This window comes from Serratia sp. MF1(2023) (assembly GCF_030954545.1).
In the GTDB taxonomy this organism is placed as follows: Bacteria; Pseudomonadota; Gammaproteobacteria; order Enterobacterales; family Enterobacteriaceae; genus Serratia; species Serratia sarumanii.
On sequence record NZ_JAVHUX010000038.1, the window covers coordinates 56,119 to 109,716 of the forward strand.

The following is a 53,598-nucleotide window of genomic DNA, read 5'->3' on the forward strand; positions in this document are numbered from 1 at the left end:
TCAGGCCGGGATCGGTCGGCCCGAATAGCGTGATGTTCGGTTTGTCGAGCGCGGCGGTCAAATGGCTGAGCCCGGTGTCGACCGAGACCACGCCCTTGGCGCCGGCCAGCACCTCGGCCACCTGCTGCAGGCTGAGCTTCGGCAGCACTTCGACATGTGAAAAACCTTCCGCCAAGCGCAGCGCGCGCTGATGTTCATGCTCTGCACCCCACGGCAGTTTGATCTTCAACCCGCTGTCCGCTGTCAGCGCGATCAGCTCGCGCCAGTTTTGCTCCGGCCAGTGCTTGTCGTCACGCGTCGTCGCGTGCAAAAACACCAAATACCGCCCGGCATCGGCCGGCGGGCTGCTGAGAAAGCGCGCGGCGATGGCGTAATCGCCGTAGCTGCCCGGTTTATCGTAGCCAAGGCTTTTGGCGAACAGTTCGCGCGTGCGTTCCACCGCGTGCTGCTGCTTGTCTATCTCATGGCGCACGTTGTAGAACCAGCTGGCGAACGGCTCGCGCGCGCTCTTGCAGTCCAGGCCATGTTTGTTGCCTTTGGCGATGCGCGTGATCAGCGCGGCGCTTTTGATCAGGCCCTGCGCGTCGATCACTACGTCATAACGGCGTTCTTGCAGCGCGCGCTTGAAGTCGCAGCGCTGTTGCCGGGTGTCGTTGCCGAACCAGTTCTTGCGCCAGCGGCGAATGGCCACCGGGATCACGCGATCCACCGCCGGGTGCCAGGTCGGGATTTGGCTGAAACCTTCTTCCACCACCCAGTCGAAGCGGATATCGGGAATGGCCTGCAGCGCGTCGGTCAGGGCGGGCAGCGTATGCAGTACGTCCCCCATTGAGGAGGTTTTTACGATTAACACCTGCATGACTATTCCTCGCTGGCGACAAGTAGCGGCGTCAGCGCGTCCAACACTTGCTGCGGCTGAATATCGATCAAACTTTGGTGGTATCCCTGCTCGGCATCGCCCTTACGCACCTTGTGGTAGCCGCTGATCAGGCGAATTACCCGCGCCTTGTCCGAGAGCGGCGGCGTGAAGTCGGGGCTGCTTGGGCCGTACAAGGCTATCAGCGGTTTATTCAACGCTGCGGCAACGTGCATTAAACCGGAGTCGTTGCTGACCACCGCCCGGCAGGCCGCGATCAGGATCACCGCCTGCTCCAGCTGGGTTTTTCCGGCCAGGTTAAGGCAGAAATCGCGGGCGTCTTCCTGCAGCGCGGCGCGGATCTGTTCGCCGGCTTCGTGATCTTTCGCCGAGCCGAACAGCGCGATCTGATAGCCGTTCTCGATCAGCCGCTGAGCCAGCGTCGCGTAGTGATAGTGCGGCCAGCGTTTGGCGGGGCCGAACTCCGCGCCCGGGCAGAAGCCGACGATCGGCCGGCTGTCGGTCAGGTTGAAGGCCGCGGTGGTGTCGGCGATCTCTTCGTCGCTCACCTGCAGCTGTGGCCACAGCAGCGGCTGCGGCAGATCGTCGGCGCGCTGAATGCGGCCTTTGTCATAGGCCAGCGCCACGTAGCGCTGCACCATCAGCGGGAAGGCCGCCTTGTCGAGCACGCGGACGTCGTTCAGCAGGCCGTAACGCATTTCGCCCCGCCAGCCGGTGCGCTGCGGGATATCGGCGAAGAAGGGCACCAGCGCGGATTTGAACGAGTTGGGTAGAACGTAAGCGCGATCGTAACGGTTGGCGCGCAGGGCGCGCCCCAGGCGGCGGCGCTCGCCGAGCCCCAGCGCGCCGTGGCCCAGCGGCATCGCCAGCGCCTGATTGACTTCCGGCATGCGCGCCAGCAGCGGGCGGCACCAGGCCGGCGCCATCACATCGATCTCCGCCGACGGGTATTCGGCCTTCAGGGTGCGATAGAGACTTTGCGACATCATCATGTCGCCAACCCAAGAAGGGCCGATAACCAGTATTTTCATACCCAGCGTTAATTCCTTCTGCTTATGCGGTGCGGTTCAACCAGGCCATGTACTCTTTCACCCCTTCGGCGACCGTTTTGAACGGTGCGTCGTAGCCGGCGGCGCGCAGCTTGGTCAGATCGGCCTGGGTGTACGCCTGATAGCGGCCCTTCAGCTTCTCCGGGAACTCGATGTATTCCACCGCGCCCTTCTGGTGGAAGTCCACCACTGCGTCGGCCACCGCCTGGAAGGTTTCCGCCCGGCCGGTGCCGCAGTTGAAGATGCCGGATTTGCCGGTTTCCCAGAACCACAGGTTAACCGCCGCCACGTCGCCGACGTAGATGAAGTCACGCTTGAAGTTTTCGCTGCCGGCGAACAGTTTCGGGTTTTCGCCGCGGTTGATCTGGGTATTCAGGTGGAAGGCGACGCTGGCCATGCTGCCTTTGTGGCCTTCGCGCGGGCCGTAAACGTTGAAGTAGCGGAAGCCGCAGATCTGCGAGTCCGCTTCCGGCAGGATCTCGCGCACGTACTGATCGAACAGGAATTTGGAGTAGCCGTACACGTTGAGCGGCGCTTCATACTCACGCTCTTCGATGAACTCTTCGCGGCCGCCGTAAGTGGCGGCGGAGGAGGCGTACAGGAACGGGATTTCGCGATCCAGGCAGTAGTGCAGCAGGTCTTTGGAGTACTGATAGTTATTGTCCATCATGTACTTGCCGTCCCACTCGGTGGTCGCGGAGCAGGCGCCTTCGTGGAAGACCGCTTCGATATCGCCCAGATCGTCACCGGCCACGATGCTGGCGATAAAGTCTTCTTTATCGATATAGTCGGCGATGTCCAGATCGACCAGGTTGACGAACTTGGTGCCGTCTTTCAGGTTATCCACCACCAGGATATCGCGATATCCCTTGTCGTTCAGTGCCTTAATGATGTTGCTGCCGATCATGCCGGCGCCGCCTGTGACGATAATCATTGGGTTACCCCTGCTAAGCTGCCTGGCGGGGCACAATGCCCCACGCTCAATGGCGGTTATAATAGCATTTCATGCCGCGGCAAACAGCGGAAGGGCTCCGAATATCCCGCATTGCCATTGAAGTCCGCTTTTTGCCGTGATATCTGCTGCAATTTTAATATTCTCTCCCGCGCATTCTCGTCAGTTTGGTTACAAATCAGTAAAATATGCCGCAAATAGCCCAATCCTGGAGATAACCGAATGTCAGCGTCTTTTTATCAGCAGTTGGAACAACAGCTTGCCGCCACTCGCAGTGAAGGGCTGTTCAAGGAAGAACGCATCATCACCTCCGCGCAACAGGCGGATATCGCCGTCGCCGACGGCAGCCATGTGATCAACTTCTGCGCCAATAACTACCTGGGCCTGGCCAACCACCCGGCGCTGATCGCTGCCGCCAAGTCGGGCATGGACAGCCACGGTTTCGGCATGGCGTCGGTGCGCTTCATCTGCGGCACCCAGGACAGCCACAAGCAGTTGGAACAGAAACTGGCGGCCTTCTTGGGCATGGAAGACGCGATCCTCTACTCCTCCTGCTTCGATGCCAACGGCGGGCTGTTCGAAACCCTGCTCGGCCCGGAAGACGCCATTATCTCCGATGCGCTGAACCACGCGTCGATCATCGACGGCGTGCGCCTGTGCAAGGCCAAACGCTATCGCTACGCCAATAACGACATGGCCGAGCTGGCCGCGCAGCTGAAGCAGGCCAAAGCCGACGGCGCGCGCCACATCCTGATCGCCACCGACGGCGTCTTCTCGATGGACGGCGTGATCGCCAACCTGAAAGGGGTGTGCGATCTGGCGGACGAGTACCAGGCGCTGGTGATGGTGGATGACTCCCACGCGGTGGGCTTTGTCGGCGCCAATGGGCGCGGCACCCATGAATACTGCGAAGTGATGGGCCGCGTCGATATCATCACCGGTACGTTAGGCAAAGCGCTGGGCGGCGCGTCCGGCGGCTACACCGCCGCCAGGAAAGAAGTGGTGGAGTGGTTGCGCCAGCGTTCGCGCCCGTACCTGTTCTCCAACTCGCTGGCGCCGGCGATCGTCGCCGCGTCGATCAAAGTGCTGGAACTGCTGGAAGAGGGCGATGCCCTGCGCGATCGCCTGTGGGCCAACGCGCGTCTGTTCCGCGAAAAAATGACCGCCGCCGGCTTCACGTTGGCCGGCGCCGATCATGCCATCATCCCGGTGATGCTGGGTGAGGCGAAGCTGGCGCAGGAATTCGCCAATGCGTTGCTCAAGGAAGGCATCTATGTGACCGGTTTCTTCTATCCGGTGGTGCCGAAAGGCCAGGCGCGCATCCGTACCCAGATGTCCGCCGACCACACCCCGGAGCAAATCGAACGCGCAGTGGCGGCGTTTACACGTATCGGTAAGGATCTTGGCGTTATTGCATAAGGTAAAACCATGAAAGCACTGTCAAAACTGAAAGCGGAAGAAGGGATTTGGATGACCGACGTGCCTCAGCCGGAGCTGGGCCACAACGACATCATGATCAAAATCCGCAAAACCGCGATCTGCGGCACCGATGTGCATATCTACAACTGGGACGAGTGGTCGCAAAAAACCATTCCGGTTCCGATGGTGGTCGGCCATGAATACGTCGGCGAAGTGGTGGCGATCGGTCAGGAAGTCAAAGGCTTCAGCATCGGCGATCGCGTGTCCGGCGAAGGCCACATCACCTGCGGCCATTGCCGCAACTGCCGCGGCGGCCGCACGCACCTGTGCCGCAACACCGTCGGCGTGGGCGTGAACCGTCCGGGCAGCTTTGCGGAATACCTGGTGATCCCGGCGTTCAACGCCTTCAAGATCCCGGATAACATCTCCGACGAACTGGCTTCGATCTTCGATCCGTTCGGCAACGCGGTGCACACCGCGCTGTCGTTCGATCTGGTTGGGGAAGACGTGCTGGTGTCCGGCGCCGGCCCGATCGGCATCATGGCGGCGGCGGTGTGCAAACACGTCGGCGCTCGCCATGTGGTGATCACCGACGTTAACGAATACCGTCTGGAACTGGCGCGCAAGATGGGCGTGACCCGCGCGGTGAACGTCAGCAAGGAAAACCTCAGCGACGTGATGGCCGAGCTGGGTATGACCGAAGGGTTCGACGTCGGTCTGGAAATGTCCGGCGCGCCGCCGGCGTTCCGCACGCTGCTCAATGCGATGAACCACGGCGGGCGCATCGCCATGCTGGGCATTCCGCCTTCGGATATGTCGATCGACTGGAACCAGGTCATCTTCAAAGGGCTGTTTATCAAAGGGATTTACGGCCGCGAAATGTTCGAAACCTGGTACAAGATGGCGGCGCTGATCCAGTCCGGTCTGGATTTGAGCCCGATCATCACCCACCGTTTCTCGATCGACGAGTTCCAGCAGGGCTTCGACGCCATGCGCTCCGGCAAGTCGGGTAAAGTGGTGCTGAGCTGGGATTAATCTCTGCAGACGTGACAAGGGCCGGAATTCCGGCCCTTTTTTTACGCTTGCGGTTTGGCTTGCGTCCAGTGCTGCCAATGACGCTTGATGAAGGTCACCGGTGGCGAGGTGGCGATGCTGTCGGCGATGACGCCCAGCGCGGTGCCGGCGTTGGTTTTTTCCTTCGGCGGTTTGACCTTGCACTGCTTGATGCCGCCGCTGAACGGGTTCCTCGGCTGCGGCTTTTGCGGTTTGACCGGCGGTGGGACGTAGCCGCCGCCACCGTTGCCCTGCGGTTCGTTCAGCAGCGCGCTCGGCTTGACCAGCACGATATCGGCGGGCAGCGACGGCAGCATCTGCTGCAGCACCTTCACCGTCGCCGGGCGCGGGTGGCCGATGGCGATGGCGGAGCCGTTGCGCCGCGCCAATTCGACCGCGCGGTTGAACTGGCGGCGGATGTCGGCTTCGTTCGCGGTATCGTCGAGGAACACCTTGCGTTTGATCACCTTCACGCCGGTGCCGGCTGCGGCGCGGGTCGCCTGGCTGCTGCCGATGGTCATGCTGTCGAGGAAATACAGTCGGTAGCTTTCGAGCGCCTGCATCACTTTCTGCATGCCCGGCAGGCTGGAGGTCATGGCGCTGCCCATGTGGTTGTTCATGCCGACCGCGTAGGGCACGTTGTTCACCGCGTTGCGGATGATGCGCTGGATCTCGTCGCTGCTCATGGAAGGCTGCAGGGTATCGCGCTCCAGCGGCTGCTTGCTGAGCGGCGCCATCGGCATGTGGATCAAGACTTCGCGGCCCTGGCTGTGGGCGCGGGTGGCCATCAGGCGGGCATGCGGCGCGTTGGGCAACACCGCGACCGAGATCGCCGTCGGCATTTGCAGCACCGCGTTTTCTTCGTGAGGGCGGTAGCCCACGTCATCGATGACGATGGAGAGTTTTCCTGCCTGCGCAGCGTAAACCTGCAGCAGACAGCCTATTAACAGAGCTGTACGGGTTTTGACATAGCGCAAATCTATCTTCCCAACCACGGCAGTGGGTTAACCGCCTGTCCCTGACGACGGATTTCGAAATAGAGCGACGGCGTTCCCTGGCCGCCGCTGGTGCCGACCAGAGCGATCGGCTGGCCGGCGCGCACCTGCGCCCCGACGTTGACCAACGCGCTCTGGTTGTAGCCGTACACGCTCATGTCGCCTTTACCGTGTTCGACCACCACCATCAGGCCATAGCCTTGCAGCCAGTCGGCCAGCAGCACGCGGCCATCGGCGACGGCTTTCACTTCGCTGCCTTCGCGGGCTTCGATCACCATGCCTTTCCAGCGTAGCTCGCCCTGCTGCTGTTCGCCAAAGCCGTGCAGCGTGCGCCCGCGCACCGGCCACATCAGCTGGCCGGCCGGACGACCGAGGCCGCCGGTTCGCGCCATCAGCGAGCGATCGGCTTCGCTAGGTTTGTAGGTGGTGCCGGTTTTCTTCGCCTGCTGCTCCTTGATGCGCACCTGTTCGCGCACCTTGGCCGCTTCACGCGCTTCGCGTTCGGCGCGCGCACGGGCTTCGCGCTCCGCCCGGGCGATCTTGTCGCGCATGCGGGCTTCGTTCTGGCGCAGTTCCACCAGGCGTTGTTGGTCTTTTTCCAGCGAGGCTTCCAGCGCGGTCAGCGTTTTCTTGCGGGCGCCGCGCGCCTGCTCCAGCTTCTGCTGCTGCGTCTGTTGCTCGCCCAGTAAGGATTTTTGCTGGCCCTGTTTGGCCACCAGCGTGGTTTTTTGCTTCGCCAGCTCGGCGCGGGTCTGCTTCAGCTCTTCGATGGTTTTCTGACGCGCTTCGTTCAGATAGCCGAAATAGGCCAGAATACGTTCGCTGCGCTGGCTTTCTTCACCGCTGAGGATCAGCTGCACGGCGCTGTGCTGCCCTTGCCGGAAGGCGGCGTCGAGCTGTTTGGCGAGGAGGTTTTGTTGGGTTGATTGCTGCTTTTGCAGTTTGGCTATCGAGGCGTTCAGGCCGGCAATGTCCTTGCCCAACTGGGTGAGCGTGCTCTGGGTGTCGCGCAGCTGGCGGCTGGCCTGGGCGATGGTTTTTTCCTGCTGACGCAGCTGATCCTGCAGCGAGCTGCGCTGCTGTTGCTGCTGCTTCACCGCCTTTTCTTTCTCGGCGATGCTCTGCTGGATGTCTTTCAGCTGGGATTTATTGTCCTCCGCCGCCTGGCCGGCGAGCGGCAACAGCAAGACGCCAGCGCAAAATACGCTGGCGCACATGGCGGTGAACGTCCTTGGCGCGGTGCGTTCAGGCAGCGGCCGGCTGCCTGCGTTTGCGCTTCGGGTTACCCTTGATAGTGCAAAAAACGCCTTCTCCCTCATGGAGAAGGATTATTCCACGATGAACAGCGGCTTACCAGTCATCTCTTGCGGGATTTCCATTCCCATCAGCGTTAACAGGGTTGGCGCGATGTCCGAAAGCTTGCCGCCTTCGACCGCCCGCGCCGGTTTACCGACGTAAATCAGCGGCACCGGCAGGCTGGTGTGGGCGGTGTGCGCCTGGCCGGTGGCCGGATCGCGCATCTGCTCGGCGTTGCCGTGATCGGCGGTGATCAGCAGCTGACCGTCGACGTCGCGCACCGCATCAACCACCTGGGCGATGCAGGCGTCCAGCGTTTCCACCGCTTTGACCGCCGCTTCATACACGCCGGTATGCCCCACCATGTCGCCGTTCGGGTAGTTGCAGATAATGGCGTCGTATTTGCCGCTGCGGATGGCGCTCAGCAGCTTGTCGGTCAGCTCGGCGGCGCTCATCTCCGGCTGCAGATCGTAGGTGGCGACCTTCGGCGAGTTGACCAGCACGCGGTCTTCGCCCTTGAACGGCGCTTCCACGCCGCCGTTATAGAAGAAGGTGACGTGGGCGTATTTTTCGGTTTCCGAGATGCGCAGCTGGGTTTTGTCGTGCTTCATCAGCCATTCGCCGAAGGTGTTGGCCAGCGACGCCGGCGGATAGGCGCAAGCGGTCGCGATGTCGGCGGCGTATTCGGTCAGCATCACGAAATCGCCGAACTGCACCTGTTTGGCGCGCGGGAAACCGTCGAAATCTGCGTTCACGAAGGCGCGGGTGATCTGGCGCGCGCGGTCGGCGCGGAAGTTCATGAAGATCAACGCGTCGCCGTCCTGCATCGCGGCATCGGCCTCACCGGCGGCGCGGATCACGGTCGGTCTGACGAACTCGTCGTTTTCACCGCGCTGATAAGCGGCCTGCAGCCCGGCGATCGCATCCTCGGCCACGGCCTCGCCTTTGGCCGCGGTCAGCAGATCATAGGCCAGCTGCACGCGATCCCAGCGGTTGTCGCGGTCCATCGCGTAGTAGCGGCCGATCAGCGAGGCGATGCGCCCGACGCCCAACGCGGCGAAGGCGTCGCGGCAGCGTTGCAGCGGGGCTTCGGCGCTGCGCGGCGGCGTGTCGCGCCCGTCGAGGAAGGCGTGCAGATAAACGGCTTTGGCGCCGCGTTGGGCGGCAAGCTTGATCATGGCCAGAATGTGCTCGTCATGGCTGTGCACGCCGCCCGGCGACAGCAGGCCCATGATGTGCACCGCCTTGCCGGCCGCTACGGCCTTATCGACCGCGGCGGTCAGCACCGGGTTGGCGAAGAAGTCGCCGTCGGCGATCGCTTTGTCCAGCCGGGTCAGATCCTGGTACACGATGCGCCCGGCGCCCAGGTTGACGTGGCCGACTTCGGAGTTGCCCATTTGCCCATCGGGCAGGCCGACATCCAGCCCGGAGGCGGCGATCAGCGTATGCGGCTGCTCCCGCCACAGGCGATCCATCACCGGAGTGCCGGCGTTCAGGATCGCGTTGTCCTGCCGCTCTTCACGGTGGCCGTAACCGTCCAGGATCACCAGAACCATCGGTTTTTTGTTGCTCGACATTGCATTGACCTCTTATGAACTTTTTAAGCTGCGAATAGCCATGCGCCCGCCGCAAGCATGGCTATTCACCCTCGAAAAACCGGCTGATTTTACATCGCCGCCGGCGATAAATAGCCCAAAGAGATCAAGGTTGCGGCGAATCGCGCGGGCTTTTATGCTCTGACGTCGGGAATTTCTCAGCGCAGCCCGCAGTTTCTGCAATCGCGCTTGCTTATTGGCTGTATTTGCCGCACTCGGCAGGTATACTCTGGAACCTTGACTTATTTATCCCTTAACTGACGGGAGTTGTTACACCCCATGCTGCAAGAAATTATGCCATTCGTAAGCAGACACCCTATTCTGAGCCTGGCTTGGATCGCTCTGCTGGTCGCCGTGATCGTCATGACCTTCAAAAGCCGTTTCTCCAAGGTCAAAGAGATCGCCCGCGGTGAAGCTATTCGTCTGATCAACAAAGAAGAAGCCGTGGTGGTCGACACCCGCAGCCGCGACGATTTTCGCCGTGGTCACCTGGCCAACGCCATCAACCTGACCGCCAGCGAAATCAAAAGCGGCAGCCTGGGCGAGCTGGAAAAACACAAAGCGCAGCCGATCATCGTCGTGTGCGCCAACGGCACCGCCTCCCGCGAGCCGGCGGAGAACCTGAGCAAGGCCGGTTTTGAAAAGGTGACTATGCTGAAAGACGGCATTTCCGGCTGGAGCGGAGAAAACCTGCCGCTGGTGCGCGGTAAGTAACCGTTTAACCTATTTGAGGTGGCAATCCATGGCTAACATTGATATCTACACCAAAGCGACCTGTCCGTTCTGCCATCGCGCCAAGGCGCTGTTGAACAGCAAGGGCGCGGCGTTTAACGAGATCGCCATCGACGGCGATAACGCCAAGCGTGAAGTGATGATCGAGCGCAGCGGGCGCACCACCGTGCCGCAGATTTTCATCGATGGCCGGCATATCGGCGGCTGCGATGATTTATATGAACTCGATGCTCGCGGCGGCCTGGATCCACTGCTTTAAGCAGCTTGCCGGTTCATCGAGTGTCAATAAGGACGTTTAACCAAGGGTATTACTCACATGTCAGAACAAAACAGCACCGAAATGGCTTTCCAGATCCAACGTATTTATACCAAGGACATCTCTTTCGAAGCGCCGAACGCGCCGCAGGTTTTCCAGCAGGAATGGCAGCCGGAAGTTAAACTTGATCTGGATACCGCGTCCAGCCAGCTGGCTGACGAAGTGTATGAAGTGGTACTGCGCGTAACCGTGACGGCGACCCTGGGCGAAGAGACCGCGTTCCTGTGCGAAGTGCAACAGGCGGGCATCTTCTCGGTAGCAGGCATCGAAGGCACGCAGCTGGCGCATTGCCTGGGCGCATACTGCCCGAACATCCTGTTCCCGTATGCGCGCGAGTGCATCACCAGCCTGGTTTCCCGCGGTACGTTCCCGCAGCTGAACCTGGCACCGGTCAACTTTGACGCGCTGTTCATGAACTATCTGCAGCAGCAGGCGGAAGGCGAAGGTGCCGCACCACATCAGGATGCCTGATGAACACCGTCAATGCTTCAATGACTGTCATCGGTGCCGGCTCGTACGGCACCGCATTGGCCATTACGCTGGCGCGTAACGGCCACACCGTGGTGCTGTGGGGGCATAACCCCGCGCAAGTTCAAACGTTGCAGCAAGATCGCTGCAATCAGGCGTTTCTGCCCGACGTTCCCTTCCCCGATACCCTGCTGCTTGAAGCCGATTTGGCGCGGGCGCTGGCGGCCAGCCGCGACGTGCTGGTGGTGGTGCCGAGCCACGTGTTCGGCGACGTGCTGCGCCAGCTGAAGCCGCATCTGCGCCCGGACGCCCGCATCGTGTGGGCTACCAAGGGGCTGGAAGCGGAAACCGGCCGGTTGCTGCAGGACGTGGCGCGTGAGGCGTTGGGCGAGGCGATCCCGCTGGCGGTGCTCTCCGGGCCGACGTTCGCCAAAGAGCTGGCCGCCGGCCTGCCGACGGCGATCGCGCTGGCGGCGACCGATGCGCAGTTCGCCGACGATCTGCAACAGCTGTTGCACTGCGGCAAGAGCTTCCGCGTCTACAGCAATCCCGATTTCATCGGCGTGCAGCTTGGCGGCGCGGTGAAGAACGTGATCGCCATCGGCGCCGGCATGTCCGACGGCATCGGTTTTGGCGCCAACGCCCGCACCGCGTTGATTACACGCGGGCTGGCGGAAATGAGCCGTCTGGGTTCTGCGCTCGGCGCCGATCCTTCGACGTTCATGGGCATGGCGGGGCTGGGGGATCTGGTGCTAACCTGCACGGACAACCAATCGCGCAACCGCCGCTTCGGCATTATGCTGGGGCAGGGCAAAGGCGTGCAGGAAGCGCAGGACAGCATCGGTCAGGTGGTCGAGGGCTATCGCAATACCAAAGAGGTGTTGGCGCTGGCGCAGCGGCACGGTGTGGAAATGCCGATCACCGAACAGATTTATCAGGTGCTTTACTGCCATAAAGACGCCCGCGAAGCGGCGCTGAGCCTGCTGGGGCGAGCCCGAAAGGACGAAAAACCCAGCGCGTGACATAAAACGATATGTCGGGGCAGCATGCTGACCCCGCTAATGACCTGGGCCGCTTCGCGCTACCGTGTGAAGCGGCCCGTTTGGCAAGGCAGAGGGGAATGTGATGTCGTCAGAAGAGTTGGAACAGGTCTGGAACAGCATTAAATCAGAAGCGCGAGCACTGGCTGATTGTGAACCGATGCTGGCCAGCTTTTTCCATGCGACGTTGCTCAAGCACGAGAACCTGGGCAGCGCGCTCAGCTATATGCTGGCCAACAAGCTGGCGACGCCGATCATGCCCGCCATCGCGGTGCGCGAGGTGGTGGAAGAGGCCTACAAGTCCGACAACCAGATGATCGTGTCGGCGGCGCGCGATATCCTCGCGGTACGGCTGCGCGACCCGGCGGTCGATAAATACTCCACGCCGCTGCTTTACCTGAAAGGGTTCCATGCGCTGCAGGCTTACCGCATCGGTCACTGGCTGTGGCAGCAAGGGCGGCAAGCGCTGGCTATCTACCTGCAAAATCAAATTTCCGTCGCCTTCGGCGTGGACATCCACCCGGCGGCGACCATCGGCTGCGGCATCATGCTCGACCACGCCACCGGCATCGTGATCGGTGAAACGGCGGTGGTGGAGAACAATGTCTCTATCCTGCAGTCGGTCACCCTGGGCGGTACCGGTAAAACCAGCGGCGACCGTCACCCGAAAATCCGCGAAGGGGTGATGATTGGCGCCGGCGCCAAAATTCTCGGCAATATCGAAGTGGGCAAGGGCGCGAAGATCGGCGCGGGCTCGGTGGTCTTGCAGGCGATACCGCCGCACACCACCGCCGCCGGTGTGCCGGCGCGCATCGTCGGGCGGCCGGAGAGCGATACGCCGTCGATGGATATGGACCAATACTTTAACGGCACCAATCATGGCTTCGAGTACGGCGACGGCATCTGAGCGCCGTCTGTGCAGCCATTCAGGGGGAGCTTCGGCTCCCCCTGTGTTTTTCCGGCGGCGGTCAGCCCTGTTTCGGGAAGTTGGTGATATCGGTGACGATGTCGTCGATCGCCGCCTTGACGTCATCCGCCGTGACCGGCGTGCTGTCGTTGTTGACGGTTTTACCGTAGGCCTTACGTACCACTTCCATCACCGTTTTACCGGTATCTTGGTCGATCAGCTCGCCTTCGATATACAGCGCGGTATTTTGCGTCCGGTGCCCGGTAGCAGCCATGGTGCTGGCGACCACCGCGGCGACCGGCACCACCTCATAGAATTTCATGTCTTCATTTTCGGCGGAAACGGCGGTGATGGCGAGCTTGGCCACCAGCACGCGCGAGCCCGTCGGGCTTGGCAGAATGGTGAAGCGGTTCTGCAGCGCGGTTTTGATCCGCTGGGTCGCGTAGGTCTTAATCTTGTTCAGCGTGTCCTGGCTGACGCGCGCCGTGGGTTTCTCCGCCGGGAAATAGACCACCGGTTGGAAATAGAGGCCGCGATAGTTGGATTCCTTGTAGCTTGGATCTATCCAGCGCAGCGTTTTATGGCCGCTTGGCGAGGTGGTTTCCTGCAGTTTGCTGTAATCGGACAAGAAGCCCGAATACTGCGACGTTTGGGTGACTTTGGACGAACAGCCCGCCAGCAACAGGCCCGCTGCCAGAACCGCCATGGCAACGCTCAAGCGTTGTTTCTTCATATGGTTTCCTATGATGAGTGGTGATTACCCTTACAAAACATAGCGCATTATCTACGCCTCATCGGGCATTTTCGGGGCCGGGCGTGCCCTGCCGCGGCCTTTTTTCAGGATCGTGATGCGCCGCCGGTTTTCGCCGCCAGCGCCGATGATAAGGCGGCGAGTAGGGTATCCGCCTTGGCCAGCGTCTGGCGTTGCTCAGCTTGCCACCGGGGCAACAAGGGCCAGAGATCCGCCTGATGTTCTGCCTGCAGGCACCAGACCTCACGATCGTGCCAGTCGCCGAGGGCGCTTTGCGCCGCCTTGAGGCCCGCCATCGCGGCGGGAGAGAGGGGAAGGCGTTGCGGATAGGCTTCGGCCGCGTAGCGCAGGCGCTTTATCAGCAGCCGCAGGCGGTGGCGATCGTAGCCGGTATCGGCCAATGCCCGGCGCAATTGCTGTTGCTGGCGCTGCAGGCGTCGGTTCAGGCGGTGTTTGGCGGTGCGTCGCGCCGTGCGGCGGAAGCGGCGCGGCCAGGCGTGCAACAGCGAGGGAAAGTCGATGATCTGCGGATGGGCGAGCAGTTGACGGTAGCGGGCCTGAAGATCGCTCTGGCGCACGTTGGCCTGCCAATCCAGGCGATGGCGCGCCAGTTCGGCGATCAGCACCTCGAGATCGCGCAACGGCGTCGTGAGCCTGCCCAACTCGGCGGCGGCCCGATCGAGCCGCGTTGCGCCGGGGCAGCCGCGCAACGGGCGCAGCAGGCTGCGAATGCGGCGCAGACAGACGCGCAAGTCGTGCAGCGCTTCGGTGTCTTGCGCCTGTTGCAGCCGCAACAGCGCCTCGTTCAGCGCCGGCTCAAGCCGGCGAAGCTGGGTGACAATATCTGCGACGAAAGCCATGTGCCGTGCTCTGGAGAGGATGACCCTTTCAGTATGGCGCGTCGTCGCGGATTACGCCTTGATCAGCGCGCCGGCATAGTCCAGCTGCCGCCAGGCCTCATACACGACCACCGAGACGGCATTCGACAGGTTCATGCTGCGGCTTTGCGCCTGCATCGGGATGCGGATTTTTTGCTGCGCAGGCAGCGCATCGAGGATATCGGCGGGTAACCCGCGCGTTTCCGGGCCGAACAGCAGGTAGTCGCCGGCCTGATAGCTGACGGCGCTGTGCGCCGGCGTGCCTTTGGTGGTGAGGGCAAACAGCCGTTGCGGCTTTTCGGCGGCGAGAAAGGCGGCGTAATCGGCATGACGGCTGACGCGGGTGAACTCATGGTAGTCCAGCCCGGCGCGGCGCAGGCGCTTGTCGTCCCACGGGAAACCCAGCGGTTCGATCAGGTGCAGGTTAAAACCGGTATTGGCGCACAGGCGGATGATATTGCCGGTGTTGGGTGGAATTTCGGGTTCAAATAAAACGATGTTCAGCATGTTGCAGGCCCCTCGTGAACGAGGGGCGCAGGATAGCAAACTCTTACTGTTCTGTCTTAGTCGACAGACGTTGATGATGCAGCGGCAGCCACAGCACCAACCGCAGGCCGCCAAGCGGGCTGTCTTCGGCCTTCACCCAGCCGCGATGCTGGTTGATAGCCGCCTCGACTATTGCCAGGCCGAGGCCGGTGCCGCCGGATTCGCGGTCGCGCGCCTCGTCGGTGCGATAGAACGGACGGAAGATCTGCTCGCGGTCTTCGGCGCTGACGCCGGGGCCGTCGTCGTCAACCTGGATGGTCACGCCCTGATTGTCGGCGCTGAACGCCACGGCGATGCGGGTGTGCGAATAACGCAGGGCGTTGCGCACGATGTTTTCCAACGCGCTGTCCAGCGCGCTCGCGTTGCCGAACAGCGTCCATGGGCCGGGCGGCGCGGTGATCTCCAACTGCTTGCCCATCTGTTCCGCTTCGAAACGGGCGTTGTCCAGCACGTCGGCCCACAGTTCGTTGGCCTTCAGCTGCTCGCGCGCCAGCTCGCTCTTCTGCTGACCGCGCGACAGCGCCAGCAGATCGTTGATCATCGAATCCAGCCGCTGCGCTTCGGTTTCGATGCGCGCCAGTTCGTGGCCTTCGCCGTGGCGGCGGCGCATCAGCGCGGTGGCCAGCTGCAGGCGCGTCAGCGGCGTGCGCAGCTCGTGCGAGATGTCCGATATCAGGCGTTGCTGAGCATTCATCATGCGTTCCAGCGCGCTGACCATCTGGTTGAAACTGGCGCCGGTGGCCAGGAATTCCTGCGGGCCGGCCTCCAGTTCCGGATGCTGCTTCAGGTTGCCGCGCGCTACTTCATCGGCGGCGTTTTTCAGTTTGCGCGCCGGTTTCGCCAGGCTCCAGGCCAGCCACAGCAGCAGCGGGGCGCTGATCAGCATGGTGACGATCAGCAGCAGCAGCGGCCGGTCGAACATCAGGTTGATGAAATCGGATTGCGGGCTGTTGGCGGGACGGATCAGGTACAGCTGGTAGTTGTCTTCGCCGTCGCGCACCGCGAACGGCCCTACCAGCTCGACGCGGCCGTACTTTTTCTTCTTCGGATGATCCGAGTTGTCGGATTGGCCGATGAAGTTGCGGACGATCTGCATTTCATTGCGCTGCGCGCCGATCACCCGGCCTTCGCTGGTGACCAGCAGCAGGCGTTGGCCCGGCGGCGCCCATTTGTCGATGGCGCGGAACAGGCGGCGCCACCACATCAAATCGTTGGCCGGATCGTTTTGCAACTCGGCCTCGACGTGCTGTTCCAGCATCAACCCCTGCCGCTGTTCACTGTCGAGCAGCGAGGTCATTTGGCGGGAGTCGAGCTTGGGCACCATCAGCACCAACATTAGCACCAGGGCTAACGTGAACCAGAAAATGGCGAAGATGCGTGCCGTCAAACTGTTGATCATGTTGCAGATACCATCAAATAACCACGCCCGCGCAGGGTTTTGAACCACGGATGCCCGTCTTTGCGATCCGGCAGCTTACGCCGCAGGTTGGAGATGTGCATGTCGATGGCGCGATCGAACGGGGTCAGGCGTTTGCCCAGCACTTCCTGGCTCAGCAGTTCGCGCGACACCACCTGGCCGAGATGCTGCGCCAGCAGGTAAAGCAGGGTGAATTCGGTGCCGGTCAGATCCAGCACCTGGCCGTCGAAGCTGGCCTCCTGGCGACCGGGGTTCAGCTGCAGGCCATCGACATCCAGCGTCGGGGCGCCGCTGTCGACCTGCTGCTGCTGTTCGCTCCAGTTGGAACGGCGCAGAATGGCGCGAATGCGCGCGACCAGCTCGCGATCGTTAAAGGGTTTCGGCAGGTAATCATCGGCGCCCAGCTCCAGGCCCAGCACGCGGTCCAGTTCGCTGCCGCGCGCGGTCAGCATGATGACCGGCGTCTGGTGATGTTGGCGCAGTTCTTTCAGCGTATCGATGCCGTTTTTCTTCGGCATCATGATGTCGAGCAGCAGCAGATCGACGGAGCTGTCCAGCAGCGACAACGCCTGCTCGCCATCGTGCGCGACGACGATATTAAAACCTTCCATTTCAAGCAGTTCTTTTAACAGCGAGGTCAACTCGCGGTCGTCGTCAACTAACAGAATCTTGTTCATTATGATTTACCTCCAGACGCAAAATACGTCATCAACTGTTGCCATTCCATGACTTTACGTAGTTTTACATGCACTGACGCAGGTTTTCAGGTGTAGCGGTACACTGCTCCTCGTTGATTCGCAAAGTGAGAAAGCTTGAGGAGTTGAAATGCGTAAGGTGACCGCATTAGTTATGGCATCACTGCTGGCAATTGGTTCGACCGCTGCCTTCGCTGCCGACACTATACCGGACACAGCCCAACCTCCCGGCAACGACGCGATGACCCGAATACCCGGCCAACACCATATGTTCGACGGTGTCAGCCTCAGCGAACAGCAGCGCCAGCAAATGCGCGATTTGATGCGCCAGGCCCGGCACGATCTGCCTGGTGTCAATGTAGCTGAAATGGAAGCCATGCATAAACTGGTGACCGCAGAGAAATTTGACGAAGCCGCCGTGTATGCCCAGGCGGAAAAGATGGCCCAACAGCAGGTCAAGCGCCAGGTCGAAATGGCCCGGGTGCGCAACCAAATGTATAACCTGCTGACGCCAGAGCAAAAAAGTGTTTTAGACCAGAAACATCAGCAGCGTATGCAGCAGGTGGAGCAACAAATTTCTGGTTTGCAGCAAGCTTCTGCCCAGAAGTGAAGTACGACTGAGTAGTCCCCTGTTTTTCCTTGCCATAGACACCATCCCTGTCTTCCCCGCCATGATGGCGGGGTTTTTTTTATCAGTCACTTATGTGCAAGTTTTTCTAAAACAACAACTTACTCAGGTGCACAAAGGGGCTAGGGTGTGCTCTAAATTGCTTGGGTGTGGACGCGATGTGGACAGCAATCGCGCCCATCGTTTATCAACGGCTAATATCTATTTCCTTAATCTTGTTGATAGCTTCAACAAGCTCATCAGGCTTATAGTTGGATGAGTCCAATTCTTTTACTTTCCCATCCTCGAAGACTAAACGTAGTTTTTTATCGCGCTTGAGGTAAGCGCCGATAATGGCTGCGACTGCCCCAATACCAGCTGCGGCAACCGGCACCAGAATATTTAGATATTCAGTTGTGCCAGCACCAAAACACATAGGGCCGCGTTGATAAGGTACGGTGACGGTGTCAAGCTGCTTAGCTAAATCGTCAATATCTCTGCCACTGGCCCGACAATGGATTTTGTTTATGGAACTATTCATTTTTTCTAAAAAACTCCCTTTTATTCAAAAAGTAAGATTTGCGGAATCTATGCTACATGGTGCTATAACGATTCTCATGGGGCGTAACTGGTCGCTAAAATTTAGCCCAACATCTGATGAGCGGTTCAATGGTTACACCGCCGACGTTCGTCAGGTAGTGCTGCCAGAACAAGAGGCTTCGGTTGTGATAGTGGACAAGCATCGCTCGATTCTAAATGACGAGTAATCACAGTGTTAAGCCTCCTTTCAGAGGGTTGAGAGTTATGGCATTTTGCAAATAGTCCGGCGCTAGATGCGCATAGGCCATTGTTTGCTGAATGCTGGCGTGTCCAAGTATCTGTTGCAACGCGATAATGTTCCCCCCGTTCATCATGAAATGGCTCGCGAATGTGTGGCGCAAAACGTGTGTTGCCTGCCCGCGTGGAAGGTCAGGTTTAACTCGTCGCAGTATTCCGCAGAACTTTTCATAATCAACGTTGAAAAGAGTACCGTCCTCATTACCCACAGCATTTTCTTTCACCTCTCTCTCAAGTTCATCAGAAATTGGCACCACGCGTTTTTTGCCGTTCTTCGTTTTAAGAAACGTCACACGGCCTCGTGTCATGAGTGTTCGCTTCAGGGAGTAAACTTCACTCCACCGGCCGCCGGTACTCAGACTTATCAGCGCAAACAGCCTGTCATCGCCTTCCGTGCTGCTCAGCAAATCATTTATTTCGTCCATATCAAGAAATGTCATTTCTGGGTTCTTTTCGGCCAGCGGGGCTAAACCTCGCACCGGATTAAGGCCTGAAAACTCGTTCAGTTCTATCAGGGCCGTGAACATGCCGGAAAGTCGGTACATATCTCGATTAATGGTTGCCGCACTTATGCCATCTGTTAGCCGCTGGCTTCGATGCAATGTCAGAACACGCTTATTCAGCTTGTTGACGGTTATATCGCCGAGCGCCTTTATCGTCTTCTTAAGGTGCCGCTTTTCAATCGTGCCGTTCTCTTGGCTTTGGCCGTAAAAGAGCCACCACACATTGAGCAACTCGGTCAGCGTGCGCCGGTCAGCACGTTTCTCCGCCCATTCCTTGTTATTGGCATTGGTCAGCACATAGCGTTGAAAAGCTTCTGCCTCTGCCTTCCTGTCAAACTTCCGACGGATGCGACGTCCTTCACGTCCGTTCGGCCTAATGTCCACTTGGTATTGACCATCATCGAGCTTCTTAATCGACATATTGAAGCCCTCCGATGAATTCTTCATCTTGGTAACAAATAGTGAAAATGTAGAGCTTGTAGATTGTTAGCCAGCATTCCTTTCGGAGTGGTCTGATTCTTTGCTGTCTTGCCCAGAGTGTGCGCATGCCGGTGCGATTTGCCCGGATTCTGGTGCTGTTTTATCGGTCATAAGCCAGAGCGTATATTTTTCGAATCGTTTGGCATTGGTCACTTGTAAGACGACATGAAGCCCGGGTTCTTGGTGTCCTCCTTCGTAGTTCTTGAGGGTGCCTAATGCTATTCCACTGATTTCACAAAATTTCGCCTGTGTTAGTCCTTCCGCTTTCCTGATGGCTCTTAGCTTCTGAGCGATACTCATTGACATGGTCCTTAGTTAATGACTATATTCTCCCCGAAAGGTCATTGAGTCAGGACTTTTTGGGGCGTGAAAAACCAACCCGGCATAAACGGTCTGGGACGGTTTGCAAGGGGTTGGATCTGGAGAGGTTAGCACATGAACATTGAAGATTATGCGATTCGTTATCCGATTGACGGCGTAACAGTCGAGAAATTTGCTGAGCTGCTGGGAAAGCCAAGCTCGGCAGTTTCTGAGATGGTGAAGAAAAACAAGCTGCCTGTTATCGAACTACGTGACCCGGAAAAGGTTGGTGCGCGTGCTGGTGACAAATTTGTCTACATTCCTGCTTTCAATCAGGGACTGCGTGAAGCATTCATGAACCGGCCAACAGAGCAGCGCGATGCGTGGCTGCTCTGGATGGGCCTATAAGCAGGGGCGAAAGCATGCAGCAGCCTATTTCAATCGCCCCACTGCTCTGGAACCACCAGACCGGGCGCAAGCTTGATATCACCATCACCCACGGTAAAGGCCGGAGAGGTATCGTTATTCGTACTCGCCCGGCCAGCCGCTGGATCTCCTCCATCAAATCAGCAATGCGGGGTTTTTCAAAATGACAGCTATCACCGCCGGTATTGTTCGCAACCAGCCCGCCGGGCTGCGTGCTTTGGTTGGGGAGCGCCTCGCTGCCCCTCGCTGGAAAAGCACCTGCGATTTTTATAATCAGATGATGGAACGCGAACGCCTGACCATCTGTTTCCATGCGCAGTTAAAACAGCGCCATGCTGTCATGCGTTTAGAGGAAATGAATGACAGTGAGCGCGAGCGTCTTGTGTGCGCCATTGATGAACTTCGCAGCGCTTTCGCTACTTATCGTAAGCACGGTATCAGTAAAACTGGATTCATTGGCCGGTTAACCATAAGCCAGCGCCGCACTTTATTCCTACATGCCGGGTTAACTGAGGTCGAGTTTAATCAGCCGTACTGGCGTATTGATGATGAGTCCTGTAAATGGCGCGAGGAGTTATTCAGGGCGCTGCGTGAGCTGTTTAATTTATTCGAATATGCACCGACCATATTAACGTCGGTTAAACCTGAAGCGTATTTTCATTAATTAACTCGCTTTAAATTTAAAGGCGCTTGATTGCGTCGGGCATCCTTTTATCTGGAGTTCTCTATGCACATGTATAAAACCGTTGGCCAAGAAATGCGAAATAAGGCTGATGCGGATTTGCGTAACTTCATGCTGAACAACGCTCGTGCGGAAGCAAAGGCAGATGCGGCCGTTAGTTTCTCCTCCCATCTTGACCGTTTGGCGACTCATGCGGCGGTTAATCATCTCTCATGCGTGGAAATCATCGAGCTGTTGCGTCAGGAGTCGGAGAAGTTTGACCACGAAGGCCGGGCGCACAAGCAGGGGGTGAACCATGGTTGAGCGGGAGTATGTGGAAATTAATAACGTATTCGCCATCGTGAAAATGGATGAGGGCGATTTTATTCTGGCCGAAGTAAAAATAGATAAAGAGACAAAAGAAAAATATTACCCGACCAGAGCTATTTACTCGAATGAGTTAAAGCTGGTTGCTGACCTTATTAATTTGTCGGTAAAGCGCGGCGTTTTTCTTAAAACCATTACCAGTATTAGCGAGCTGATGAAGGAGTCGCATCGCATCGCAGAATTAGCTCAGCAGGTACTCAATCAACTGAACAGTGAATCGGAGCAATAACGATGCCGGATTTAATGGACTTGGTGCAGCAGCGCCAGCAGGAGACTCTCGCCGCACAAGTTAATGCTGCGCGCATCAAGGGCGGGGTGTCAGCGTCAATTTGTGAAGAGTGTGACCAAGCTATCCCCGCTGCACGCCGTGCAGCCTTTGCCGGTGTGACCCGTTGCGTGTCATGCCAGACCATCCACGAACAACAAACCAAGCATTTCAGGGGGTAATCATGCTGCGTATTCCTGTCGGTAAGGATTGGGTTATCACCAGTGATGTCCATCAGTTCATTTTGAACAAAAAGAAGCTGGTTAAAACCGGTGGTAAGGCGGGCGAGGAGTGGCTCGACGCCGTCGGTTATTACCCGACGGTCACGCAGTTGGTTTCCGGGTTGGTGCATCACCACGTCCGTGACTCAACCGTTACCAGTATCGCAGGTTTGGCCGCAGAGATTGGCCGCATTGGCGAGCTGTGCCAAGAGGCGTTTTCCACGATAAGCAAAGAGGATAAATGACTGTATCAGCCCGGGGGCGCATAGCCCCTTCACCACCACCGCCATTTGCAGCAACTTCCGGCGAGCCCTTCGTCGGCGTTCATTCATGGAACGCACCAAAATCCGCTATTGGGAAAGAAAGACCGCTTACCCGTGAGCAATACGCTCAGGGGCAAGCTGTTTTGCGTAAAATTCACGCCTTACCGCATTTCCTCAGCAGTATCTTTCTTGGGCGTCATTCTTTCTTGTTGAAAGAGCAGGGGCTGCACGCTGCTAATAAGTGGCTTGTGCTCCAGTTTGAGCGCCGCATCTGGCCGCGCATTGAAATTGTTAATGAGAAAAATGCGATGAACATTAACGCCTCGCCATGCTTTATGGCTGAGGTGGATAATTATGCGCGTCTGCCGGGCATGGAGGATAAGGAGTTGCGGCGTTTTGCTGACCGTATCGCTGGGCAGTTGCTGCAAAATTATGACCGCTATTGTGAGGAGTTTCTCACCGCCAATGACGGGGATAATTCTTTACTGCTGAGTAACGGCGTACAGGCTGTGTTTTATGGGCGCATCGCCCGCATGGCGCGAGCCTTTAATATCACGCCAATGCACTGGAGAAAATACTGCAAAGGTAAGCTGGACGCATCTTCGGCTGTTGCCAGTTTGTCACGGCTGGCTAACGCGGAGTGGTGGGAACGCCAGTTGAAAGCGCAGCGCACACGCTGGCGTGAGGCGCTACTGATTGCCGCCGGTGAAGTAAACCTAAAGAAATACCCATACGCGAGCAAGCAGGCGATTAGGGATGTGCAGGCCCGGCGGTTAGCCAATATGGATTATCTGAAAGGGTGCGATCTGGAGAATGTCGCCACGGGTGAACGTGTCGACCTGATTGATAAGGTCATGGCGAGCATTTCTAATCCGGAAATCCGCCGCATGGAGCTGATGAGCACCATCGCAGGGATAGAAAAGTATGCTGCCAGCGAGAGGCATGTCGGCATGTTTATCACTATCACCACCCCGTCTAAATATCACCCGACGCGCGTTGTTGGCAAGGAAGGGGCTGAAAAAATCCAGTTTAACCACAATTGGGATGCAGAGGCTTTTTCACCGAAAGACGGCCAACGTTATCTGGTGCGCATCTGGAGCAAAATGCGCACCGCGTTTAAAGACAACGGCCTGAGCGTTTACGGTATGCGTGTCGTTGAACCTCACCATGACGGTACGCCGCACTGGCATATGATGCTGTTCTGCGAGCGTAAACAACGTCAGGACGTCATCGACATCATGCGTCGCTATGCATTGAAAGAAGACGGCGATGAGCGCGGTGCAGCAAAGAACCGATTTGAAGCCAAGCATATGAATAAGGGCGGCGCGGCGGGGTATATCGCTAAATACATCGCTAAAAATATCGATGGTTATGCGCTCGACGGCCAGATTGACCACGACACCGGCAAACCGTTACGCGATATGGCTGCTGCGGTGACCTCATGGGCGTCAACATGGCGCATCCCTCAGTTCAAGGCTATCGGAATCCCTACCATGGGCGCTTATCGTGAATGCCGGGCCGCCTGCCTCCGCCACATCAGCCTTGCTGAAACTTTTGACGAGCGTGTCGAGGCCGTACGTGCGGCTGCCAGTGCTGGAAATTTTGCCGCCTATATGGCTGGACAGGGAGGCGCAAACGTCCCGCGCGACGTGCAGACCGTTCGAGTCGCGCGCAAGGTGGCTGATGAGCCGAACGCTTATGACGAAGAGGTGCAAAAGGTTGTCGGCATTTTTGCGCCGCACCTTGGCGCGGGTCATATTCACGAAACCCGGACAACAGAATGGCGCATTGTCCGCAAGGCCGTTGACCTTGATGTTGATCCTTTGACTTTAAAAAGCGCCTCTGGCGCGCCTCGGAGTCCTGTCAATAACTGTGGGGAGGTTCAGCGAGAACCTGAGCCAGATATGCAGGTAGCAACGCCTGAGTATGTCACGGCGGTGATGAATTTGATTGAGAGCGGGGATGTTAGCTGGAATGACGCGGACGTCGCTAAGACGCTTAGAGACGCGATAAGGGGGCAGACACCGAAGGATAATCGCCAAGAAATCGCCCAGAATCGGAAAAAATCTCGAAATGATGCGCCGTCGGCGCGGCTGACTCCGGCAGAACGGGCAAGGATTCCGCAAATTCGATTTGAGCTGGCGCAACAAGGCATTACAGCTGAGCGCTGGGAGCTTAAAGCCCTGACTCGAGGGGCAGTTGTTGTTTATGGCAACCAAGCATATTCATATCCTGTGCTAAACGAGTGGGTCGGGTTCTCTGGTTTGTAGGATCTGTGGTCGGGATTTTATGTTTTTTGGTATTGTTTTTGTCGTTTATGGAACAAAGTACTGGATATTTGGACACTATGGTATATGATTTAGGTCGATTTGGTTCATTTTCTCCTCGGAGTGGTTTGTATGATTAACATCACTAAAGATATGTTTGTTGAAGTGATGAATGATGCATTACAGGGAAAGCGCGATAACCTAGAAATGCGTCTACGCATCATGATAAAGAAACTTAAAAAAGACTCGCCGGAGCTGGCATCTGAGTTAAGTGATGCGCTTTTGAGAAGCACAGATTCTGTCAGTGTTGTTAGGGGTATTCCCAACGATAGGCAGCCTGCACCTGTTGATACTGATACAAGACAAAAACTGTTAGTAGAGACTTATCCTGTTCAACTAACAGTTACACCTCTTTGGCCTGAGTCTATCTCTACTTCTTTAAACCGATTTGCGGCCGAATGGGATAAAAGAGAGCAATTAATCGATAATGGCTTGCTTCCGTCTAAATCACTTTTGATGGATGGCCCCCCTGGTGTGGGGAAAACACTTGCCGCTAAATGGCTTGCGGAAAAGATGAATTTACCACTTTTAACATTAGATTTAGCTAGTGTTATGAGTAGTTTTCTTGGGAAAACTGGCAATAATATTCGTGCTGTTTTAGATTATGCGCGTTCATTTCCTTGTGTTCTTTTATTGGATGAGTTCGATTCTATTGCAAAGAAGCGGGATGACTCTTCTGATGTTGGTGAACTTAAAAGACTTGTAACTGTATTATTGCAAGCGATAGATGAGTGGCCGAATACTTCAATTTTGGTGGCAGCTACTAACCATGGTGAGTTGCTTGATCCTGCTGTTTGGAGAAGGTTTGATCGTGTTATAAGCTTTGATTATCCTTCCCAAGATCTAATCAAAGAGTTCTTACTTAGAAGTGATGTTCCATTGGGTATCGCTATTAATGTTAGTGATAAACTCGTTGGTAAGTCATTTGCTGTTATTGAACGCTCAATTAAACAAGCAAAAAGAAACTCTGTTTTGGAAGGTATACCCGTTAACAAAGCTATTCTAGAAGAGTTGTTTGAGGGGCAGTCTATTGCCGACTTAATCAAGTTTATGAATGAAAAAGGAATGTCTCAAAGGCAAATTTCCTCTGAGCTTTCAGTATCTAGAGCGCTAGTTAAAAAAATAGTTACTGCCGATGGGGTGAATCATGAACAATAAAAACTTACTTTTAGGTTATGGCGAGACATTAACTGGGCAGGTAAAAATTGAAAAAAGGAGTGGTCCTAAAAACAAACCGTATACATATGAAGAGAATGCACCTGTAATCATGCGGGAGTTGCAGGGCGTTCTCAGGAATTTTCAGGAGCTTCCTGATGCGGTTAAGCCTAATGGCGAGGCTATTGCTAAAATTACTCTCCACCCTGCATTCTTAGCAAAGTCATATTTCCCGGTTTTGCTTTTTAAAAAATTCTCTTTGCAAAGTGTTGGTAGCAAAGCTGTTAAAATTCGACCGAGAAAGGTGGTTGGTGGTCGAGGGAAACCAAAAGAAGAGTTTACCAGTGCATGTATCTATGTATCTGGAAAATCAGACGGCTTTTTACGCTTGTTTGATGCAATGAATAATGGCCGCCTAAATAAAGGTGAGAAAAAAGAAATAATCACGCTGGAGTCTGTTTCTTTTTTTGAGCCTAGTGAGAAAATAAAATCCATTGATTCATCAGAAAAGGTTAGGAAGTTAGAAGTTGCTCTTCATACGCCAAACAGTAATGATGGAGTGCTGAAGAGTTTTATTGAGTATGCTACATCATGTGGAGCTGTTATTAATGAAAATAAAATCATTAATATGAATGGCTTAACCTTTATGCCTATTTCTGCAAATGCAGATAATGCAGTGCGTGTGGCGGAATTCTCCTTCCTTCGGGCAATTCGCGACTTGCCAAGTTTGAGAATTAATAACCCAGTTTTTACTCGAACCTTCACTGAACATAATGAGTTACAATTACCCAAAGAAAAGGCCATCAATGAAAATATTAAAGTTGCTATTTTTGATGGTGGGATAGGGAATGCGGACTTTGAGCCGTGGGTGAAAGAATATACATTCAGTGAGGGTTCTAAAACGAGTGGGAAGTTGCTTTCTCATGGTCAGGATGTAACTTCTACAGTTTTGTTTGGTGCTCTTTCTGATGGTCAAGTTGAGTTACCAAGGCCCTATGCAAAAATAGATCATTACCGTGTGCTTGATAACTCAATTGATGGTGAAGATGATGATCTATTTGATGTGTTGTTAAGGATTAAATCAGTCCTTGATAATATTGATTATGATTATATCAATTTGAGTCTTGGTCCAAGATTTCCAGTGGATGATGATGATGTGCATGTTTGGACATCAACTCTGGAGCAATACCTTTCTTCAGGTAAGACACTATGTACTGTAGCGGTAGGTAATGATGGACGATTGGCGGATGGTTTGAATCGTATTCAACCTCCTTCAGATTTGGTGAATGCGCTTGCTGTTGGTGCTGCCAGTTCGTTATCAAACGTTTGGGAAAAAAGCGATTATAGCTGTATAGGTCCTGGTCGGAGTCCCGGCTTTGTTAAGCCTGATGGAGTCGCGTTCGGTGGGTCTAAGGAAGAGCCGTTCAAACTATATAGCCCATTTTTAGGTGGCGTAGTCCAAACTGCTGGAACAAGTTTCTCTTCCCCATTGGTTTTACGTCAGGCAATTGGTTTAGCTGCAAGCCTGCAATACGACATTACCCCTCTAACGGCTAAAGCGTTACTAATTCACCATGCGGAGAATAATGGTTCTGAGCGTAGTCACGTTGGTTGGGGGCGATTCCCTCATGATATATCCGATGTGATTTATTGTGATGATGATGAGGTTAAAGTAATATATCAAGGTGAGTTAAAGCCTTCTCAACACCTTCGTGCTTCCATTCCATTTCCAGACATTCCCGTTAATGGTTCTGTGAATTTAAAAGCCACTTTCTGCTTTACAACTCCTGTTGATATTGAACACCCGGTAAACTATACAAAAAGTGGACTGGTTGTAACCATGAGGAAAACTCCCAAGGACAAAATTGGAGCAACTTTCCCATTGTTTAATAGTAAAAATATTTATGCGACTGAAGAGGAGTTGCGTGAGGATTCTCATCGTTGGGAAACAACGATACGAAGTGAGCACACTTTCAATAAAGGTACTCTTAAAGACCCTTGTTTTGATGTTATATACTACGGGCGCAATTGTGGCATGCCTGCTGAGGTCGGAGATTTGCCAAACTTATCCTATGTTCTTATCGTATCGTTAAAAGCACAGGATACGCCTGAGCTGTACAATAATATTCGTCAGAGATATCAAACGTTGCAACCGATTCAAGTCAAACAACAGATTAGGTTGCAGTCTTGATTTAATCGGTGACCTCATGCATTTACATGCATGACTTTGCATGACGAAATAATAATTTTGATTTTTGAACCGCGCCAGTACTGGCGCGGTTTTCGTGGTTAGTGCAGCTGCATTAAAACCGACCCATGAAGCGGGCAGGCGTGGCGGGGATAGCATTGCGCGCAGGCATGTATTTAATTATCAAAATTGACGGCGTCAGCGCGTCGTGGTGGCGTTCTGTTGCGCTGGTTTGATTCGCGGGCATGTATGAGCAAGCGGGCCGTGGTGGGCGTGAGGGGGCGTTTGGTGGCGGGTATAAAAAGGCCGCCAATCTGGCGGCCGGTTTATCATTCGTCGTCGTTGTCGAGGCTGTACTTTTTAAACCGGATGACCTCGACGCCGACCCAGTCATTCACTTCTTTGATGCGCTGCTGGAGCGGTGTCAGCTCATTGCGGACAAACACCTTTGCGGCCTTCTCCACGTCACCCACTGACCCAACGTTCTCCGGCTTGCCGCCCATCAGCTGGTAGGGGATGCGGTGGGCGTCCAGCAGGTCGGCGGCGCTGACCTTTTTGATGTTGAAGAAATCATCCTTTGTCGCCACCTCGCTGAGCGGCACAATCTTGATACCGTCGGGCTTCCCGTTCGGTGCGTAGAAGAACAGGTTTTTAAAGTTCCCCATGCCTTTAGAGTCGCTCATGGCTTCGCGCAAAGCCTCAACATCGGTATTGTTCTGCGCGGCGTCGGTCACATACATGATGTAGCCCGCGTGCGCGCCGTTCTGGTAATACTTACGGCGGAACAGCGTGGCGGACTCGTTCAGCCACGCGGAGTTGAGCGCCGACAGATATTCCGGCATCCCATACAATTCTTGATTGATGTCTGGCTCCAGCAGGTGAAAAACGCTGTCGGGCGCGAACGGGTGCGGCTCAGCGAACGATTGCACGAACCAGTAAACGCTCGGGTCAACGCCGCGCCGGGTGTATTTGGCCGGGGAGGTCTCCAGCTTCAACAGCTTGCCGGTCACGCTGAAACGCTTTTCTAAAAAGGCGTTGCCGAACACCAGATAATCCAGCACAAACCGGCTGAAATCCTGCTGTGACAGCAGCGGGTGCGGGATGTAGGTGCTCGCCAAAATATTGCGCTTCACGTAAATGGGTGAGCTGTGGTGCACGGCGGCGCGCAGGCTTTTTGCCAGCCCGGAAAAGCTGACGGGCGGCTCAATCCATTTACCGTTACCGACGCATTCCGTGTAGTCCAGAATGTCGCGGCGATCCAACACGGCCGACGGCTCACCAAAGGTGAACGCCTGCATTTTCTGCTCCGCCTCGGTGGCGGCCAGATTTCCTTTTGCCTTGCGGCGATTGCGTTTGCTCATCGGTTGAAGTCCAGAATGGATTTAGACGGTTGGCCGTTGGCGGCGGTCAGCGGTTCATTCAGCAGGGCGTGCATGGTGGCCCACGCGACATCGGCGTGACTGGCTTCTTCGCTGCGGCTCGCTTCGTAGGTCATGCCCCTGCCGCTGGCGGTCATGGTTTTGCGGATGGCCATAAACGATTTGGTGATGTCGGTATACGCGGTGTCGTATTCGAGCCTGCCGCTGCCGATGGTATCTTTCGCCTTCAGTACCATGGCGGTCTTCACCTCGGCGCTGTAGCGGATTTCGCGGGCGGCCGGGTAGAACGCGCGCACCAGTTGGAAAACGCCTTGCCCGATGCCGGTGGCGTCGATACCGATGTATTCCACGTTGTATTTTTCGGTCAGCCTGCGGATGGATTCGGCCTGCGTGGCGAAATCCATGCCTTTCCACTGGTGGCGCTCCAGTATGCGGAATTTGCCGCCGGTGACCATCGGTGGGGCCAGCACCACGCAACCGGCGCTGTCGCCGGAGTGCGCCGGGTCATAGCCGACCCACACCGGCCGGTCACCGAACGGTCGGCCTGCATAGGGGTTAACGTCCGTCCACTCGACCAGACTGTCGACCATGCAGCCCTGCAACTCCTCAAAGGGAAATACTGACGCGCTGTCGTCGACAAATTCGCACATGAACAGGTTGCGGAAGTCCTCGGCGCTGTTCTCCCGCTTCAGCACGTCGAGGTCAAACAGGTTACAGCCGCCGCGCAGGGCGTCCTCAATGGTAACGATTTGCCGCCACTGGCCGTCATCGCACAGCTTCCCGGCCGCTAACGCGCTGTGGCTGATGTCGATCTCGACGTGTTCGCTGGCGTTTTTGCGGCCCTTGTTAAACAGCTCGCCGGACCAGAAAGGAAACGCGCCATGCCCCAGCGTTGACGGGGTGGAAAAGTAGGTCGACCGGAGGTGCTTTTGCGAGGCCATGCCGGAGGCGACTTTACGCAGTTTCTGGAAGTTGGGGATCCAGAAAATCTCATCGACCAGCAGGTCGCCGTTATGGCTTTGCGCGGTGTTGGAGTTGGTGCCGAGAAAAATCAGCTTCGCGCCGTTGTTGCCGAGCACAATCGGGTCGCCGGTCAGCTCAACGTCAACCCGCCGGGCAAATTGAATGATGTACTCGCGGAAGACATACGCCTGCGTTTTGCTCGCGGAAAGAAAAATCTGGTTGTGGCCGGTTTTCAGCGCGTGCAGCAGTGACTCGCGGGAAAAATAAAACGTGGCCCCAATTTGGCGCGATTTGAGGATGTCGCGAATACGATGCTCAAGCCCGGCCTTGTGCCAGCCGAGTTGATATTCGAAAGACTCGTCATAAAAAATCTCCTCCAGCTTCGCAATCGCTTCCTCGCTGAAATAGTTCTTTGTCGGCTTTTTGCGCTCGCCTTTGTTGCGGTTGGCGACGTTTGGATTGAGGTCGGCCTCGTTGCCGGAGTTCATGTAACGGCTGACGCGCGCGAGGCGCTCAATCTGGCGGCCCAGCAGGTCAATTTCTTTGTAGTCGCTGCCCTCTTTTTTTGTCTTGAGAACGAGCTGCACCATTCGCGCTTCAATGCTGGATTCAACGCGGGAAATCGGCGCGATATCGTCCCATTTTTCCCGCTGCTTCCAGCTCTGCACCGTGGGCGCTTTTTGCTTCAGCATTTCGGCGATTTGCTTCACGGAGAAGCCTTGCCAGTACAGCAAGGCGGCCTGCCTGCGTGGGTCGCTGAGTAAGGATGTGTCTGTCTGGATTTGCATGGTATGCCCTCATTTGCATGACGAGGGCAAGGCTACGCAAGCCACGCCGGGCGTGCGCTAAGGTGCTGTTGTCTGGGGGATAGTCCGTCGGCAGTCGCTGGCCGCGAGGGTGGTCAGTCGGGAAACTAGCCCCGACCTTAACCACTCAGGACAATGGCACATGGCAAAGAAAGTATCGAAATGGTTCCGCATCGGCGTCGAGGGCGACACCTGCGACGGCCGCGTGATTGACGGCAACGACATTCAGGAGATGTCGGAAATCTTCGACCCGCGCGTCTACGGCTGCCGCATCAATCTGGAGCACATCAAGGGACTGTTTCCCAATGGCGATTTTAAGCGTCTCGGCGACGTGGTCGCGCTGAAAGCCGAGAAGATTGATGACGACTCCATCCTCAACGGCAAATGGGCGCTGTTCGCCAAAATGACCCCGACCGACGAGCTGGTCGCCATGGTGAAGGCGAGCCAGAAAGTTTACACCTCCATGGAAATCCGTCCGAACTTTGCCAACACAGGCAAATGCTACCTCATCGGTCTGGCGGTTACTGACGACCCGGCCAGCCTCGGCACCGAATACCTCGAATTCTGCTCCCGCGCCAAAACTAACCCGCTGGCCGGTAAAAAAGCCGAGCCGGGCGATCTGTTCTCGGTGGCGACTGAGGTGCTGATCGAGTTTGAGGAACAGCCTGACAGCCTGCTGACCAATCTGACCGAGCGCGTGAAGGGCATGTTCAGCCGCAAACAGGCCAGCGACGACGCGCGCTTCAGTGATGTGCATGACGCAGTCACCGCCGTCGCCGAGCAGGTGCAAACCAACGGCGACAGCGCCGAGCAGCGTTTTGCGCAGCTTGAGCAGGAAATCGCGGGGCTGAAAGGTGAGGTGACGACCGGTCAGGAAGCGCTTTCCGGGCTTCAGGCCGCGCTCGATACCACCGAAAACCTGAACCAGCAGCGCCGCCCGAAAGCGCCCGGCGGCAATGGTGAAGACAGCCTGTTGACCAACTGCTGAGAACAGTCAGGGCGGGGCGCACGGCGCGCCGCTGTGAGACAACCCGAATTTATCGAATCAGGACCATTCAATGAAAAAAACGACCCGCTTTAAATTTAACGCCTATCTGCAACAGGTGGCCAAGCTGAACGGCATCACGGACGTCGGCGACGTCGGCAAAAAATTCAGCGTAGAGCCGTCGGTGACGCAGTCGTTGATGAACGTCGTGCAGGAGTCTTCCGAGTTCCTGACCCGCATCAACATGACGCCGGTTGCTGAGCTGAAAGGCGAGAAGGTCGGCGTGGGCGTCAATGGCTCGATTGCCAGCACCACCGACACCGACGGCGGCAAAGAGCGCCAGACCGCTGATTTCACCTCGCTGGAGTCCAATAAGTACGAGTGCCAGCAGGTGAACTTTGATTTCCATATGCGCTATAACCAGCTCGATTTATGGGCGCGTTATCAGGACTTCCAGTTGCGCATCCGTAACGCCATCGCCAAGCGTCAGGCGCTGGACTTCATCATGGCCGGATTCAACGGTATCAGCCGCGCCGCCACGTCTGACCGGGCCAAAAACCCGATGTTGCAGGATGTGGCGGTGGGCTGGTTGCAGAAATACCGCAACGAAGCCCCGGCGCGCGTGATGAGCAACATCACCGGCGAGGATGGTGCGGTGATTTCCCCGGTCATCCGCATCGGCAAGGGGGGCGATTATGCCAACCTCGACGCCGTGGTTATGGATGCGACCAACAACCTGATTGCGCCATGGCATCAGGAATCCCCCGACCTTGTGGTGATTTGCGGCCGTAAGCTGCTGGCCGACAAATACTTCCCGCTGGTTAACCAAGAGCAGCCGAACACCGAGGCGATGGCCGCCGACGTGATTGTCAGCCAGAAGCGCATCGGCAACCTTCCGGCCGTGCGCGTGCCGTTCTTCCCGGCCAACGCGATTATGGTCACCACGCTCGAGAATCTGTCGATTTACATCATGGATGAGAGTCACCGCCGCCATATCGAAGAGAACGCCAAGCGTGACCGCGTCGAAAACTACGAGTCTATGAAAATTGACTACGTCATCGAGGACTACGCTGCCGGTTGCCTGATTGAAAATATCGCGCTGCTGCCTGCGTCGACAGAAAAGTCGGGCGTACGGGTATCCAAAGAAGACCCGCAGCCATCGGGAGCCGATATCAGCGCCTTGGCTGACGCTATCGTGCTGGCAGTGAAAGGGGCGGCCGCGCAACCTGCGCCAGCCGGTGAGGAAACGCCAAAAACTGAAGGCGAAGCGTAACCATGACGAGTCCCGCACAGCGTCACATGATGCGGGTCTCGGCCGTGGAGGCTGCGCAGCGGGTGGATGACCCGCTGCGCCATGCCACCGCCTACGAGCAAATGCTCGTCAAGCTGGCCGCAGACCGCACCAAGCTGAAACAGATCCATTCCGTCGAGAAAAAGGCTGAGCACAAACGCGCCATGTTGCCGTTCTACGCGCCTTGGGTGGCCGGGGTATTGGCCGAAGGGCGGGGCGCGCAGGACGACATCCTGATGACCGTCATGCAGTGGATGCTCGACGCCGATGACATTCCCGGCGCGCTGGAAATTGCGCCTTATGCGCTGAAATACCGTCTTAAAGTGCCGAACAACAAGCGCCCGGTGGCGTACTTGCTGGCCGAAGAGGTGGCGCTGTCGGCGGAGCGCAGCCGCAAGGCGGGCAACCCGGCCAAGATGGATGACCTTCGCGCCGCCATCGAGATGACGGCCGCCGAGGATATGCCCGACATGGTCAAGGCCAAACTGTTCAAGGTGACCGGCCTGATGTTGAGCGACTGCGGTGACTATGCGCAGGCGCTGGAGCACCTCGAGCGCGCGATGCAGCTCGACGGTCACGCCGGGGTGAGAAAAGAGATCCAAAAATGTGAGAGCGCCCTCAAGCCGAAGCCGGCGGCCGCCGCCAAAAGAACAACCACGCGCCCGCGTAAGGCTGCCACGCCGGCCAAGCGCGGACGCCCACGCAAGGCGGTAAAAACCGCCGGTTAACAGAACGCGCCCCGCGCCGGGCGGCACGGTGGCCGCGAGCGTCTTTTGACGTATCAAGGCCGCCGTCCACCGCCCCCTATTTTTGAGGTCGTCATGACGACAGTGATTATGCGTAACCCGATTAAGCCGCCGGACGAGCCGACGGCCATTATCCCGCAACCGGATGTACCGGAGCCGGTGATTAAAAACACGTTCTTTTTCCCGGATGTTGACCCGAAACGCATCCGCGAGCTGATGCGTCTTGAGTACACGGTCTCGCCGGAGCGTCTGCGCTTTGCCATTCGCAGCGGTATCTCGGAGACGAATGCCGAGCTGTATCTCTATCGCGAGCAGCAACTCGCCGCCGGTTTCAAAACGCTGGCCGACGTACCGGCCGACGAAGTCGACGGCGAAAGTGAGAAGTGCTTTTACTACCTGAGTGCGGTCTGCGCCATGACAACCGCCACACTGTACGAGCGCTACCGGGGGGCGGATGCCAGCGCCAAGGGGGACAAAAAGGCCGACAGCGTCGAGGTGTCCATTGATGAGCACTGGCGGGATATGCGCTGGTCAATTGCCCGGTTGCAGGGTAAGCCGCGCTGCATTGTCGGGCAAATCTGATGAACGTCATCGCGCTTCAGGGGGACACGCTCGACGCACTGTGTTATCGCGTCTACGGCCGCACCGCAGGCGTGGTCGAGGCGGTGCTGCTGGCGAATCCGGGGCTGGCTGAGCGGGGTGTCATTCTGCCGCATGGCACGGTGGTCACGCTGCCGGTCATTGATACTGCCCCGGCATCCGAAACCGTTCAGCTATGGGATTAACCATGGAGAAAGTCACATCGTTCATTGCTTATGTTGTCGCGGTGCTGCTGGCATGGGTAGGAAAGTATTCCGCGCAGGACATCGCACTGATTGTCGGTGCGGTGGTCGGCGTCGGCACCTTTGTCACCAATTGGTATTACCGCCGCAAAAGCTATTTGCTGCTGAAAAATGTCGGCATTCGACGGGAGGTTTTCGATGAAATCAATCGTTAAACGTTGCAGCGTCGCCGTCGTGCTGGCGCTGGCGGCGTTGTTGCCGGATTTTACCCAGTTGCATACGTCAATGGCGGGCCTTGAGCTGATTGCCAATCTGGAAGGGTGCCGCCTGAGCCCGTATCAGTGTAGCGCGGGCGTCTGGACGAGCGGTATCGGCCACACTGCCGGGGTGAAACCCGGCGGGGTTATCACTGAGCGTGAAGCGGCGGCCAATCTGGTGGCCGATGTGATGCAGGTCGAGAAACGCCTTGCGCAGTGTATGCCGGTGACCATGCCGCAGCCGGTCTATGACGCAGTGGTCAGCTTTGCGTTCAACGTCGGCACGGGCGCTGCGTGCGCGTCAACACTGGCGCATTTCATCAATAAAAAGCAGTGGCCCGCCGCGTGCAATCAGCTTCCCCGCTGGGTATTTGTCAACGGCGTCAGGTCTGCCGGGCTGGAGAATCGCCGGGCGCGCGAGCTGGCGCTGTGTATGGCGGGGGCATTATGAGTCGCGGTAACAAGCTTTTTCTGGCGCTGGTGTTGCTGGCGGTCATTGCCTTGCTGAAATGGCAGGTTATTACGCTCGGCGACAGTCTGGATGCCGCGAAGCTGGAAAACGTCAGGGTGGCGGCAGCGTTAACCGAAAGTCGCGCGGCTATCGCTGCGCTACAGGATAGCGCTCTGCGCAACGAGCGCGAACAGGTCATGTTGCGCCAGCGCATCGCCGCCGCTGACCAGTTGGCCACCCGCCGCAATCACACCATTACGAGGCTGCTCAATGAAAATGAAGCGCTGCGCCGCTGGTATCAGTCTGCTTTGCCTGATGACGTTATCCGGCTGCATTCCCGCCCCGACTTCGCCACCCCCGACGATTATTTACTCTGGCTGTCCGAAGGTCAGCAGTTGCCCGCTGCCCGGCAGCAATCCGAAGACCAACGGTGATTTAAGCGCCGATATCTTCAATCTTGAGCGCGCGCTGGCAAGTTGTGCGCTTCAGGTTGAGACTGTGAAAAAGTGTCAGGAGGAACTCGATGTTAAAGCCGAAAAGTCTGCGCAAAGCGCTTTATGACGCGGTGCCGAAGCTCAGGGCGAATCCGGATATGCTGCGCATATTTATCGACAGCGGTGTCATCGGGGCAACGCTGGCCGCCTCCCTGTCATTTGAGAATCGCTATACGCTCAATGTGATAGTCGAAGATTACCCGGACGATGTGGATTTGCTGCTGGTGCCGATTGGGGCGTGGTTGCGGGAGAATCAGCCCGATATCATGACCACGGACGAGGGCAAGAAAAAGGGGTTCACCTACTTCGCCGATATCAACAGCGACGACAGTTATGACATCAGTATCAGCCTGCAACTGACCGAGCGCACGTTGGTGAAGGAAGTTGACCGGGCGCTGCACGTGTCCCATGTGCCGGAGCCGCCGCTGCCGGAGCCGGTAGCGCGTCCGATGGAACTTTACATTAACGGTGAACTGGTGAGCGCGTGGAATGAATGAGCTTAAACCTTTTGATGACAAACTCGCCGGGCTGATTGCCGGGTTATCGGCTTCCCGCCGTCGTCAGATGGCGGCCGAGATTGCGAAGCGGCTGCGCATCAGCCAGCAGCAGCGCATTAAGCTCCAGCAGGCACCGGACGGCACACCGTATGCCGCCCGTAAGCGGCAGCCGATTCGTAGCAAAAAAGGGCGGGTTAAGCGCGAGATGTTCGCTAAGCTGCGCACCCATCGCTACATGAAAGCCAAAGGCACCGCTGATGAGGCGCTGGTTGAATTTGCCGGGCGCGTGCAGCGTATCGCGCGTGTGCACCAAGAGGGCTTACGTGACCGCCCGAACCGCCATAGCCGGGAAGTGCAATATGAAGCGCGGCCACTATTGGGCTTCAGTGATGTTGACCGGCAGATTGTGGAGGATGTGATAATTTCTAATCTGAGCGAGTAGGCCGTTGTCTGACGGGCTATCCTACGCCCGCAAATTGCCGCTGGATCTTTTCAGCGGCATCCTTTTCCCCATGAACACACTCGAATCGATTTCAGAACTCGCGCGCGCTGTGCGCGACCTCATCCGCACTGGCGTCATCGTAGAAGTTCAGTACAAGCCGCCGCGCTGCCGCGTTCAATTGGGTGGTAATACGACGGACTGGTTGCAGTGGCTGGCCTGCCGTGCCGGAGGTGCGCGCACATGGTGGGCACCCTCCATCGGTGAGCAAGTGGTGGTGTTGGCGCTGGGTGGCGAGCTGGATACCGCCTTTGTGCTGCCTGCTATCAACTCCGATGATTTTCCGGCTCCGTCGGTGTCGCCAGAGGCATATCACACCCGCTTTTCCGATGGCGCGGTCATCGAATACGAGCCGGAAACCGGCGCGCTGAGTGTTACCGGCATTAAAACGGCCAATATCAGTGCGCAAGTGGCCGTCGAGGTTTCTGCGCCGCAGGTAACGATTATCGCCAGTCAAAAAATTACGCTTGATACGCCGGAGGTGGTCTGTACCAACAAGCTGACCGCCGACACGCTGGAGCTGAAAAAGGGCGGGAAAATGTCGGGGAATATCGATCACGGCGGCGGCACTTTTAAATCCAACGGCGTGCAGGTGGATAAACACGGCCACGGTGGTGTGCAGCGCGGCGGAGACTGGACGGAGGGAACCCGATGACAGTGCGATATATCGGCATGAACCGGGAGACCGGCCAGACCCTGACGGACAGTGAGCATATTAGCCAGAGCGTGCGCGATATCCTCATCACCCCTGTCGGTTCCCGAGTGATGCGCCGGGAGTATGGTTCGCTGTTGTCTGCCCTGATTGACCAGCCGCAAAGCCCGGCAGTGAACGGGCAGGTGATGGCCGCCTGCTACATGGCAATCCTCAAATGGGAGCCGCGCATCAGGCTAACGTCCATCACCTTCGAGAAGACCTTCAGCGGTCAGATGTTCGTTGACATTACCGGCGTGCGCCAAGACACCACCGGCGGCACATTTTCGTTAACCGTCCCACTGAGCTGACACCATGGCCACTATCGATTTAAGCCAACTGCCCGCGCCGAACGTCGTTGAGCCGCTGGACTATGAAACCCTGTTTGCCGAGCGCAAAGCGACGTTGATTTCCCTGTACCCGGCCGACCAACAGGAAGCTGTTGCCCGAACTTTGGCGCTTGAATCGGAGCCTATCGTCAAGCTGCTTCAGGAAAATGCGTATCGGGAGGTATTGCTACGCCAGCGCGTTAACGATGCCGCCAAAGCGGTGATGCTGGCGCACGCAACCGGCGAAGACCTTGACCAGCTCGGCGCAAACTTCAATACGCCGCGACTTGTGATTGCCCCGGCGGATGACAGCACCATCCCGCCGACACCGGCAGTTATGGAAGCGGATGAAGATTACCGCCTGCGCCTGCAAGACGCGTTCGAGGGGATGAGCACAGCAGGTTCGGCCGGTTCCTACCGTTTTCACGCCCGCTCGGCCGATGGCCGGGTGGCTGATGTGACGGCAATCAGCCCATCACCGGCTAACGTGACCGTCACCGTGTTATCACGGGACGGCGACGGCAGCGCCAGTGCTGAGCTGTTGCAGGTTGTCAGCGCTGCGTTGAATGACGAGGACGTGCGTCCGGTGGCCGACCGCGTCATTGTGCAATCGGCTAAAATTGCCCCGTATGTCATCGAGGCCGTTTTATACCTGTACCCCGGCCCGGAGGTTGCGCCGATCCTCACTGCGGCAAAACAACGTTTACACAATTATGTGCTGACCATGCGCCGCTTAGGCCGCAGTATCCGGCGTTCCGGCATCATCGCGGCGCTGACCGTGGAAGGTGTTGAACGTGTTGAAGTTGCCAAACCGGCCACCGACATCGTGCTTGATAAAACGCAGGCGGGCTACTGCACCGGCGTGAACATCACACCGGGGCACGCCGATGACTAATCGCTTATTGCCTGTTGGCTCCTCAGTGTTGGAAGTCGCCGCCGCCGCCGCGTGTGCTGAGCTGGAGCGCGTGCCGGTTCCCCTGCGTGATCTGTGGAACCCGAAAACCTGCCCGGTGCATCTGCTGCCCTATCTGGCGTGGGCGTTCTCTGTCGATCGCTGGGATGAGGCGTGGCCGGAGGACGTCAAGCGGGGCGTGGTTTCGGCCGCGTTCTACATCCACCGGCACAAGGGCACCATCGGCGCCGTGCGCCGCGTGGTGGAGCCGCTCGGCTACCTGATTAATGTTATCGAATGGTTCCACACCGACGGCGCCGATCCGCCCGGCACCTTCCGGCTGGATATTGGCGTACTTGAAACCGGCATCACCGAGGAAATGTATCAGGAAATGGAACGCCTGATCGCCGACGCCAAGCCCCTGAGCCGCCACCTGATCGGCCTCAACATTTTGCAGGACATCCCCGGCCGGATTTACACCGGCGCGGCCGCTATTGATGGCGATGTCATTACCGTTTACCCCGGATAAGAGAAAATCATGAGCAAATACAAAGCGATTATTACCACCGCCGGGGCGGCCAAGATTGCCGCCGCCAGCGCGGGCGGCACGCAGTTGAAAATTGTCCGTATGGCCGTCGGCGATGGGAACGGCACGCTGCCGACACCTAACCCGGCCCAGACCAAGCTGGTCAACGAGAAATACCGCGCGGCGCTCAACGGGCTGACTATCGACAAAAACCTGAAAAATCACATTTTAGCCGAGATGATTATCCCGGCGAACGTCGGCGGATTTTGGCTGCGTGAAATGGGCCTCTATGACGAGGCCGGGACGCTGATTGCCCTCAGCAATATGGCGGAGAGCTACAAGCCGAAGCTTGAAGAGGGCAGCGGCCGCACGCAGACGCTGCGTATGATTTTGATTGTCAGCAGCACCGATGCGATTCAGGTGATTGCCGGTGGCGATACCGTGCTTGCGACAAAAGACTATGTTACCGACGCGATTACCGCGCATGAGAAAACCCGCAATCACCCCGATGCCAGCACCACGGCGAAGGGGTTGGTACAGCTGAGCAGCGCGACAACCAGTACTGACGAAACGAAAGCCAGTACGCCGAAGGCGCTTAAAACTGTCAGCGATGCCAGCCTGAAAAAGGACGCTAATCTGTCCGACCTTACGAATAAAGCCGCTGCACGCGGCAATTTGGCGCTGGGCGATGCCGCGACGCGCAACGTCGGGGTAGAAGGTGGGCAACTGATGGCAGTCGGCGCGTTTGGTCTGGGGGTGGGCGCACGGGCCTTCGATAACGCCTATTGCAACACTGCGCAAATTTACCGGCTGAATGCGACCTCTGAGAACAAGCCGTCGATCGCCGGAAATATTGCGGCTGGGGTGCTGAGCTTGCCATGCGATGCAGCACCCTCTACCGGTTATATCAGCGTGTCGGGGCTGGGACATGGTTTTATTGGGCGTTCTAACAGGCCAGAAAATGGGGTGGTGTGGTCACGGATTTACACCACGGACTACAAACCAACGGCCGCTGACGTGGGCGCATGGAGTAAAACTGAAGCTGATGGGCGCTTTGTGAAACAGGCGGGCGATACCATGACCGGGGCGCTCACGTTGCCGCGTGTGGTTTTCCCCAACGAAGGCGTGCAGGCCTCGAACGCCGACAGTGACCTAACGCGGCCGGACGGTTTCACGCTTGAGCAGCTCGGCGATAAATCAGTCGGCTACCCACTGACTAAAGGCAATCTCGGTAATTTGATGACGTTCAAACTCAACAAATACCGGCATGTCCAATTTGCGATCGGCTCGGGTAATACGGAGTTTTGGCTACGCTCACCGCGCGAAGATAATCCGGCGACGGCTAAGGCTTGGGCGCAGGTGTATACGACTCACTACAAACCGACGGCGGCGGACGTTGGCGCGCTGACCGACGCGCAGGCCGCCCAGAAATACGCGCTGCGCTCCATCAAGGTGAACGGTAAGCCGCTGTCCGCTGATGTGAATTTGTTGGCCGGTGACGTCAATGCATGGAATAAAACCGAAGCGGATGGCCGCTATCTGGCGAAGACCGGCGGGCAGTTAACCGGGACACTAAAGGCCAGCGCGGAGATCCAATCTACCAACATTGATAATTATCGAATGGTCGGCGGCGGGTTCGGTTCCTTCTGGCGCAATGACGGCAACCGGCTTTACCTGCTGCTGACAAAAGAAAACGACCAGTACGGCACATTCAACACCCTGCGTCCGTTTTCTGTGGATGTCAGAACCGGTGCCGCCGCCTTTGAGTCGGGTATTCATATCGGCGGTAACTGGCCTGCGATCACCACATCCAGCGGGACAACGTGGCACCCGGACGGAAACGTTCAGGGTTCAGCTTGGGGTGGCTACCTCAGTGAATGGCTGAAAAACAATATTAACGGCCGTGTTGACTGGGGTTCCTTTGCGAACCGAACGCATGAGGGATCAGGATGGTGGCGAGACGAGAACACCGGCATTCTCCTACAGTATGGCAGGACGTACACGAAGGGGATTAACGAAAGTGCGAACCTGTGGCAGTCGTTCAACATCCCGTTTACCCAATGGGTCGGGCCGATCCTGATGACGCCCGCTTGGCCGGACAGAAGCACCTGGGATCAGTATTACGATTATGGCGTGCAGCTCGGCAGCCATAACACGCAGGGCTTTAACTGGAACAAACAATGCTACAGCAACGACGTGCGCACCGATTGGGATAGCGGCATGACGTGGTTCGCGATTGGGAAATAAAAAATATGTATGTTTATAGTGCTGAAAAGAATGCGTTTTACCCGCTCTCGATGCTGGAAGATTACGCCGCTGTAGGCGCTTGGCCTGATGACGGTATTGATGTTGATGAGGCAGTTTTTCAGGCGTACACCGGCCAGCCGCCGGAGGGGAAACAGCGCGGATCGTCGAAAGGGCTACCGTGCTGGGTGGACATACCACCACCGACCGCCGAACAACTACGCGCCAGTGCTGAGCGCAGGAAGGCATCCTTAATGGCTTCGGCCGCAAAGGCGATGGCACCGTTGCAGGATGCGGTAAAATTGGGGATTGCGACGGAGGAAGAAGCCGCGCTGCTCAAGCGCTGGGAAATATACCGGGTGCAGCTTTACCGCATTAACCCGCAGGACGCCCCGGAGATTGACTGGCCGGTAGCACCCGGCGCCTAAGAAAAAAGCCCGCATCGCTGCGGGCTTTTGTATTTGCGGTATTCCCTGATGTTGCCGCGTCTACTCTTCGACCTTACCCCGCCCGGCTAAAATCCGTCCAATTGATTGCATAGATCAATGCGGCGTTATTGATCGGCGTAAACGATCGTCATTCCCGCCAAGCTCCCCAATCCGGCCCGGTCTGTTGTCTGGTCGGCCTTCCAGCGCCCACCGCGTGCGGCCCGGTGCGTCGGGCGTCATCATGCCTGCACCTACTCACCATGGAGCAAGTTAATGGGCGATTATCATCACGGTGTGCGCGTCGTCGAAATTAATGACGGCACGCGCGTCATCTCTACCGTATCGACGGCTGTCGTCGGTATGGTCTGCACCGGCAAAGATGCCGACCCGAAGCTATTCCCCCTCAACACCCCGGTACTGATTACCGATGTGATTGCCGCTGCCGGTAAGGCCGGGAAATCCGGCACGCTGGCGAAAGCGTTGTCAGCCATTGGCGACCAGTGCAAACCGGTGACGGTTGTTGTGCGCGTCGAAGAGGGCAAGGATGCGGCGGAAACCACGTCAAACATCATCGGCGGCGCGGACGAAAACGGCCGCTATACCGGCATGAAAGCCTTGCTCACTGCGCAGGCCGTCACCGGTGTGAAACCTCGCATTCTGGGCGTGCCGGGGCTGGATTCGCTGGAGGTGGCGACGGCGCTGGCCGGGATTTGCCAGCAGTTGCGCGCGTTCGGTTATATCAGCGCGTACGGCTGCAAAAGCATTTCCGAGGCCATCGCCTACCGCGACAATTTCAGTCAGCGCGAGCTGATGCTCATTTGGCCGGATTTCCTCGCGTGGGATACCACCGGCAACGTCAGCACCACGGCTCATGCCACCGCGCGCGCGTTGGGGCTGCGCGCCAAAATCGACACGGAAACCGGCTGGCATAAAACGCTTTCTAACGTCGGCGTCAATGGCGTGACCGGCATTTCCGCAAGTGTGTTCTGGGATTTGCAGGCACCCGGCACCGATGCCGACCTGCTCAATGAGGCCGGGGTCACCACGCTGGTGCGTAAAGACGGTTTTCGCTTCTGGGGCAACCGCTCTTGCTCTGATGACCCGCTGTTCCTGTTCGAGAACTACACCCGCACCGCGCAGGTATTGGCTGACACCATCGCCGAGGCGCACATGTGGGCGGTGGATAAGCCGGTCACTGCGACGCTTATCCGCGACATTGTCGAGGGCATCAAAGCCAAATTCCGCGAGCTGAAATCCAACGGCTACATCATCGATGCGGATTGCTGGTACGACGAATCGGCCAACGATAAAGAGACCCTGAAAGCCGGGAAACTGTATATCGATTATGACTATACCCCGGTTCCCCCACTGGAAGACCTGACCCTGCGCCAGCGTATCACCGATAAATATCTGGTGAATCTGGCCGCTGGCGTCAACAGCTAAGAGGACGCGTTAAACCATGGCACTCCCGCGCAAACTGAAGTACCTCAACCTGTTTAACGACGGCCTGAGCTATATGGGCGTGGTCAGCTCTGTGACCCTGCCGAAACTGACGCGCAAGCTGGAGAACTATCGCGGCGGCGGTATGAACGGCGCGGCCCCGGTTGATATGGGGTTAGACGACGATGCCCTCAGCGTCGAGTGGACTATCGGCGGTTTCCCCGATGACCAGCTCTGGGCGCAGTACGCCGCCGCCAGTGCGGCATCGGTGCCGCTTCGCTTTTGCGGTTCTTATCAGCGCGATGACACCGGCGATATGGTCGCCGTTGAGATTGTGCTGCGTGGCCGTCACAAAGAGTTTGATTTTGGCGACCAGAAACAGGGTGAGGACACCGAGACAAAAATCTCGACGCAATGCACCTATTTCAAACTGACCGTCGACGGCAAAGAGCGCATTGAGGTGGACACCGTCAACATGGTTGAACGCGTGAACGGCGTCGACATGCTGGCGCAGCACCGTCGCAATATCGGGCTGTAATCACCGGGCGGTCGGCAGGTCCGGCCGCCATTCCCCTGACTAAACTGGAATCACATCATGAAAGACGAAAACATCATCGCCACAACCGAAAACCCGAACGTCGTGAAGTTGGATACTCCCGTCAAGCGCGGCGAAACCTTTATCGATACGGTGACGCTGACCAAGCCCAACGCAGGCACCCTGCGCGGCGTCGGGCTGGCCGCGCTGGCTAACTCTGAAGTCGATGCGCTGATTAAGGTGCTGCCGCGCATGACCTATCCTCCACTGACCGAAAGTGAAGTCGCGGCGCTGGAGCTGCCTGACCTTGTGGCGCTGGCCGGGAAGGTTATCGGTTTTTTGGCACCGAGTTCGGCACGCTAGATTTTCCTGCCGGTTTGTCGGTTGATGACCTGATGGCGGATATCGCGACGATTTTTCACTGGCCGCCGTCAGAGCTTTACCCGATGACACCGCAAGAACTCCTCAACTGGCGCGACAAAGCGCTCCATCGAAGCGGACAAACGAATGAGTAACAACGTCAGGTTGCAGGTGCTACTCAAAGCCGTTGACCAAGCGAGCCGCCCGTTTAAAAGCATCCAGACAGCGAGTAAATCGCTGTCTGCACAAATCCGCGACACCCGGCAAAACCTCAAAGAACTGAACGCACAGGCCGGGCGCGTCGAGGGATTCCGCAAATCGAGCGCGCAGCTTGCCGTCACCGGTCAGGCGCTGGCAAAGGCCAAGCAGGAAGCCGCCGCGCTGGCGGTGCAGTTTAAAAATACCGAGAAGCCGACCCGCGCACAGGCGCAACTGATGGAGGCGGCCAAACGCTCGGCCGCCGAGTTGCAGCTCAAATATAACGGGCTGCGTCAGTCGGTGCAGCGTCAGCGTCAAGAGCTGGCGCAGGCCGGGATTAACACCCGCACCCTCGCCGCCGACGAGCGCCGCCTGAAATCCTCCATCAGTGAGACCACCGCCCAGCTCAACCGCCAGCGGGAGGCGTTGTCGCGCGTCAGCCAGCAGCAGGCAAAACTCAGCGCAGTGAGCCAGCGCTATCAGGCCGGAAAGCAACTGGCGGGCAGTGTGGCGGGCGCGGGCGCTGCGGGAGTCGGTGCGGCAACCGTGGGCGGTTTTGCGGCCAAAAAGCTCCTTACGCCGGGGTATGATTTTGCGCAAAAAAACTCCGAGTTACAGGCCGTGCTCGGCGTGGCAAAAGACTCGGCTGACATGGTGGCGCTTCGCACGCAGGCGCGTCAGCTTGGTGATAACACGGCGGCGTCGGCGGATGACGCTGCCGGGGCGCAAATCATCATTGCCAAAGCGGGCGGCGACAAAGATGCGATCACCGCCGCGACGCCGGTCACGCTCAATATGGCGCTGGCCAACCGTAAAACCATGGAGGAAAACGCCACCCTGTTGATGGGGGTGAAATCCGCATTTGGGCTGGCAAACGACCAAGTCGCGCACATTGGTGATGTGATTTCACAGACCATGAATAAAAGCGCTGCCAACTTCGAAGGGCTCAGCGACACCCTGACCTATGCCGCGCCGGTGGCGAAAAATGCCGGTATCAGCGTCGAGGAAACGGCGGCCATTGCCGGGGCGCTGGCGGATGCCAAAATCACCGGCTCTATGGCCGGTACGGGAAGCCGCGCAGTGATTACCCGGTTGCAGGCTCCCATGGGTAAGGCGAATGATGCATTGGGCGAGCTGGGCGTCAAAACCGCCGACCGCAAAGGCAATATGCGGCCGCTGTTCACCATCCTGAAGGAAATGCAAAGGAGCTTCGATAAAAACAAGCTCGGCACCGCCCAGCGCGCGGAGTACATGAAAGTCATCTTTGGCGAAGAAGCGTCGTCGGCCGCTGCGGTGCTGATGGGGGATGCAGCTTCCGGCAAGCTTGACCGCCTGACCAAGTTGCTCCGGGAGTCTGACGGCAAGACGGAGGAGCTGGTCAAAGTCATGCAGGACAACCTCGGCGGGGACCTGAAAGAGCTTCAGTCCGCCTATGAGGCCATCGGTATCGACATGTATGACCAACTGGAAACGCCTTTCCGTGAGCTGACAACCCGCGCGACAAAATTCCTGCTGAAAATTGACCTTTGGATCAAAAACAACAAAGAGCTTGCCGGGACGCTGGCAAAAGTCGCGCTCGGTGGCCTTGCGATTGTCGGCACTCTGGGGGCGATTGGCTTGGCATCGTGGCCGGTCATCATGGGGATTAACGGTATCATTGCGGTTGCTGGCGCGCTGGGGACGGCCTTTAGCGTGGCGGGCGGGGCCATCATGGCGGTGCTCGGCGCGCTGACGTGGCCGATTGTGGCGGTGGGTGCGGCCATCGTGGCCGGTGCGCTGCTGATCCGCAAATACTGGCAGCCTATCAGCGCCTTTTTCAGCGGCGTTATTGAGGGGTTAAAGGCCGCATTTGCGCCGGTCAGCGAGATGTTCTCCCCGTTGAAACCGATGTTTGATGCCCTTGGAGCATGGCTAAAGGATGCGTGGAAGTGGTTCACGGACCTGATTGCGCCGGTGAAGTCAACGAAAGAGACTCTCGACAACTGTAAAAATGCCGGGGTGGAGTTCGGTCGGGCACTGGCTGATGTGTTGACCGCGCCGCTTCAGCTTTTTAATGCGCTGGGGAGGGGCCTTGACACCATTTTGAAAAAACTCGGCCTCGTAAAAAGTGAAACGTCAGATATTGACGTCAATACGGAGAAAATTAACCCCTACGCCAACGGGGCGAACGGGCGCGGGTATTCCCCGTCGGGTGGCTTGCTGACGGGCGGCTATGTACCGGTTACGGCCGGGGGCGGGAAATCCTATGTGGATAACAGCGTCAATAATTTCCACGTCGGCAGCCAGCACCCCGGCGGAGCCAGCGCGGCGGAAACCAAGCGGATGTTGCTGGACGTGGTGGAAGAACGGGAGCGCAAGCGCCGCGCGGCGCAACGCTCAAATATGGCGACGGATTAAGGGGATATGCTGATGATGCTGATTCTTGGGCTGTTTGTATTCCAGTTGCAGACGGTGCCGTATCAAACGCTGGCGCGCTCGGTGGATTATCGCTGGCCGTCAAACAGCCGCGTCGGCCAGCGGCCTGCGCTGCAATTTCTCGGCGTGAACGAGGAAAAAATCACGCTGTCCGGCGTACTGCTGCCCGAAATCACCGGTGGCAAAATCTCGATGCAACTGCTCGATGCGATGGCGGCCGAGGGCAAGGCGTGGCCGCTGCTGGAAGGGACAGGCACCATTTACGGCATGTTTGTCGTGAACAGCGTCAGCGAAACCCGCACGGAGTTTTTCTCCACCGGCAGCGCCCGCCGCATCGAGTTTACACTCACGCTCACGCGCGTGGATGAATCCTTTACGGCCATGTATGGCGATTTGCAGGCGCAGGCCGAGGGGATGCTCGGTCAGGTGAGCGAGCTGGCGGCCAAGGCGGGGAACATGGCGGGAGGGCTGTTCCAATGATTACCGGGATGACGCTGGATGCCGGGGCAACCATCGCCCCGGCGTTTATGCTCAAAATGGGCGACAAGGACATCACGCACGATATCAGCGCCCGCCTGCTCTCCCTGACGCTTTCGGACAACCGCGGATTTGAAGCTGACCAGTTGGATATTGAGCTGGACGACGCCGACGGTCAGGTCATGATGCCCGGCCGGGGCGCAGTGCTGTCGCTTCATCTTGGCTGGCAGGGTGCGCCATTGTTCAACAAAGGCAATTTTACCGTCGACGAGATAGAGCATCGGGGAACGCCTGACACATTGACTATTCGCGCTCGCTCCGCTGATTTTCGCGGTTCGCTTAATGCCCGCCGGGAAGAGTCTTATCACGACACGACACTCGGTGCGGTGATTGGCAAAATTGCCGAGAGGAACAAGCTGGCCGCCAGCGTTGCGAAAGAGCTGGCCGGGATTAAAGTTCCGCATATCGACCAGTCGCAGGAGTCCGACGCCAAGTTTTTGACGCGACTTGCCAGCCGCAACGGGGCGGAAGTGTCGATAAAAGCCGGGAGGTTGCTATTTATCCGGGCCGGTAATGGCGTGACCGCCAGCGGCAAGCCGATACCGCAGATGACCATCGAGCGCCGTGATGGTGACCGGCATCAATTTGCGATTGCTGACCGGGCCGCGTATACCGGCGTGACGGCGAAATGGCTGCACACCAAAGACCCGAAGCCGCAAAAGCAGCGGGTCAAGCTCAAACGCAAACCGAAGCCTCAGCACCTGCGCGCGCTGCAACACCCCAAGGCAAAGCCGGTTACTGCCAAGAAGACGGCGGCCAAGCTGAAAGAGGCGAGGGAAGGGGAATACATGACCGGCGAGGCCGACAATGTGTTTGCCATCACTACAGTCTATGCCAGCAAGGCGCAGGCGATGCGCGCCGCACTGGCGAAGTGGGACAAGTTGCAACGTGGCGTTGCGGAGTTTTCCATCAGTCTCGCCATGGGGCGCGCAGATTTATATCCGGAAACACCGGTAGCAGTGAAGGGGTTTAAGCGCGTCATAGATGAGCAGGCGTGGACAATCACTAAGGTGACCCACTCACTCAGCGATAGCGGCTACACGACGGCGTTAGAGCTTGAGGTGAAGCTTTCTGATGTGGAGTACGAGGAGGAAATCAAACAAGATTAAATTGATAATAATTCATTGATATTAAAGATAAAAAGTCTAAAATCACTTTATCAATGTTGAATGGTGGAGGTGATAAATTATGTTTCATTGCAATATCTGCGGAACTGCTGCACACGCTCGCTCAAGTCGTTATCTCAGTGAGAACACCAAAGAGCGCTATCACCAGTGTCAGAACATCAATTGCAGCCATACATTTGTCACCATGGAAACCATCGAGCGCACCATTATGAAGCCCGGCCATGTGGTGCCGGTACTGCCGCACCCAAACAATTACGGTCAGCAAAGCATGTTGATGTAACCGAACGAAGAAGCCCCGGAAATCCGGGGCTTTTTTTCGATGTGGTCAACGTGTGGACGTTGGTAGAGATAAATCCTTTTATCTCAGTCGGATAGTTAAGAAATTAGGGCACCATCCCTGTCTTCCCCGCCATGATGGCGGGGTTTTTTTTATCCGACATTTCGCTATATTGAGCGCCACACCTTTTGACCGGGATCCCTTGATGGAACAGCGCTATGCACGCCTGGTAAAGTCCGCTGCGTTGGCCGCTACCGCGCTGGCGTCGTCACTGCTGTTGATCAAAATCGTCGCCTGGTACCACACCGGTTCGGTCAGCCTGCTGGCGGCGCTGGTAGATTCGCTGGTCGATATCGCCGCCTCGCTGACCAACCTTCTGGTGGTGCGTTATTCGCTGCAGCCGGCCGATGCCGAGCACACTTTTGGCCACGGCAAAGCGGAGTCGCTGGCGGCGCTGGCGCAAAGCATGTTTATTTCCGGTTCCGCCCTGTTTTTGTTTCTCACCGGCTTCCAACATCTGTATGCGCCGCAAACGCTGCGCGATCCCGGCGTTGGGGTGGTCGTGACGGTGATCGCGTTGATCAGCACCCTGATTCTGGTCACCTATCAACGTTGGGTGGTCAGAAAAACGCGCAGCCAGGCGGTGCGCGCAGATATGCTGCATTATCAGTCAGATGTCATGATGAATGGTGCTATTCTTATCGCTCTTGGGCTAAGCTGGTACGGCTTCCAGAGGGCGGACGCGCTGTTCGCGCTGGGCATCGGCGTTTACATCCTGTATAGCGCGCTGCGCATGGGCTACGAAGCGGTGCAGTCGCTGCTGGATCGGGCGTTGCCGGATGACGAACGCCAGGCGATTATCGAGGTGGTTTCCTCCTGGCCCGGGGTGAAAGGCGCGCACGATCTGCGCACGCGGCAGTCGGGGCCGACGCGTTTCATCCAACTGCATCTGGAGATGGAAGACACGCTGCCGCTGCGCGAGGCGCACCGGTTGGCCGATCAGGTGGAACAGGCGCTGCGGCACCGTTTTGCGGGGGCGGACGTCATCATTCACCTGGATCCGTGCTCCGTGGTGCCGCCGGGTAGGCAGGGGCATTGGGAGCTATAATCAGATAGAGGCACAGATCGAAGTATTATCATGAATATCTGAGTTAGCTCAGCGTGCCATGCGGTATTTTTACCGTTATATTGCGTGACTTGAATCAATTCAGCTGGGTGTTTTTGATATAATATCCAGCAATAAGCCGTAAAGCTGGTTTTCTGCAGCCGGAGAGGTTTCAAGACGATCGGCGGAGACAGAATTCTTAAGAAATTGCATCTACACAGTTCAGAGGTAGTCATGATCAAGAAAATCGGTGTACTGACGAGCGGCGGTGATTCGCCGGGTATGAACGCTGCAATCCGCGGCGTTGTGCGTTCTGCGCTTTCAGAAGGTCTGGAAGTTTTTGGTATTTACGATGGCTACCTTGGCTTGTACGAAGATCGCATGGAGCAGCTGGATCGCTATAGCGTATCCGACATGATCAACCGCGGCGGCACCTTCCTCGGCTCTGCCCGCTTCCCGGAGTTCAGGGATGAAAACGTGCGCGCCAAGGCGATTGAAAACCTGAAGAATCGCGGCATCGACGCGCTGGTGGTGATCGGCGGCGACGGTTCCTACATGGGCGCCAAACGCCTGACGGAAGAAGGCTTCCCGTGCATCGGTCTGCCGGGCACCATCGATAACGACGTTGCCGGCACCGACTACACCATCGGTTACTTCACCGCGCTGGAAACCGTGGTGGAAGCGATTGACCGCCTGCGCGATACCTCCTCTTCGCACCAGCGTATCTCCATCGTGGAAGTGATGGGCCGTTACTGCGGCGATCTGACGCTGGCGGCGGCGATTGCCGGCGGCTGCGAATTCATCGTGCTGCCTGAAATCGAATTCAATCGCGAAGATCTGGTGTGCGAAATCAAGGCCGGTATCGCCAAGGGTAAAAAACACGCCATCGTGGCGATCACCGAGCACATCTGCGACATCGATGAGCTGGCGCGCCACATCGAGCAGGAAACCAAGCGTGAAACCCGCGCCACCGTGCTGGGCCACATTCAACGCGGCGGTTCACCGGTTGCCTACGACCGCATCCTGGCCTCGCGCATGGGCGCCTACGCCATCGAGCTGCTGCTACAGGGCTACGGCGGCCGCTGCGTCGGTATCCAGAACGAAAAAATGGTGCACCACGACATCATCGACGCGATCGAAAACATGAAGCGTCCGTTCAAGGGCGACTGGCTGGAAACGGCGAAAAAACTGTACTGATACGCCGCTCACCGCACGACAAAAGAGCCTCCGCTTGCGGGGGCTTTTTGATGCCCGTCGGCGATATATTCCGTAATCATCTATCCCAAAATTTTTTATTCTTTAATTGCCGGGAAAGTTTCTGGCAGGCTCTGATGCTAAACCAACCGATTGAGGTTGCGCTTAATTTTCTGGGAGAGCCTGTCGATGCGTAAATGGGGTGTAGGTCTGACATTGGTGCTGTTGGCGTCCGGCGCCATGGCGAAGGATATTCAGTTGCTGAACGTGTCATACGATCCGACGCGTGAATTCTATCAGGCTTACAACACGGCATTCAGCAAGCACTATCAGGCGGAAACCGGCGACAAGGTGACGGTGCGCCAGTCGCATGGCGGATCCGGCAAACAGGCGACCTCGGTGATCAACGGCATCGAGGCCGACGTGGTGACGCTGGCGTTGGCCTATGACGTCGACGCCATCGCCGAACGCGGGCGCATCGAGAAAGACTGGATCAAGCGCCTGCCGGACAACTCGGCGCCTTACACCTCGACCATCGTCTTCCTGGTGCGCAAAGGCAACCCGAAACAAATTCACGACTGGCCCGATTTGATCAAGCCGGGCGTGTCGGTGATCACCCCGAACCCGAAAACCTCCGGCGGCGCCCGCTGGAACTACCTGGCCGCCTGGGGCTACGCGTTGCACCACAACAACAACGATAAGGCCAAGGCGCAGGACTTCGTCAAAAACTTGTACAAGAACGTCGAAGTGCTGGATTCCGGCGCGCGCGGCGCGACCAACACCTTCGTTGAGCGTGGCATCGGCGATGTGCTGATCGCCTGGGAAAACGAAGCGCTGCTGGCGGAGAAAGAGCTCGGCAAAGACAAGTTCGAGATTATTACGCCGAGCGAATCGATCCTGGCCGAACCGACGGTGTCAGTGGTGGATAAGGTGGTCGATAAACGCGGTACCCGCGACGTGGCGACCGCCTACCTGAAGTATCTGTATTCGCCGGAAGGGCAGACCATCGCGGCGCAGCACTATTACCGTCCGCGCGATGCGGCGGTGGCGGCCAAGTTTGCCGGGCAGTTCCCGCAGCTGAAGCTGTTCACCGTGGATGACACCTTCGGCGGCTGGACCGAAGCGCAGAAGGTGCACTTCGCCACCGGCGGCGTGTTCGACGAGATAAGCAAACGCTGATGCCGGTTGAGCGGCAATAAAAAACCCCGGCAAGCCGGGGTTTTTTTATGGCAGGCCTAAGGGAATCAGGCTTTTTTCGCTGCGGCAGCGGCTTTGACGATCACGGCGAAAGCGTCGGCTTTCAGCGAGGCGCCGCCAACCAGCGCGCCGTCGATGTCCGGCTGAGAGAACAGCTCCGCGGCGTTCTTGTCGTTCACCGAACCGCCGTACTGGATGATGATTTCAGCGGCAACCGCGGCATCGTGCTTGGCGATGTGGTCACGGATAAATTTGTGCACGGCCTGCGCCTGCGCAGGGGTAGCGGATTTGCCGGTGCCGATGGCCCAGACCGGCTCATAGGCGATCACGGTGCCTTTCATCGCCGGTGCGCCCAGCGTTTTCAGCACGGCGTCGATCTGGCGCGCGCACACTTCTTCGTTTTTGCCCGCGGCGTTTTCCGCTTCGGTTTCACCGATGCACAGCACCGGGATCAGGCCGGCTTCTTTCAGCACGGCGAATTTCTCGGCGATGACTTCGTCGCTTTCTTTGTGGTAGGTGCGGCGCTCGGAGTGGCCGATGATGATGTACTGGGCACCGACGTCTTTCAGCATGTTGGCGGAAACTTCACCGGTGAAGGCGCCGGACAGGTTAACGTCCACGTTCTGCGCGCCCAGCGCGATGCGGCTGCCGGCCAGCGCGTGCTTGGCCTGATCCAGATACATCACCGGCGGGGCGATGGCGACGCCACAGCCGTCAACGCTGCTCAGCTCATTGCGCAGGCCGGCGATCAGTTCGTTGACCATGTGGGTGCTGCCGTTAAGCTTCCAGTTACCCATAACTAATGGATGACGCATGTTTTTTCCTCCAACTAGGGAACGCGAGAGTCGAAATGACAACTGCCGGACCGGCAGTTTACCTGCCCAACAGTATAGAGATCATTAAGCGCGAAGGCTTTGCTTTTCGTCATTAAATGCCGCGCCGTTACGGCTCGGAAAGCGCCAGCTTAATCGGTTCAACCGCGAAGGTTACGCCTTTATCGCCGTTGTCCGAAACGACATAGCGAATGGCGCCGACCTGCTGTTGGTAAAAGCGCGATCCTTTGCCTTTTTCCAGCAGGCTGTTCACCTTGTTCTGGCTCTGTTCCACCGTCAACGCCGGTTCGAACTGGCGCATCAGCGCCGCCATGTAGCTGATGGCGATGGCGCGCGCGGCTTTTTCTTCATTGGCCTGCTGTAGCGGCAGGTGAGTGATCTGCAACGTTTTGATTTTACCGGTGCCTTTCTCCAGCGCGGTGGAGGCGTACAGGTTTTCGTTGAGTTTGCTGGCGGCGCGCGTCAGCAGCGGCGAATCGTCTTCGGCGGCGGGAATGGCGCGGAATTCGCCAAT

At 57.3% G+C, this 53,598-nt stretch carries 65 protein-coding genes (2 of these 65 cut by a window edge); 47 read left to right on the forward strand and 18 right to left on the reverse strand.

Annotation, left to right across the window (positions count from 1 at the left end):
- The 3 genes in view from rfaC to rfaD are tightly spaced (at most 22 nt apart) and all read right to left on the reverse strand, a layout consistent with a single transcriptional unit that may run on beyond the window.
- Positions 1–859: the 5' portion of a lipopolysaccharide heptosyltransferase RfaC gene (gene rfaC / locus REA38_RS18020; RefSeq protein ID WP_308886367.1), read on the reverse strand. It extends 107 nt beyond the left edge of the window; only the first 859 of its 966 coding nucleotides appear in the window; it begins with the start codon at positions 857–859; its stop codon lies off the left edge, out of view.
- A 2-nt stretch (positions 860–861) separates the two neighbouring features.
- Complete coding sequence (rfaF, locus tag REA38_RS18025) at positions 862–1,908, reverse strand: ADP-heptose--LPS heptosyltransferase RfaF (RefSeq protein ID WP_033649730.1); 1,047 nt, start codon at positions 1,906–1,908, stop codon at positions 862–864.
- A 22-nt stretch (positions 1,909–1,930) separates the two neighbouring features.
- Positions 1,931–2,860 carry an ADP-glyceromanno-heptose 6-epimerase gene (rfaD, locus tag REA38_RS18030; protein WP_016929696.1) on the reverse strand — a complete coding sequence of 310 codons (930 nt, stop codon included), beginning with the start codon at positions 2,858–2,860 and terminating at the stop codon, positions 1,931–1,933.
- Between the two features lie 240 nt (positions 2,861–3,100).
- Between rfaD and kbl the strand changes: the two genes are divergently transcribed.
- Positions 3,101–4,297: a glycine C-acetyltransferase gene (kbl, locus tag REA38_RS18035; protein WP_033636462.1), complete on the forward strand. Its 1,197-nt coding sequence runs from the start codon at positions 3,101–3,103 to the stop codon at positions 4,295–4,297.
- 9 nt (positions 4,298–4,306) lie between these two features.
- Positions 4,307–5,332, forward strand: coding sequence for an L-threonine 3-dehydrogenase (tdh, locus tag REA38_RS18040; RefSeq protein WP_033649729.1), 1,026 nt, complete (start codon positions 4,307–4,309; stop codon positions 5,330–5,332).
- 41 nt (positions 5,333–5,373) lie between these two features.
- Here the strand turns inward: tdh and REA38_RS18045 are convergent, their stop codons facing one another.
- Genes REA38_RS18045 through gpmM form a run of 3 tightly spaced genes read right to left on the reverse strand, consistent with a single transcriptional unit; the run spans position 5,374 to position 9,218 of the window.
- Positions 5,374–6,327 (reverse strand): divergent polysaccharide deacetylase family protein, encoded by a 954-nt coding sequence (locus tag REA38_RS18045; RefSeq protein WP_197772370.1) that lies wholly within the window; start codon positions 6,325–6,327, stop codon positions 5,374–5,376.
- A 2-nt stretch (positions 6,328–6,329) separates the two neighbouring features.
- Positions 6,330–7,664 carry a murein hydrolase activator EnvC gene (envC, locus tag REA38_RS18050; RefSeq protein WP_033649727.1) on the reverse strand — a complete coding sequence of 445 codons (1,335 nt, stop codon included), beginning with the start codon at positions 7,662–7,664 and terminating at the stop codon, positions 6,330–6,332.
- A gap of 9 nt (positions 7,665–7,673) precedes the next feature.
- The gene (gpmM, locus tag REA38_RS18055) at positions 7,674–9,218 is read right to left on the reverse strand and encodes a 2,3-bisphosphoglycerate-independent phosphoglycerate mutase (protein WP_049234139.1); all 1,545 of its coding nucleotides are present in this window, start codon (positions 9,216–9,218) and stop codon (positions 7,674–7,676) included.
- A 297-nt stretch (positions 9,219–9,515) separates the two neighbouring features.
- On the opposite strand from gpmM, the gene REA38_RS18060 reads away from it, so the two are divergent.
- From REA38_RS18060 to cysE, 5 genes are all read left to right on the forward strand, one after another.
- On the forward strand, positions 9,516–9,950 hold the full coding sequence (locus REA38_RS18060) for a rhodanese-like domain-containing protein (protein ID WP_033649725.1): 435 nt from the start codon (positions 9,516–9,518) through the stop codon (positions 9,948–9,950).
- Between the two features lie 28 nt (positions 9,951–9,978).
- Entirely contained in the window at positions 9,979–10,227 is a 249-nt protein-coding gene (gene grxC, locus REA38_RS18065; protein WP_004931142.1) for a glutaredoxin 3, read from the forward strand.
- A 57-nt stretch (positions 10,228–10,284) separates the two neighbouring features.
- Positions 10,285–10,755: a protein-export chaperone SecB gene (gene secB / locus REA38_RS18070; protein WP_004931139.1), complete on the forward strand. Its 471-nt coding sequence runs from the start codon at positions 10,285–10,287 to the stop codon at positions 10,753–10,755.
- Positions 10,755–11,774, forward strand: coding sequence for an NAD(P)H-dependent glycerol-3-phosphate dehydrogenase (gene gpsA / locus REA38_RS18075; RefSeq protein ID WP_033636456.1), 1,020 nt, complete (start codon positions 10,755–10,757; stop codon positions 11,772–11,774). The genes secB and gpsA overlap by 1 nt, the downstream gene beginning before the upstream one ends.
- A gap of 103 nt (positions 11,775–11,877) precedes the next feature.
- On the forward strand, positions 11,878–12,699 hold the full coding sequence (gene cysE / locus REA38_RS18080) for a serine O-acetyltransferase (RefSeq protein ID WP_004931135.1): 822 nt from the start codon (positions 11,878–11,880) through the stop codon (positions 12,697–12,699).
- Positions 12,700–12,760: 61 nt separating this feature from the next.
- On the opposite strand, the gene REA38_RS18085 is transcribed toward cysE, so the two are convergent.
- From REA38_RS18085 to cpxR, 5 genes are all read right to left on the reverse strand, one after another.
- Entirely contained in the window at positions 12,761–13,432 is a 672-nt protein-coding gene (locus REA38_RS18085; RefSeq protein ID WP_033654532.1) for a DUF3313 domain-containing protein, read from the reverse strand.
- Positions 13,433–13,536: 104 nt separating this feature from the next.
- Complete coding sequence (locus REA38_RS18090; RefSeq protein ID WP_308886369.1) at positions 13,537–14,310, reverse strand: CHAD domain-containing protein; 774 nt, start codon at positions 14,308–14,310, stop codon at positions 13,537–13,539.
- A gap of 51 nt (positions 14,311–14,361) precedes the next feature.
- On the reverse strand, positions 14,362–14,835 hold the full coding sequence (trmL, locus tag REA38_RS18095) for a tRNA (uridine(34)/cytosine(34)/5-carboxymethylaminomethyluridine(34)-2'-O)-methyltransferase TrmL (RefSeq protein ID WP_033636451.1): 474 nt from the start codon (positions 14,833–14,835) through the stop codon (positions 14,362–14,364).
- Between the two features lie 43 nt (positions 14,836–14,878).
- Complete coding sequence (gene cpxA, locus REA38_RS18100; protein WP_033636450.1) at positions 14,879–16,273, reverse strand: envelope stress sensor histidine kinase CpxA; 1,395 nt, start codon at positions 16,271–16,273, stop codon at positions 14,879–14,881.
- Complete coding sequence (gene cpxR, locus REA38_RS18105; protein ID WP_004931124.1) at positions 16,270–16,968, reverse strand: envelope stress response regulator transcription factor CpxR; 699 nt, start codon at positions 16,966–16,968, stop codon at positions 16,270–16,272. The genes cpxA and cpxR overlap by 4 nt, the downstream gene beginning before the upstream one ends.
- Before the next feature lie 148 nt (positions 16,969–17,116).
- Here cpxR and cpxP point away from each other — a divergent pair, with 148 nt between their 5' ends.
- On the forward strand, positions 17,117–17,596 hold the full coding sequence (gene cpxP / locus REA38_RS18110) for a cell-envelope stress modulator CpxP (protein ID WP_122016981.1): 480 nt from the start codon (positions 17,117–17,119) through the stop codon (positions 17,594–17,596).
- A 205-nt stretch (positions 17,597–17,801) separates the two neighbouring features.
- Here the strand turns inward: cpxP and REA38_RS18115 are convergent, their stop codons facing one another.
- A complete protein-coding gene (locus REA38_RS18115; protein ID WP_037421667.1) occupies positions 17,802–18,134 on the reverse strand; it encodes a hypothetical protein in 333 nt (110 codons plus the stop codon).
- Here REA38_RS18115 and REA38_RS18120 point away from each other — a divergent pair.
- A complete protein-coding gene (locus tag REA38_RS18120; protein WP_197780954.1) occupies positions 18,121–18,360 on the forward strand; it encodes a hypothetical protein in 240 nt (79 codons plus the stop codon). The genes REA38_RS18115 and REA38_RS18120 overlap by 14 nt on opposite strands.
- Here REA38_RS18120 and REA38_RS18125 read toward each other — a convergent pair whose 3' ends face one another.
- Positions 18,361–19,353 (reverse strand): tyrosine-type recombinase/integrase, encoded by a 993-nt coding sequence (locus REA38_RS18125; protein ID WP_037421660.1) that lies wholly within the window; start codon positions 19,351–19,353, stop codon positions 18,361–18,363.
- Positions 19,354–19,419: 66 nt separating this feature from the next.
- On the reverse strand, positions 19,420–19,713 hold the full coding sequence (locus tag REA38_RS18130) for a helix-turn-helix domain-containing protein (RefSeq protein WP_197780956.1): 294 nt from the start codon (positions 19,711–19,713) through the stop codon (positions 19,420–19,422).
- Positions 19,714–19,848: 135 nt separating this feature from the next.
- Between REA38_RS18130 and REA38_RS18135 the strand changes: the two genes are divergently transcribed.
- The 10 genes from REA38_RS18135 to REA38_RS18180 all read left to right on the forward strand — a co-directional run bounded on the left by REA38_RS18135 (position 19,849) and on the right by REA38_RS18180 (position 27,609).
- The gene (locus REA38_RS18135) at positions 19,849–20,121 is read left to right on the forward strand and encodes a Cox family DNA-binding protein (protein ID WP_033652241.1); all 273 of its coding nucleotides are present in this window, start codon (positions 19,849–19,851) and stop codon (positions 20,119–20,121) included.
- Between the two features lie 14 nt (positions 20,122–20,135).
- Positions 20,136–20,306: a hypothetical protein gene (locus REA38_RS18140; protein WP_197780958.1), complete on the forward strand. Its 171-nt coding sequence runs from the start codon at positions 20,136–20,138 to the stop codon at positions 20,304–20,306.
- The gene (locus tag REA38_RS18145) at positions 20,303–20,803 is read left to right on the forward strand and encodes a replication protein B (protein WP_197860178.1); all 501 of its coding nucleotides are present in this window, start codon (positions 20,303–20,305) and stop codon (positions 20,801–20,803) included. Before REA38_RS18140 ends, REA38_RS18145 begins: the two co-directional genes overlap by 4 nt.
- Before the next feature lie 63 nt (positions 20,804–20,866).
- Complete coding sequence (locus REA38_RS18150; protein ID WP_197780962.1) at positions 20,867–21,124, forward strand: DUF2732 family protein; 258 nt, start codon at positions 20,867–20,869, stop codon at positions 21,122–21,124.
- The gene (locus REA38_RS18155; RefSeq protein WP_050440164.1) at positions 21,117–21,416 is read left to right on the forward strand and encodes a DUF5405 family protein; all 300 of its coding nucleotides are present in this window, start codon (positions 21,117–21,119) and stop codon (positions 21,414–21,416) included. Before REA38_RS18150 ends, REA38_RS18155 begins: the two co-directional genes overlap by 8 nt.
- 2 nt (positions 21,417–21,418) lie before the next feature.
- Positions 21,419–21,634, forward strand: a complete 216-nt coding sequence (locus REA38_RS18160) for a TraR/DksA C4-type zinc finger protein (RefSeq protein ID WP_021504068.1) — start codon at positions 21,419–21,421, stop codon at positions 21,632–21,634.
- A complete protein-coding gene (locus tag REA38_RS18165) occupies positions 21,634–21,918 on the forward strand; it encodes a DUF5405 family protein (protein ID WP_197780996.1) in 285 nt (94 codons plus the stop codon). Before REA38_RS18160 ends, REA38_RS18165 begins: the two co-directional genes overlap by 1 nt.
- A complete protein-coding gene (locus REA38_RS18170; RefSeq protein ID WP_308886370.1) occupies positions 21,915–24,206 on the forward strand; it encodes a replication endonuclease in 2,292 nt (763 codons plus the stop codon). The genes REA38_RS18165 and REA38_RS18170 overlap by 4 nt, the downstream gene beginning before the upstream one ends.
- A gap of 129 nt (positions 24,207–24,335) precedes the next feature.
- Positions 24,336–25,421, forward strand: coding sequence for an AAA family ATPase (locus tag REA38_RS18175; RefSeq protein ID WP_188240468.1), 1,086 nt, complete (start codon positions 24,336–24,338; stop codon positions 25,419–25,421).
- Positions 25,411–27,609 (forward strand): S8 family peptidase, encoded by a 2,199-nt coding sequence (locus REA38_RS18180; RefSeq protein ID WP_308886371.1) that lies wholly within the window; start codon positions 25,411–25,413, stop codon positions 27,607–27,609. The genes REA38_RS18175 and REA38_RS18180 overlap by 11 nt, the downstream gene beginning before the upstream one ends.
- A 326-nt stretch (positions 27,610–27,935) precedes the next feature.
- Here the strand turns inward: REA38_RS18180 and REA38_RS18185 are convergent, their stop codons facing one another.
- Together REA38_RS18185 and REA38_RS18190 are read right to left on the reverse strand one after the other, a co-directional pair.
- Entirely contained in the window at positions 27,936–28,967 is a 1,032-nt protein-coding gene (locus REA38_RS18185) for a phage portal protein (protein ID WP_103085400.1), read from the reverse strand.
- Entirely contained in the window at positions 28,964–30,736 is a 1,773-nt protein-coding gene (locus tag REA38_RS18190) for a terminase ATPase subunit family protein (RefSeq protein WP_099784743.1), read from the reverse strand. Before REA38_RS18190 ends, REA38_RS18185 begins: the two co-directional genes overlap by 4 nt.
- Positions 30,737–30,896: 160 nt before the next feature.
- Here REA38_RS18190 and REA38_RS18195 point away from each other — a divergent pair, with 160 nt between their 5' ends.
- The 28 genes from REA38_RS18195 to REA38_RS18330 all read left to right on the forward strand — a co-directional run bounded on the left by REA38_RS18195 (position 30,897) and on the right by REA38_RS18330 (position 52,233).
- Complete coding sequence (locus REA38_RS18195; protein WP_308886372.1) at positions 30,897–31,742, forward strand: GPO family capsid scaffolding protein; 846 nt, start codon at positions 30,897–30,899, stop codon at positions 31,740–31,742.
- A gap of 70 nt (positions 31,743–31,812) precedes the next feature.
- Positions 31,813–33,012 carry a phage major capsid protein, P2 family gene (locus tag REA38_RS18200; protein WP_308886373.1) on the forward strand — a complete coding sequence of 400 codons (1,200 nt, stop codon included), beginning with the start codon at positions 31,813–31,815 and terminating at the stop codon, positions 33,010–33,012.
- Between the two features lie 2 nt (positions 33,013–33,014).
- On the forward strand, positions 33,015–33,758 hold the full coding sequence (gpM, locus tag REA38_RS18205; RefSeq protein ID WP_033643480.1) for a phage terminase small subunit: 744 nt from the start codon (positions 33,015–33,017) through the stop codon (positions 33,756–33,758).
- 93 nt (positions 33,759–33,851) lie between these two features.
- Positions 33,852–34,358 carry a head completion/stabilization protein gene (locus REA38_RS18210; protein WP_198774528.1) on the forward strand — a complete coding sequence of 169 codons (507 nt, stop codon included), beginning with the start codon at positions 33,852–33,854 and terminating at the stop codon, positions 34,356–34,358.
- Positions 34,358–34,561 carry a tail protein X gene (locus REA38_RS18215; protein WP_128868495.1) on the forward strand — a complete coding sequence of 68 codons (204 nt, stop codon included), beginning with the start codon at positions 34,358–34,360 and terminating at the stop codon, positions 34,559–34,561. Before REA38_RS18210 ends, REA38_RS18215 begins: the two co-directional genes overlap by 1 nt.
- A 2-nt stretch (positions 34,562–34,563) precedes the next feature.
- Complete coding sequence (locus REA38_RS18220; protein WP_197790879.1) at positions 34,564–34,773, forward strand: HP1 family phage holin; 210 nt, start codon at positions 34,564–34,566, stop codon at positions 34,771–34,773.
- The gene (locus tag REA38_RS18225) at positions 34,757–35,266 is read left to right on the forward strand and encodes a lysozyme (protein WP_308886374.1); all 510 of its coding nucleotides are present in this window, start codon (positions 34,757–34,759) and stop codon (positions 35,264–35,266) included. Before REA38_RS18220 ends, REA38_RS18225 begins: the two co-directional genes overlap by 17 nt.
- Positions 35,263–35,700 (forward strand): Rz-like lysis system protein LysB, encoded by a 438-nt coding sequence (lysB, locus tag REA38_RS18230; protein WP_308886375.1) that lies wholly within the window; start codon positions 35,263–35,265, stop codon positions 35,698–35,700. Before REA38_RS18225 ends, lysB begins: the two co-directional genes overlap by 4 nt.
- The gene (gene lysC / locus REA38_RS18235; protein ID WP_308886376.1) at positions 35,582–35,827 is read left to right on the forward strand and encodes an Rz1-like lysis system protein LysC; all 246 of its coding nucleotides are present in this window, start codon (positions 35,582–35,584) and stop codon (positions 35,825–35,827) included. Before lysB ends, lysC begins: the two co-directional genes overlap by 119 nt.
- Positions 35,790–36,257, forward strand: a complete 468-nt coding sequence (locus REA38_RS18240) for a phage tail protein (RefSeq protein ID WP_099784729.1) — start codon at positions 35,790–35,792, stop codon at positions 36,255–36,257. The genes lysC and REA38_RS18240 overlap by 38 nt, the downstream gene beginning before the upstream one ends.
- On the forward strand, positions 36,250–36,699 hold the full coding sequence (locus REA38_RS18245; RefSeq protein WP_308886377.1) for a phage virion morphogenesis protein: 450 nt from the start codon (positions 36,250–36,252) through the stop codon (positions 36,697–36,699). The genes REA38_RS18240 and REA38_RS18245 overlap by 8 nt, the downstream gene beginning before the upstream one ends.
- Positions 36,700–36,769: 70 nt before the next feature.
- The gene (locus REA38_RS18250; protein WP_308886391.1) at positions 36,770–37,411 is read left to right on the forward strand and encodes a phage baseplate assembly protein V; all 642 of its coding nucleotides are present in this window, start codon (positions 36,770–36,772) and stop codon (positions 37,409–37,411) included.
- Positions 37,408–37,758 carry a GPW/gp25 family protein gene (locus REA38_RS18255; protein WP_308886378.1) on the forward strand — a complete coding sequence of 117 codons (351 nt, stop codon included), beginning with the start codon at positions 37,408–37,410 and terminating at the stop codon, positions 37,756–37,758. Before REA38_RS18250 ends, REA38_RS18255 begins: the two co-directional genes overlap by 4 nt.
- Before the next feature lie 4 nt (positions 37,759–37,762).
- Positions 37,763–38,671: a baseplate assembly protein gene (locus REA38_RS18260; protein ID WP_308886379.1), complete on the forward strand. Its 909-nt coding sequence runs from the start codon at positions 37,763–37,765 to the stop codon at positions 38,669–38,671.
- Positions 38,664–39,197 (forward strand): phage tail protein I, encoded by a 534-nt coding sequence (locus tag REA38_RS18265; protein WP_048321698.1) that lies wholly within the window; start codon positions 38,664–38,666, stop codon positions 39,195–39,197. The genes REA38_RS18260 and REA38_RS18265 overlap by 8 nt, the downstream gene beginning before the upstream one ends.
- Before the next feature lie 9 nt (positions 39,198–39,206).
- Positions 39,207–41,441 (forward strand): phage tail protein, encoded by a 2,235-nt coding sequence (locus REA38_RS18270; RefSeq protein ID WP_308886380.1) that lies wholly within the window; start codon positions 39,207–39,209, stop codon positions 41,439–41,441.
- A complete protein-coding gene (locus REA38_RS18275) occupies positions 41,420–41,866 on the forward strand; it encodes a tail fiber assembly protein (protein WP_308886381.1) in 447 nt (148 codons plus the stop codon). The genes REA38_RS18270 and REA38_RS18275 overlap by 22 nt, the downstream gene beginning before the upstream one ends.
- A 273-nt stretch (positions 41,867–42,139) precedes the next feature.
- Positions 42,140–43,309: a phage tail sheath protein gene (locus tag REA38_RS18280; protein ID WP_308886382.1), complete on the forward strand. Its 1,170-nt coding sequence runs from the start codon at positions 42,140–42,142 to the stop codon at positions 43,307–43,309.
- Between the two features lie 16 nt (positions 43,310–43,325).
- Positions 43,326–43,844 carry a phage major tail tube protein gene (locus REA38_RS18285; protein ID WP_021504042.1) on the forward strand — a complete coding sequence of 173 codons (519 nt, stop codon included), beginning with the start codon at positions 43,326–43,328 and terminating at the stop codon, positions 43,842–43,844.
- 57 nt (positions 43,845–43,901) lie between these two features.
- Positions 43,902–44,204: a phage tail assembly protein gene (locus REA38_RS18290; protein ID WP_048321692.1), complete on the forward strand. Its 303-nt coding sequence runs from the start codon at positions 43,902–43,904 to the stop codon at positions 44,202–44,204.
- Positions 44,205–44,236: 32 nt separating this feature from the next.
- On the forward strand, positions 44,237–44,356 hold the full coding sequence (locus REA38_RS18295) for a GpE family phage tail protein (RefSeq protein ID WP_071796738.1): 120 nt from the start codon (positions 44,237–44,239) through the stop codon (positions 44,354–44,356).
- The gene (locus REA38_RS18300; RefSeq protein ID WP_308886385.1) at positions 44,349–46,796 is read left to right on the forward strand and encodes a phage tail tape measure protein; all 2,448 of its coding nucleotides are present in this window, start codon (positions 44,349–44,351) and stop codon (positions 46,794–46,796) included. The genes REA38_RS18295 and REA38_RS18300 overlap by 8 nt, the downstream gene beginning before the upstream one ends.
- Positions 46,797–46,808: 12 nt before the next feature.
- A complete protein-coding gene (locus REA38_RS18305; RefSeq protein ID WP_033652271.1) occupies positions 46,809–47,294 on the forward strand; it encodes a phage tail protein in 486 nt (161 codons plus the stop codon).
- Positions 47,291–48,460 carry a phage late control D family protein gene (locus REA38_RS18310; protein ID WP_308886386.1) on the forward strand — a complete coding sequence of 390 codons (1,170 nt, stop codon included), beginning with the start codon at positions 47,291–47,293 and terminating at the stop codon, positions 48,458–48,460. The genes REA38_RS18305 and REA38_RS18310 overlap by 4 nt, the downstream gene beginning before the upstream one ends.
- A 79-nt stretch (positions 48,461–48,539) precedes the next feature.
- On the forward strand, positions 48,540–48,758 hold the full coding sequence (locus tag REA38_RS18315) for a DNA-binding transcriptional regulator (RefSeq protein WP_033643461.1): 219 nt from the start codon (positions 48,540–48,542) through the stop codon (positions 48,756–48,758).
- A gap of 202 nt (positions 48,759–48,960) precedes the next feature.
- Positions 48,961–49,863, forward strand: a complete 903-nt coding sequence (gene fieF / locus REA38_RS18320) for a CDF family cation-efflux transporter FieF (protein ID WP_033654534.1) — start codon at positions 48,961–48,963, stop codon at positions 49,861–49,863.
- A gap of 231 nt (positions 49,864–50,094) precedes the next feature.
- Positions 50,095–51,057 (forward strand): 6-phosphofructokinase, encoded by a 963-nt coding sequence (gene pfkA, locus REA38_RS18325; protein ID WP_004931116.1) that lies wholly within the window; start codon positions 50,095–50,097, stop codon positions 51,055–51,057.
- Positions 51,058–51,243: 186 nt separating this feature from the next.
- Complete coding sequence (locus tag REA38_RS18330) at positions 51,244–52,233, forward strand: sulfate ABC transporter substrate-binding protein (RefSeq protein WP_033636447.1); 990 nt, start codon at positions 51,244–51,246, stop codon at positions 52,231–52,233.
- 65 nt (positions 52,234–52,298) lie between these two features.
- On the opposite strand, the gene tpiA is transcribed toward REA38_RS18330, so the two are convergent.
- The gene (tpiA, locus tag REA38_RS18335; RefSeq protein WP_308886387.1) at positions 52,299–53,066 is read right to left on the reverse strand and encodes a triose-phosphate isomerase; all 768 of its coding nucleotides are present in this window, start codon (positions 53,064–53,066) and stop codon (positions 52,299–52,301) included.
- 127 nt (positions 53,067–53,193) lie between these two features.
- Positions 53,194–53,598 carry the 3' portion of a DUF1454 family protein gene (locus REA38_RS18340; protein WP_033636444.1) on the reverse strand. It continues 180 nt past the right edge of the window, so the window shows 405 of its 585 coding nt (coding positions 181–585); its start codon lies off the right edge, out of view; the stop codon is at positions 53,194–53,196.

What these genes read in the sequence shown, in the direction of transcription:
- REA38_RS18265 (WP_048321698.1), top strand. Translation starts at nt 38,664, where the DNA reads ATGACTAATCGCTTATTGCCTGTTGGCTCCTCAGTGTTGGAAGTCGCC.
- REA38_RS18120 (WP_197780954.1), top strand. Translation starts at nt 18,121, where the DNA reads ATGGAACTATTCATTTTTTCTAAAAAACTCCCTTTTATTCAAAAAGTA.
- REA38_RS18305 (WP_033652271.1), top strand. Translation starts at nt 46,809, where the DNA reads ATGATGCTGATTCTTGGGCTGTTTGTATTCCAGTTGCAGACGGTGCCG.
- REA38_RS18140 (WP_197780958.1), top strand. Translation starts at nt 20,136, where the DNA reads ATGCAGCAGCCTATTTCAATCGCCCCACTGCTCTGGAACCACCAGACC.
- REA38_RS18295 (WP_071796738.1), top strand. Translation starts at nt 44,237, where the DNA reads ATGGCGGATATCGCGACGATTTTTCACTGGCCGCCGTCAGAGCTTTAC.
- REA38_RS18200 (WP_308886373.1), top strand. Translation starts at nt 31,813, where the DNA reads ATGAAAAAAACGACCCGCTTTAAATTTAACGCCTATCTGCAACAGGTG.
- rfaF (WP_033649730.1), bottom strand. Translation starts at nt 1,908, where the DNA reads ATGAAAATACTGGTTATCGGCCCTTCTTGGGTTGGCGACATGATGATG.
- REA38_RS18155 (WP_050440164.1), top strand. Translation starts at nt 21,117, where the DNA reads ATGGTTGAGCGGGAGTATGTGGAAATTAATAACGTATTCGCCATCGTG.
- cpxA (WP_033636450.1), bottom strand. Translation starts at nt 16,273, where the DNA reads ATGATCAACAGTTTGACGGCACGCATCTTCGCCATTTTCTGGTTCACG.
- cpxR (WP_004931124.1), bottom strand. Translation starts at nt 16,968, where the DNA reads ATGAACAAGATTCTGTTAGTTGACGACGACCGCGAGTTGACCTCGCTG.
- REA38_RS18240 (WP_099784729.1), top strand. Translation starts at nt 35,790, where the DNA reads ATGTTAAAGCCGAAAAGTCTGCGCAAAGCGCTTTATGACGCGGTGCCG.
- cysE (WP_004931135.1), top strand. Translation starts at nt 11,878, where the DNA reads ATGTCGTCAGAAGAGTTGGAACAGGTCTGGAACAGCATTAAATCAGAA.
- REA38_RS18260 (WP_308886379.1), top strand. Translation starts at nt 37,763, where the DNA reads ATGGCCACTATCGATTTAAGCCAACTGCCCGCGCCGAACGTCGTTGAG.
- REA38_RS18255 (WP_308886378.1), top strand. Translation starts at nt 37,408, where the DNA reads ATGACAGTGCGATATATCGGCATGAACCGGGAGACCGGCCAGACCCTG.
- REA38_RS18180 (WP_308886371.1), top strand. Translation starts at nt 25,411, where the DNA reads ATGAACAATAAAAACTTACTTTTAGGTTATGGCGAGACATTAACTGGG.
- kbl (WP_033636462.1), top strand. Translation starts at nt 3,101, where the DNA reads ATGTCAGCGTCTTTTTATCAGCAGTTGGAACAACAGCTTGCCGCCACT.
- REA38_RS18060 (WP_033649725.1), top strand. Translation starts at nt 9,516, where the DNA reads ATGCTGCAAGAAATTATGCCATTCGTAAGCAGACACCCTATTCTGAGC.
- lysC (WP_308886376.1), top strand. Translation starts at nt 35,582, where the DNA reads ATGACGTTATCCGGCTGCATTCCCGCCCCGACTTCGCCACCCCCGACG.
- REA38_RS18285 (WP_021504042.1), top strand. Translation starts at nt 43,326, where the DNA reads ATGGCACTCCCGCGCAAACTGAAGTACCTCAACCTGTTTAACGACGGC.
- REA38_RS18250 (WP_308886391.1), top strand. Translation starts at nt 36,770, where the DNA reads ATGAACACACTCGAATCGATTTCAGAACTCGCGCGCGCTGTGCGCGAC.
- REA38_RS18290 (WP_048321692.1), top strand. Translation starts at nt 43,902, where the DNA reads ATGAAAGACGAAAACATCATCGCCACAACCGAAAACCCGAACGTCGTG.
- REA38_RS18210 (WP_198774528.1), top strand. Translation starts at nt 33,852, where the DNA reads ATGACGACAGTGATTATGCGTAACCCGATTAAGCCGCCGGACGAGCCG.
- REA38_RS18245 (WP_308886377.1), top strand. Translation starts at nt 36,250, where the DNA reads ATGAATGAGCTTAAACCTTTTGATGACAAACTCGCCGGGCTGATTGCC.
- REA38_RS18300 (WP_308886385.1), top strand. Translation starts at nt 44,349, where the DNA reads ATGAGTAACAACGTCAGGTTGCAGGTGCTACTCAAAGCCGTTGACCAA.
- envC (WP_033649727.1), bottom strand. Translation starts at nt 7,664, where the DNA reads ATGAGGGAGAAGGCGTTTTTTGCACTATCAAGGGTAACCCGAAGCGCA.
- REA38_RS18195 (WP_308886372.1), top strand. Translation starts at nt 30,897, where the DNA reads ATGGCAAAGAAAGTATCGAAATGGTTCCGCATCGGCGTCGAGGGCGAC.
- grxC (WP_004931142.1), top strand. Translation starts at nt 9,979, where the DNA reads ATGGCTAACATTGATATCTACACCAAAGCGACCTGTCCGTTCTGCCAT.
- REA38_RS18280 (WP_308886382.1), top strand. Translation starts at nt 42,140, where the DNA reads ATGGGCGATTATCATCACGGTGTGCGCGTCGTCGAAATTAATGACGGC.
- trmL (WP_033636451.1), bottom strand. Translation starts at nt 14,835, where the DNA reads ATGCTGAACATCGTTTTATTTGAACCCGAAATTCCACCCAACACCGGC.
- REA38_RS18160 (WP_021504068.1), top strand. Translation starts at nt 21,419, where the DNA reads ATGCCGGATTTAATGGACTTGGTGCAGCAGCGCCAGCAGGAGACTCTC.
- gpM (WP_033643480.1), top strand. Translation starts at nt 33,015, where the DNA reads ATGACGAGTCCCGCACAGCGTCACATGATGCGGGTCTCGGCCGTGGAG.
- REA38_RS18185 (WP_103085400.1), bottom strand. Translation starts at nt 28,967, where the DNA reads ATGAGCAAACGCAATCGCCGCAAGGCAAAAGGAAATCTGGCCGCCACC.
- REA38_RS18145 (WP_197860178.1), top strand. Translation starts at nt 20,303, where the DNA reads ATGACAGCTATCACCGCCGGTATTGTTCGCAACCAGCCCGCCGGGCTG.
- REA38_RS18330 (WP_033636447.1), top strand. Translation starts at nt 51,244, where the DNA reads ATGCGTAAATGGGGTGTAGGTCTGACATTGGTGCTGTTGGCGTCCGGC.
- lysB (WP_308886375.1), top strand. Translation starts at nt 35,263, where the DNA reads ATGAGTCGCGGTAACAAGCTTTTTCTGGCGCTGGTGTTGCTGGCGGTC.
- REA38_RS18225 (WP_308886374.1), top strand. Translation starts at nt 34,757, where the DNA reads ATGAAATCAATCGTTAAACGTTGCAGCGTCGCCGTCGTGCTGGCGCTG.
- REA38_RS18220 (WP_197790879.1), top strand. Translation starts at nt 34,564, where the DNA reads ATGGAGAAAGTCACATCGTTCATTGCTTATGTTGTCGCGGTGCTGCTG.
- REA38_RS18085 (WP_033654532.1), bottom strand. Translation starts at nt 13,432, where the DNA reads ATGAAGAAACAACGCTTGAGCGTTGCCATGGCGGTTCTGGCAGCGGGC.
- tdh (WP_033649729.1), top strand. Translation starts at nt 4,307, where the DNA reads ATGAAAGCACTGTCAAAACTGAAAGCGGAAGAAGGGATTTGGATGACC.
- cpxP (WP_122016981.1), top strand. Translation starts at nt 17,117, where the DNA reads ATGCGTAAGGTGACCGCATTAGTTATGGCATCACTGCTGGCAATTGGT.
- secB (WP_004931139.1), top strand. Translation starts at nt 10,285, where the DNA reads ATGTCAGAACAAAACAGCACCGAAATGGCTTTCCAGATCCAACGTATT.
- REA38_RS18175 (WP_188240468.1), top strand. Translation starts at nt 24,336, where the DNA reads ATGATTAACATCACTAAAGATATGTTTGTTGAAGTGATGAATGATGCA.
- gpsA (WP_033636456.1), top strand. Translation starts at nt 10,755, where the DNA reads ATGAACACCGTCAATGCTTCAATGACTGTCATCGGTGCCGGCTCGTAC.
- tpiA (WP_308886387.1), bottom strand. Translation starts at nt 53,066, where the DNA reads ATGCGTCATCCATTAGTTATGGGTAACTGGAAGCTTAACGGCAGCACC.
- fieF (WP_033654534.1), top strand. Translation starts at nt 48,961, where the DNA reads ATGGAACAGCGCTATGCACGCCTGGTAAAGTCCGCTGCGTTGGCCGCT.
- REA38_RS18150 (WP_197780962.1), top strand. Translation starts at nt 20,867, where the DNA reads ATGCACATGTATAAAACCGTTGGCCAAGAAATGCGAAATAAGGCTGAT.
- REA38_RS18315 (WP_033643461.1), top strand. Translation starts at nt 48,540, where the DNA reads ATGTTTCATTGCAATATCTGCGGAACTGCTGCACACGCTCGCTCAAGT.
- pfkA (WP_004931116.1), top strand. Translation starts at nt 50,095, where the DNA reads ATGATCAAGAAAATCGGTGTACTGACGAGCGGCGGTGATTCGCCGGGT.
- REA38_RS18135 (WP_033652241.1), top strand. Translation starts at nt 19,849, where the DNA reads ATGAACATTGAAGATTATGCGATTCGTTATCCGATTGACGGCGTAACA.
- REA38_RS18215 (WP_128868495.1), top strand. Translation starts at nt 34,358, where the DNA reads ATGAACGTCATCGCGCTTCAGGGGGACACGCTCGACGCACTGTGTTAT.
- REA38_RS18170 (WP_308886370.1), top strand. Translation starts at nt 21,915, where the DNA reads ATGACTGTATCAGCCCGGGGGCGCATAGCCCCTTCACCACCACCGCCA.
- REA38_RS18115 (WP_037421667.1), bottom strand. Translation starts at nt 18,134, where the DNA reads ATGAATAGTTCCATAAACAAAATCCATTGTCGGGCCAGTGGCAGAGAT.
- REA38_RS18270 (WP_308886380.1), top strand. Translation starts at nt 39,207, where the DNA reads ATGAGCAAATACAAAGCGATTATTACCACCGCCGGGGCGGCCAAGATT.
- REA38_RS18190 (WP_099784743.1), bottom strand. Translation starts at nt 30,736, where the DNA reads ATGCAAATCCAGACAGACACATCCTTACTCAGCGACCCACGCAGGCAG.
- rfaD (WP_016929696.1), bottom strand. Translation starts at nt 2,860, where the DNA reads ATGATTATCGTCACAGGCGGCGCCGGCATGATCGGCAGCAACATCATT.
- REA38_RS18090 (WP_308886369.1), bottom strand. Translation starts at nt 14,310, where the DNA reads ATGGCTTTCGTCGCAGATATTGTCACCCAGCTTCGCCGGCTTGAGCCG.
- REA38_RS18125 (WP_037421660.1), bottom strand. Translation starts at nt 19,353, where the DNA reads ATGTCGATTAAGAAGCTCGATGATGGTCAATACCAAGTGGACATTAGG.
- gpmM (WP_049234139.1), bottom strand. Translation starts at nt 9,218, where the DNA reads ATGTCGAGCAACAAAAAACCGATGGTTCTGGTGATCCTGGACGGTTAC.
- REA38_RS18130 (WP_197780956.1), bottom strand. Translation starts at nt 19,713, where the DNA reads ATGAGTATCGCTCAGAAGCTAAGAGCCATCAGGAAAGCGGAAGGACTA.
- REA38_RS18310 (WP_308886386.1), top strand. Translation starts at nt 47,291, where the DNA reads ATGATTACCGGGATGACGCTGGATGCCGGGGCAACCATCGCCCCGGCG.